The 54,671-nt window shown below is 60.5% G+C and carries 56 protein-coding genes and 4 tRNA genes (2 of these 60 cut by a window edge); 43 read left to right on the top strand and 17 right to left on the bottom strand.

Annotation, left to right across the window (positions count from 1 at the left end; translation table 11 throughout):
• From gatC to V7S54_RS19095, 3 genes are all read left to right on the top strand, one after another.
• Positions 1-170, top strand: partial view of an Asp-tRNA(Asn)/Glu-tRNA(Gln) amidotransferase subunit GatC gene (gatC, locus tag V7S54_RS19085; RefSeq protein WP_065374624.1) — the 3' portion only. Its footprint begins 118 nt before the window's first position; 170 of the gene's 288 nt are visible here — the last part of the coding sequence; its start codon lies off the left edge, out of view; the stop codon is at positions 168-170.
• A gap of 51 nt (positions 171-221) precedes the next feature.
• Positions 222-1,703, top strand: coding sequence for an Asp-tRNA(Asn)/Glu-tRNA(Gln) amidotransferase subunit GatA (gatA, locus tag V7S54_RS19090; RefSeq protein WP_065374625.1), 1,482 nt, complete (start codon positions 222-224; stop codon positions 1,701-1,703).
• An 82-nt stretch (positions 1,704-1,785) separates the two neighbouring features.
• Positions 1,786-2,271, top strand: a complete 486-nt coding sequence (locus V7S54_RS19095; RefSeq protein ID WP_065374626.1) for a GNAT family N-acetyltransferase — start codon at positions 1,786-1,788, stop codon at positions 2,269-2,271.
• Between the two features lie 156 nt (positions 2,272-2,427).
• Here the strand turns inward: V7S54_RS19095 and V7S54_RS19100 are convergent, their stop codons facing one another.
• Together V7S54_RS19100 and V7S54_RS19105 are read right to left on the bottom strand one after the other, a co-directional pair.
• Positions 2,428-2,682: a YjhX family toxin gene (locus V7S54_RS19100; RefSeq protein WP_065374627.1), complete on the bottom strand. Its 255-nt coding sequence runs from the start codon at positions 2,680-2,682 to the stop codon at positions 2,428-2,430.
• Positions 2,683-2,860: 178 nt separating this feature from the next.
• Positions 2,861-3,169: a DUF1294 domain-containing protein gene (locus V7S54_RS19105; protein WP_065374628.1), complete on the bottom strand. Its 309-nt coding sequence runs from the start codon at positions 3,167-3,169 to the stop codon at positions 2,861-2,863.
• A gap of 158 nt (positions 3,170-3,327) precedes the next feature.
• Here V7S54_RS19105 and gatB point away from each other — a divergent pair, with 158 nt between their 5' ends.
• The 5 genes from gatB to V7S54_RS19130 all read left to right on the top strand — a co-directional run bounded on the left by gatB (position 3,328) and on the right by V7S54_RS19130 (position 7,001).
• Entirely contained in the window at positions 3,328-4,830 is a 1,503-nt protein-coding gene (gene gatB, locus V7S54_RS19110) for an Asp-tRNA(Asn)/Glu-tRNA(Gln) amidotransferase subunit GatB (RefSeq protein WP_065374660.1), read from the top strand.
• Positions 4,831-4,833: 3 nt separating this feature from the next.
• Positions 4,834-5,334: a GNAT family N-acetyltransferase gene (locus V7S54_RS19115; protein ID WP_065374629.1), complete on the top strand. Its 501-nt coding sequence runs from the start codon at positions 4,834-4,836 to the stop codon at positions 5,332-5,334.
• A 114-nt stretch (positions 5,335-5,448) separates the two neighbouring features.
• Positions 5,449-5,919: a GNAT family N-acetyltransferase gene (locus V7S54_RS19120; protein WP_336408673.1), complete on the top strand. Its 471-nt coding sequence runs from the start codon at positions 5,449-5,451 to the stop codon at positions 5,917-5,919.
• A gap of 108 nt (positions 5,920-6,027) precedes the next feature.
• Complete coding sequence (locus tag V7S54_RS19125; RefSeq protein ID WP_065374631.1) at positions 6,028-6,423, top strand: NADH:ubiquinone oxidoreductase subunit NDUFA12; 396 nt, start codon at positions 6,028-6,030, stop codon at positions 6,421-6,423.
• Positions 6,424-6,548: 125 nt separating this feature from the next.
• Entirely contained in the window at positions 6,549-7,001 is a 453-nt protein-coding gene (locus tag V7S54_RS19130; RefSeq protein WP_065374632.1) for a DUF2155 domain-containing protein, read from the top strand.
• Between the two features lie 68 nt (positions 7,002-7,069).
• Here V7S54_RS19130 and V7S54_RS19135 read toward each other — a convergent pair whose 3' ends face one another.
• The 6 genes from V7S54_RS19135 to V7S54_RS19160 form a co-directional block, all read right to left on the bottom strand.
• Positions 7,070-7,999 (bottom strand): DUF2167 domain-containing protein, encoded by a 930-nt coding sequence (locus V7S54_RS19135; RefSeq protein ID WP_065374661.1) that lies wholly within the window; start codon positions 7,997-7,999, stop codon positions 7,070-7,072.
• 186 nt (positions 8,000-8,185) lie between these two features.
• Positions 8,186-8,800: a leucyl/phenylalanyl-tRNA--protein transferase gene (gene aat, locus V7S54_RS19140; protein WP_057252268.1), complete on the bottom strand. Its 615-nt coding sequence runs from the start codon at positions 8,798-8,800 to the stop codon at positions 8,186-8,188.
• Positions 8,801-8,810: 10 nt separating this feature from the next.
• Positions 8,811-10,154, bottom strand: a complete 1,344-nt coding sequence (accC, locus tag V7S54_RS19145; RefSeq protein WP_065374633.1) for an acetyl-CoA carboxylase biotin carboxylase subunit — start codon at positions 10,152-10,154, stop codon at positions 8,811-8,813.
• Between the two features lie 12 nt (positions 10,155-10,166).
• Positions 10,167-10,652 (bottom strand): acetyl-CoA carboxylase biotin carboxyl carrier protein, encoded by a 486-nt coding sequence (gene accB, locus V7S54_RS19150; protein WP_065374634.1) that lies wholly within the window; start codon positions 10,650-10,652, stop codon positions 10,167-10,169.
• 25 nt (positions 10,653-10,677) lie between these two features.
• Complete coding sequence (gene aroQ, locus V7S54_RS19155; protein ID WP_065374635.1) at positions 10,678-11,124, bottom strand: type II 3-dehydroquinate dehydratase; 447 nt, start codon at positions 11,122-11,124, stop codon at positions 10,678-10,680.
• Positions 11,125-11,230: 106 nt separating this feature from the next.
• On the bottom strand, positions 11,231-11,998 hold the full coding sequence (locus tag V7S54_RS19160) for a DsbA family protein (protein ID WP_065374636.1): 768 nt from the start codon (positions 11,996-11,998) through the stop codon (positions 11,231-11,233).
• 234 nt (positions 11,999-12,232) lie between these two features.
• Here V7S54_RS19160 and V7S54_RS19165 point away from each other — a divergent pair, with 234 nt between their 5' ends.
• The gene (locus V7S54_RS19165) at positions 12,233-13,390 is read left to right on the top strand and encodes a pyridoxal phosphate-dependent aminotransferase (protein WP_112995483.1); all 1,158 of its coding nucleotides are present in this window, start codon (positions 12,233-12,235) and stop codon (positions 13,388-13,390) included.
• 169 nt (positions 13,391-13,559) lie between these two features.
• Here the strand turns inward: V7S54_RS19165 and V7S54_RS19170 are convergent, their stop codons facing one another.
• Positions 13,560-16,364 (bottom strand): Rne/Rng family ribonuclease, encoded by a 2,805-nt coding sequence (locus V7S54_RS19170; protein WP_065374637.1) that lies wholly within the window; start codon positions 16,362-16,364, stop codon positions 13,560-13,562.
• A 779-nt stretch (positions 16,365-17,143) separates the two neighbouring features.
• Between V7S54_RS19170 and V7S54_RS19175 the strand changes: the two genes are divergently transcribed.
• From V7S54_RS19175 to prfB, 3 genes are all read left to right on the top strand, one after another.
• Positions 17,144-18,355: an N-acetylmuramoyl-L-alanine amidase gene (locus tag V7S54_RS19175; RefSeq protein ID WP_234793023.1), complete on the top strand. Its 1,212-nt coding sequence runs from the start codon at positions 17,144-17,146 to the stop codon at positions 18,353-18,355.
• A gap of 335 nt (positions 18,356-18,690) precedes the next feature.
• Positions 18,691-21,144 (top strand): penicillin-binding protein 1A, encoded by a 2,454-nt coding sequence (locus V7S54_RS19180; protein ID WP_336408674.1) that lies wholly within the window; start codon positions 18,691-18,693, stop codon positions 21,142-21,144.
• Between the two features lie 96 nt (positions 21,145-21,240).
• A protein-coding gene (gene prfB, locus V7S54_RS19185) for a peptide chain release factor 2 (RefSeq protein ID WP_141679406.1) occupies positions 21,241-22,372 on the top strand; the annotation gives its coding sequence in 2 pieces (ribosomal slippage) (positions 21,241-21,309 and positions 21,311-22,372; 1,131 coding nt in all).
• Between the two features lie 166 nt (positions 22,373-22,538).
• On the opposite strand, the gene V7S54_RS19190 is transcribed toward prfB, so the two are convergent.
• Positions 22,539-23,027 carry a hypothetical protein gene (locus V7S54_RS19190; RefSeq protein WP_065374640.1) on the bottom strand — a complete coding sequence of 163 codons (489 nt, stop codon included), beginning with the start codon at positions 23,025-23,027 and terminating at the stop codon, positions 22,539-22,541.
• 207 nt (positions 23,028-23,234) lie between these two features.
• Positions 23,235-24,008: an NAD kinase gene (locus V7S54_RS19195; RefSeq protein WP_065374641.1), complete on the bottom strand. Its 774-nt coding sequence runs from the start codon at positions 24,006-24,008 to the stop codon at positions 23,235-23,237.
• A gap of 157 nt (positions 24,009-24,165) precedes the next feature.
• On the opposite strand from V7S54_RS19195, the gene V7S54_RS19200 reads away from it, so the two are divergent.
• Positions 24,166-24,241, top strand: a tRNA-Thr gene (locus V7S54_RS19200).
• A 204-nt stretch (positions 24,242-24,445) separates the two neighbouring features.
• On the opposite strand, the gene V7S54_RS19205 is transcribed toward V7S54_RS19200, so the two are convergent.
• On the bottom strand, positions 24,446-25,387 hold the full coding sequence (locus V7S54_RS19205; RefSeq protein WP_058321462.1) for a LysR family transcriptional regulator: 942 nt from the start codon (positions 25,385-25,387) through the stop codon (positions 24,446-24,448).
• Between the two features lie 138 nt (positions 25,388-25,525).
• Between V7S54_RS19205 and V7S54_RS19210 the strand changes: the two genes are divergently transcribed.
• Together V7S54_RS19210 and V7S54_RS19215 are read left to right on the top strand one after the other, a co-directional pair.
• Complete coding sequence (locus V7S54_RS19210) at positions 25,526-26,146, top strand: FMN-dependent NADH-azoreductase (RefSeq protein ID WP_057252254.1); 621 nt, start codon at positions 25,526-25,528, stop codon at positions 26,144-26,146.
• A 160-nt stretch (positions 26,147-26,306) separates the two neighbouring features.
• Positions 26,307-26,558: a hypothetical protein gene (locus tag V7S54_RS19215; protein WP_176707566.1), complete on the top strand. Its 252-nt coding sequence runs from the start codon at positions 26,307-26,309 to the stop codon at positions 26,556-26,558.
• Here V7S54_RS19215 and V7S54_RS19220 read toward each other — a convergent pair.
• Positions 26,548-27,264, bottom strand: coding sequence for an AprI/Inh family metalloprotease inhibitor (locus V7S54_RS19220; RefSeq protein WP_234793025.1), 717 nt, complete (start codon positions 27,262-27,264; stop codon positions 26,548-26,550). The genes V7S54_RS19215 and V7S54_RS19220 overlap by 11 nt on opposite strands.
• 132 nt (positions 27,265-27,396) lie before the next feature.
• Positions 27,397-28,272 carry a TrmH family RNA methyltransferase gene (locus V7S54_RS19225; RefSeq protein WP_065374643.1) on the bottom strand — a complete coding sequence of 292 codons (876 nt, stop codon included), beginning with the start codon at positions 28,270-28,272 and terminating at the stop codon, positions 27,397-27,399.
• Positions 28,273-28,490: 218 nt separating this feature from the next.
• On the opposite strand from V7S54_RS19225, the gene V7S54_RS19230 reads away from it, so the two are divergent.
• From V7S54_RS19230 to tuf (V7S54_RS19240), 3 genes are all read left to right on the top strand, one after another.
• Positions 28,491-28,575: transfer RNA gene (locus tag V7S54_RS19230), tRNA-Tyr, on the top strand.
• A gap of 23 nt (positions 28,576-28,598) precedes the next feature.
• Positions 28,599-28,672: transfer RNA gene (locus tag V7S54_RS19235), tRNA-Gly, on the top strand.
• A 274-nt stretch (positions 28,673-28,946) separates the two neighbouring features.
• Positions 28,947-30,122, top strand: a complete 1,176-nt coding sequence (tuf, locus tag V7S54_RS19240; protein ID WP_065374644.1) for an elongation factor Tu — start codon at positions 28,947-28,949, stop codon at positions 30,120-30,122.
• Between the two features lie 15 nt (positions 30,123-30,137).
• On the opposite strand, the gene V7S54_RS19245 is transcribed toward tuf (V7S54_RS19240), so the two are convergent.
• Positions 30,138-30,314 (bottom strand): GrpB family protein, encoded by a 177-nt coding sequence (locus V7S54_RS19245; protein WP_327078094.1) that lies wholly within the window; start codon positions 30,312-30,314, stop codon positions 30,138-30,140.
• The gene (locus tag V7S54_RS19250; RefSeq protein WP_327078093.1) at positions 30,307-30,672 is read right to left on the bottom strand and encodes a GrpB family protein; all 366 of its coding nucleotides are present in this window, start codon (positions 30,670-30,672) and stop codon (positions 30,307-30,309) included. Before V7S54_RS19250 ends, V7S54_RS19245 begins: the two co-directional genes overlap by 8 nt.
• A gap of 253 nt (positions 30,673-30,925) precedes the next feature.
• On the opposite strand from V7S54_RS19250, the gene V7S54_RS19255 reads away from it, so the two are divergent.
• From V7S54_RS19255 to rpoC, 9 genes are all read left to right on the top strand, one after another.
• Positions 30,926-31,001 (top strand) — tRNA-Trp (locus V7S54_RS19255).
• A 197-nt stretch (positions 31,002-31,198) separates the two neighbouring features.
• A complete protein-coding gene (secE, locus tag V7S54_RS19260; RefSeq protein ID WP_034795473.1) occupies positions 31,199-31,399 on the top strand; it encodes a preprotein translocase subunit SecE in 201 nt (66 codons plus the stop codon).
• A 16-nt stretch (positions 31,400-31,415) separates the two neighbouring features.
• Positions 31,416-31,946 carry a transcription termination/antitermination protein NusG gene (gene nusG, locus V7S54_RS19265; RefSeq protein WP_034795476.1) on the top strand — a complete coding sequence of 177 codons (531 nt, stop codon included), beginning with the start codon at positions 31,416-31,418 and terminating at the stop codon, positions 31,944-31,946.
• A gap of 207 nt (positions 31,947-32,153) precedes the next feature.
• The gene (gene rplK, locus V7S54_RS19270; protein WP_043626293.1) at positions 32,154-32,585 is read left to right on the top strand and encodes a 50S ribosomal protein L11; all 432 of its coding nucleotides are present in this window, start codon (positions 32,154-32,156) and stop codon (positions 32,583-32,585) included.
• Positions 32,586-32,589: 4 nt separating this feature from the next.
• Positions 32,590-33,288, top strand: coding sequence for a 50S ribosomal protein L1 (rplA, locus tag V7S54_RS19275; protein WP_065376944.1), 699 nt, complete (start codon positions 32,590-32,592; stop codon positions 33,286-33,288).
• A gap of 331 nt (positions 33,289-33,619) precedes the next feature.
• Positions 33,620-34,138, top strand: coding sequence for a 50S ribosomal protein L10 (rplJ, locus tag V7S54_RS19280; RefSeq protein WP_057252170.1), 519 nt, complete (start codon positions 33,620-33,622; stop codon positions 34,136-34,138).
• Between the two features lie 58 nt (positions 34,139-34,196).
• A complete protein-coding gene (rplL, locus tag V7S54_RS19285; protein WP_057252171.1) occupies positions 34,197-34,580 on the top strand; it encodes a 50S ribosomal protein L7/L12 in 384 nt (127 codons plus the stop codon).
• Between the two features lie 267 nt (positions 34,581-34,847).
• Positions 34,848-38,987, top strand: a complete 4,140-nt coding sequence (gene rpoB, locus V7S54_RS19290) for a DNA-directed RNA polymerase subunit beta (protein ID WP_336408675.1) — start codon at positions 34,848-34,850, stop codon at positions 38,985-38,987.
• Positions 38,988-39,170: 183 nt separating this feature from the next.
• On the top strand, positions 39,171-43,376 hold the full coding sequence (gene rpoC / locus V7S54_RS19295; RefSeq protein WP_065376943.1) for a DNA-directed RNA polymerase subunit beta': 4,206 nt from the start codon (positions 39,171-39,173) through the stop codon (positions 43,374-43,376).
• Between the two features lie 131 nt (positions 43,377-43,507).
• On the opposite strand, the gene V7S54_RS19300 is transcribed toward rpoC, so the two are convergent.
• A complete protein-coding gene (locus tag V7S54_RS19300) occupies positions 43,508-43,804 on the bottom strand; it encodes a hypothetical protein (RefSeq protein ID WP_057252174.1) in 297 nt (98 codons plus the stop codon).
• Positions 43,805-44,368: 564 nt separating this feature from the next.
• Between V7S54_RS19300 and rpsL the strand changes: the two genes are divergently transcribed.
• The 16 genes from rpsL to rplN all read left to right on the top strand — a co-directional run.
• Complete coding sequence (gene rpsL, locus V7S54_RS19305) at positions 44,369-44,740, top strand: 30S ribosomal protein S12 (RefSeq protein ID WP_003507760.1); 372 nt, start codon at positions 44,369-44,371, stop codon at positions 44,738-44,740.
• A 78-nt stretch (positions 44,741-44,818) separates the two neighbouring features.
• Positions 44,819-45,289, top strand: a complete 471-nt coding sequence (gene rpsG / locus V7S54_RS19310; protein WP_057252175.1) for a 30S ribosomal protein S7 — start codon at positions 44,819-44,821, stop codon at positions 45,287-45,289.
• 33 nt (positions 45,290-45,322) lie between these two features.
• Positions 45,323-47,422, top strand: coding sequence for an elongation factor G (fusA, locus tag V7S54_RS19315; RefSeq protein ID WP_065376942.1), 2,100 nt, complete (start codon positions 45,323-45,325; stop codon positions 47,420-47,422).
• 71 nt (positions 47,423-47,493) lie between these two features.
• Positions 47,494-48,669 (top strand): elongation factor Tu, encoded by a 1,176-nt coding sequence (tuf, locus tag V7S54_RS19320; protein WP_065374644.1) that lies wholly within the window; start codon positions 47,494-47,496, stop codon positions 48,667-48,669.
• A 320-nt stretch (positions 48,670-48,989) separates the two neighbouring features.
• Complete coding sequence (gene rpsJ, locus V7S54_RS19325; protein ID WP_003507767.1) at positions 48,990-49,298, top strand: 30S ribosomal protein S10; 309 nt, start codon at positions 48,990-48,992, stop codon at positions 49,296-49,298.
• Positions 49,299-49,436: 138 nt separating this feature from the next.
• Positions 49,437-50,123 (top strand): 50S ribosomal protein L3, encoded by a 687-nt coding sequence (gene rplC, locus V7S54_RS19330; RefSeq protein WP_065377431.1) that lies wholly within the window; start codon positions 49,437-49,439, stop codon positions 50,121-50,123.
• Positions 50,124-50,135: 12 nt separating this feature from the next.
• Positions 50,136-50,756, top strand: coding sequence for a 50S ribosomal protein L4 (gene rplD / locus V7S54_RS19335; RefSeq protein WP_065377430.1), 621 nt, complete (start codon positions 50,136-50,138; stop codon positions 50,754-50,756).
• The gene (locus V7S54_RS19340) at positions 50,753-51,046 is read left to right on the top strand and encodes a 50S ribosomal protein L23 (RefSeq protein ID WP_057255571.1); all 294 of its coding nucleotides are present in this window, start codon (positions 50,753-50,755) and stop codon (positions 51,044-51,046) included. The genes rplD and V7S54_RS19340 overlap by 4 nt, the downstream gene beginning before the upstream one ends.
• 43 nt (positions 51,047-51,089) lie before the next feature.
• Positions 51,090-51,926: a 50S ribosomal protein L2 gene (gene rplB, locus V7S54_RS19345; protein WP_065377429.1), complete on the top strand. Its 837-nt coding sequence runs from the start codon at positions 51,090-51,092 to the stop codon at positions 51,924-51,926.
• Positions 51,927-51,941: 15 nt separating this feature from the next.
• Positions 51,942-52,220, top strand: a complete 279-nt coding sequence (gene rpsS, locus V7S54_RS19350; RefSeq protein WP_018239488.1) for a 30S ribosomal protein S19 — start codon at positions 51,942-51,944, stop codon at positions 52,218-52,220.
• A 2-nt stretch (positions 52,221-52,222) separates the two neighbouring features.
• Entirely contained in the window at positions 52,223-52,612 is a 390-nt protein-coding gene (gene rplV / locus V7S54_RS19355; RefSeq protein ID WP_057255573.1) for a 50S ribosomal protein L22, read from the top strand.
• Positions 52,612-53,346 carry a 30S ribosomal protein S3 gene (gene rpsC, locus V7S54_RS19360; protein WP_057255574.1) on the top strand — a complete coding sequence of 245 codons (735 nt, stop codon included), beginning with the start codon at positions 52,612-52,614 and terminating at the stop codon, positions 53,344-53,346. Before rplV ends, rpsC begins: the two co-directional genes overlap by 1 nt.
• 38 nt (positions 53,347-53,384) lie before the next feature.
• Positions 53,385-53,798, top strand: coding sequence for a 50S ribosomal protein L16 (rplP, locus tag V7S54_RS19365; RefSeq protein WP_011975175.1), 414 nt, complete (start codon positions 53,385-53,387; stop codon positions 53,796-53,798).
• Positions 53,799-53,809: 11 nt separating this feature from the next.
• Positions 53,810-54,010, top strand: a complete 201-nt coding sequence (gene rpmC, locus V7S54_RS19370) for a 50S ribosomal protein L29 (RefSeq protein ID WP_057255575.1) — start codon at positions 53,810-53,812, stop codon at positions 54,008-54,010.
• Positions 54,011-54,022: 12 nt separating this feature from the next.
• Positions 54,023-54,259, top strand: a complete 237-nt coding sequence (gene rpsQ / locus V7S54_RS19375; RefSeq protein WP_057255576.1) for a 30S ribosomal protein S17 — start codon at positions 54,023-54,025, stop codon at positions 54,257-54,259.
• A 178-nt stretch (positions 54,260-54,437) separates the two neighbouring features.
• A protein-coding gene (gene rplN / locus V7S54_RS19380) for a 50S ribosomal protein L14 (RefSeq protein WP_034795548.1) crosses the window boundary here: on the top strand, positions 54,438-54,671 show its 5' portion. Its footprint extends 135 nt past the window's final position; only the first 234 of its 369 coding nucleotides appear in the window; it begins with the start codon at positions 54,438-54,440; its stop codon lies off the right edge, out of view.

Genomic DNA, 54,671 nt, shown 5'->3' on the forward strand with positions numbered 1-54,671 from the left:
AGCTCTCCGAAGTTAATGTCGATGGCGTGGAGCCGATGACCTCGGTCACGCCGATGGAGATGAAGAAGCGGACCGACGCCGTGTCGGACGGCAACAAGGCAGACGATATCGTTGCCAATGCACCGAACTCCGATCGCAATTTCTTCCTCGTTCCCAAGGTGGTCGAATAGCCAGACCCCTTGCCGCCCCGACGTTCCCGATTGCGAAAGCCCGATTTCATCATGACCGACCTTATCAGCCTCACGATTGCCGAAGCCCGCGCGAAACTCGCCGCGAAGGAAATCACCGCCGTCGAACTGACAGATGCCTATATCGGCGCGATCGATGCCGCCAATGAGGCGATCAATGCCTACATCGCCGTAACGCCGGACAAGGCGCGCGAAATGGCCAAGGCCTCGGACGCGCGCATCGCCGCCGGCAAGGCCGGTGCGCTTGAAGGCATCCCGCTCGGCATCAAGGACCTCTTCGGCACCGAGGGCGTGCACACGCAGGCCTGCAGCCATATCCTCGACGGTTTCGCGCCGCGCTACGAATCGACCGTGACCCAGAACCTCTGGAACGACGGCGCCGTCATGCTCGGCAAGCTGAACATGGACGAGTTCGCCATGGGCTCGTCGAACGAGACATCCTACTACGGTGCCGTGAAGAACCCATGGCGCGCCAAAGGCTCCAACATGGATCTTGTTCCGGGCGGCTCCTCCGGTGGTTCGGCTGCAGCCGTCGCTGCGCATCTCTGCGCCGGCGCGACGGCGACCGACACCGGCGGCTCCATCCGTCAGCCGGCTGCTTTTACCGGCACCGTCGGCATCAAGCCGACCTATGGCCGCTGCTCGCGCTGGGGCGTCGTCGCCTTCGCCTCGTCGCTCGACCAGGCCGGCCCGATCGCCCGTGACGTGCGTGACGCTGCGATCCTGCTGAAGTCGATGGCAAGCGTCGACACCAAGGATACGACCTCGGTCGATCTGCCGGTGCCGGATTACGAAGCCTCGATCGGCAAGTCGGTCAAGGGCATGAAGATCGGCATTCCCCGGGAGTATCGTGTCGATGGCATGCCCGAGGAAATCGAGGCGCTCTGGCAGCAGGGCATCGCCTGGCTGAAGGACGCCGGCGCCGAGATCGTCGACATCACCCTGCCGCACACGAAGTATGCGCTGCCGGCCTATTACATCGTCGCTCCGGCCGAAGCTTCCTCGAACCTTGCCCGCTACGACGGCGTGCGCTACGGCCTGCGCGTTGACGGCAAGGATATCGTCGACATGTACGAAAAGACCCGTGCCGCCGGTTTCGGTCACGAGGTCAAGCGCCGCATCATGATCGGCACCTATGTGCTTTCCGCCGGCTACTACGACGCCTACTATCTGCAGGCGCAGAAGGTGCGCACGCTGATCAAGCGCGACTTCGAACTGGCGTTCCATGCCGGGGTCGACGCGATCCTGACGCCGGCAACGCCGTCCTCCGCCTTCGGCATCGCCGACGAGGATCTCGCGTCCGATCCGGTGAAGATGTACCTGAACGACATCTTCACGGTCACCGTGAACATGGCCGGTCTGCCGGGTATCGCCGTGCCGGGCGGTCTCGACCACAAGGGCCTGCCGCTTGGGCTGCAACTGATCGGCAAGCCGTTCGAGGAAGAGACGCTGTTCAAAACGGCGCATATCATCGAACAGGCCGCCGGTCGCTTCACGCCCACCAAGTGGTGGTAAGGCTTTGATGGCGGTGCCGGACCGGCGCCGCCACTGTTTCTGAAGGCGATCACTCACTCTTGTCGCGGAAGGAGCCCGCGTCATGCCCGCCATCCGTCATACCCGCGCCCGCGATGTCGACCGGCTGACGGCGATTGGTCTCGCCGCTTGGCAATCCGCGATTGCCGGTCTTGCCGATGGTGAGAGAATGCGGCGTGTGGCGGAAGCCTCGTTTTTCCGTTTTCTTTCCGATCACTGGTTTCACGTTTTGCTGATCGAAGCCGAAGGCGGCATTCGCGGTTGGGTGGCGCGAGAGGATTTCGACAACGCGATATCCGACCTGTGGATCGAGCCGGGGGTCCAGGGCAGGGGGCTCGGTGCTTTGCTGCTCGGCGAGATCGAGCGTCGCATCGTTGCGGACGGGTTCGATGTCGCCACCACCAAGACCCATGCGCGCAACGACCGAGCCGTAACCTTCTTCCGCAACCGCGGCTACGGCGTGAGTTGGCTTTCCACCGCCTACGCCCCGCAACTCGACAGTGATGTCGAGTTTATCGGTCTGAGCAAAGTCCTCACCGAGCAAGACTAGAACCACCGACCCTGCGCATATCCGTGCATGGCTGCCACCCGGAAATGCGCAGCTTCCGGTATTGACGCAAGGTGAGGCTCCTCGTCGCTTTACCTCGCGTGAAGTGCCAGCGATACCGGACATCATTCGATGCCCGGTATCGTCGGTTTCGGCAGGTCAGCGGTTGTTGAGTTCGGAGCGCACGAGCTGCAAACCGCGTTCCGTGATGCGATAGGGCTTTCCGCCGGAAGACGAGATTGCCTTCTTGCGCTTGAGCTTGCGGAAAAGTTCCAGGTCGAAGCCGGGATAGACCCAGCCGTCACGGGTGAAGCAGCGGATCTCGGTGATCGCCTTGCTTTCGCGGATGATTTCGATGCGACCGCCCTGGGCCAAATGATGAAGGATGCGCTGTTCTGCGCGCGAGATGTCCATTGTCTGAATGTTCCGGAATAGCGTTCGTATGAACGCAGGAAAACGTTCCGCAAATCACTGAAAATGCGGGGTGACGTTTCCGGCCCGTGCGCGCAATCAAAGGGGATTGCGGGGACGGGCCCTTACCGGGACTCAGGCGAAGAACGGAACATCAAGACTCCAATAGAACGGTCGCTTCCTAGAAGACTGCTGCAAGCGCGTCAAGGTGCCCCTGCAACGCCAGGGTGCCGATCGCCGCGGCCGCCACCTGAAGAACGATGATGAGCGCCAGCCGGGTTCGAAAGGGTTCCTTGCGCGTCTTGTGGCGAAATATGTGCCGGGCGGCCATCGCCCCCGGACTTCCCCCGAGAAAAGCAATCGTCAGCAGCGTCTGTTCGCTGATGCGCCAACGGCCCGCGCGCGCCGCCCGTTTGTCAAACCAGAACAGCCCGACGCTTAATGTGTTGATGAGGGCTGCGAACGATATGAGTGCGGTGGCGGTCGACATCGGCAAATCTTGGCGCAAGGGTGCTAAACGGTGGTTAAGCGGCGCGTCGCATTCGCGGTTGGTCGGAGATGGGGCCGCATGCTGCCGAACAACTTGCACCGGCGGACCAATTGTTCTACCGAGAAACCAAGAATTCAGGCTTCAAAGAAGAGCATGATATGAGCATTGTCGACGTCCGCACCCCCGATCCGAAACGCTTCATCCCCGGCGCCACCGGCGACTGGGAAGTCATCATCGGCATGGAAGTCCATGCCCAGGTGCTTTCCAATTCGAAGCTGTTCTCGGGTGCCTCGACGGAGTTCGGCAATGCGCCGAACGCCAACGTTTCGCTGGTCGACGCCGCCATGCCCGGCATGCTGCCCGTCATCAACGAGGAATGCGTCAAGCAGGCGGTGCGCACCGGTCTCGGCCTCAAGGCCGCGATCAATAAGCGCTCGATCTTCGACCGCAAGAACTATTTCTATCCGGACCTGCCGCAGGGCTATCAGATCTCCCAGTTCAAGGATCCGATCGTCGGCGAGGGCAAGATCATCATTTCCGTCGGCCCAGACCGCCAGGGTCAGTTCGAGGATGTGGAGATCGGCATTGAGCGGCTGCATCTCGAGCAGGATGCCGGCAAGTCGATGCACGACCAGCATCCGTCCATGTCCTATGTCGACCTCAACCGTTCGGGCGTGGCGCTGATGGAGATCGTCTCCAAGCCGGACATGCGTTCGTCGGATGAGGCAAAGGCCTATATGACGAAGCTGCGCTCGATCGTCCGCTACCTCGGCACCTGCGACGGCAACATGGACGAAGGCTCGATGCGTGCCGACGTCAACGTTTCCGTGCGCCGTCCGGGCGAAGGCTTCGGCACCCGCTGCGAGATCAAGAACGTCAACTCCATCCGCTTCATCGGCCAGGCGATCGAGTACGAGGCGCGCCGCCAGATCGGCATCCTCGAAGACGGCGGCTCCATCGATCAGGAAACCCGCCTGTTCGATCCGAACAAGGGCGAGACCCGCTCGATGCGCTCCAAGGAAGACGCGCACGACTACCGCTACTTCCCGGATCCGGACCTGCTGCCGCTGGAGTTCGACGACGCCTTCGTCGAGGCACTGAAGGCCGACCTGCCGGAACTGCCCGACGACAAGAAGGACCGATTCGTTCACGACCTCGGCCTTTCGGTCTACGATGCCTCGGTGCTCGTTTCCGAGAAGTCGATCGCCGACTATTTCGAGGCTGTAGCCGAAGGACGCGATGGCAAGATCGCCGCGAACTGGGTCATCAACGACCTGCTCGGCGCCTTGAACAAAGCCGGCAAAGCCATTGAAGAGACTCCGGTTTCGCCGGCTCAGCTCGGCGGCATCATCGATCTCATCAAGGCCGAGACCATCTCCGGCAAGATCGCCAAGGACCTCTTCGAGATTATCTGGAACGAGGGTGGCGACCCGGCCGAGATCGTCGAAAGCCGCGGCATGAAGCAGGTGACGGACACCGGCGCCATCGAAAAGGCAGTGGACGAGATCATCGCCGCCAACCCGGATCAGGTTGCCAAGGTCCAGGCCAAGCCCTCGCTTGCCGGCTGGTTCGTCGGTCAGGTGATGAAGGCGACGGGCGGCAAGGCCAACCCGCAGGCCGTGCAGGCGCTGGTGAAGGCCAAGCTCGGCATCGAGGAATAAGCGATGTTCTTCGTGCGGACGGCCAGCGAGCGTGATCTCGAAAAGGTTCGCGCCCTGCTGGTCGAGACTTGGCATGCGACCTACGACACCTTCTATGGCGTCGAGAAGGTCAACGAACTGACGGAGCGCTGGCATTCGCTGCCGGCGCTGAAAGCGCGGGTCGCGCGCAAGAACGCCGAGTTCCTGGTCGCAGATGACGGTCGCCAGATCGGCGGCATGGGTTTTGCGGCCATGTCCGATACTCAGCCCAAGACTGCCGTGCTGCATCAGCTCTATGTGCTGCCGAAGTTCCAGCGGCAGGGCATCGGCCGCGACATTTTCGCCGAGCTCGAGACCTGCTTCCCGGATGCCGAGCGCATGCGCGTCGAAGTGGAGCCGCAGAACCTGCACGCGCTTGCCTTCTATCGGACGCATGGCTTCGCCGAGGTCGGTGAGACGGCCAACCACGGCGACGAGCAATCCGGTCTGCCGGCGATCGTCCTGGAAAAGCGGCTTCTCGGCTAAGTGCCAGTTCTGGCAGCTCCCTGTGGATAACTTCATCGGGGACGGCTCTGTCATGAAACCTTTGCACTGCAGTGCTTGGTCCGCCGTCGATGAACGAAGCGAGCCGAGGGAACCATGGACGCGATAGCCGAACTCTTGATCCGCAAGGCCGAGCGCGAAGATCTGTCCGCCATCGTGGCACTCTTTGCCGATGATCAGCTCGGTGGTCATGGCGATACGACCGCTCCGGAAGCCTTCGGAGACTACGTCGCCGCCTTCGAACAAATCGAAGCCTCGTCGCTGCAGACAGTCTTTGTCGCGGTTCTTGCCCGGGAGATCGTCGGTACCTTTCAGACGGCGCTGCATACGTCGCTTTCCGGGCGCGGCAGCTCGAGCCTGATCGTCGAAGCGGTTCAGACGCGCGAGGATATGCGTGGCCGTGGGATCGGCGAACGCATGATGCGCCACGCGATCGCCGAGGCTCGCGACAGGGGAGCGAAGAAGGTCCGGCTGACGTCCAATGCGGTACGCAGCGACGCGCACCGTTTCTACGAGCGGCTCGGCTTCACGCGCAGTCACTTCGGCTTCCTCATGCCGTTGAAATGACGGCCTTTGCCTCGGAATCACTGGACAAGCCATGAGCGGCGGGGCATAAGCGGGAACATAGTTTTGGTATCTGGCCGCCTTCCCAACGGCCGGTCAAGGACGGCATCCATGAAGCTCCTGCTGCAGATTTTCACCTGGTGGAACGAACAGACGATCGGAACGCGTTTTCACACCTGGCGCCATGGTCAACGGGTCGGTCAAGACGAACTCGGCAATGTCTACTATCAGGGCGGCAAGGACTCAGAAGGGCGCACGCGCCGCTGGGTGATCTACAATGGCTATGCCGAAGCCTCCGCCATTCCGGCCGGCTGGCACGGTTGGATGCATCACCGGACCGACGTCTCGCCGGCCGATGAGAAATACACGCCGCGCGAATGGCAGAAGCCGCATCGCGCGAACCCGACCGGTACGGCCAGTGCCTACCGCCCTCAGGGCTCGATTGCTTCCACCGGCAAGCGTCCGCGCGTGACCGGCGACTACGACGCCTGGACGCCGGGCTCCTGAATAATCTGTTCTCAGAGACGACGACGGGCCGCGGAATAGGTTCCTCGATCACGGCGCGGCCACAATTGATGGTTAGCGCCTGAAATCCATCGACGATGAACAGGGCACGCGGGAGACAGGCGACAATGGCAGGTTCTGATCTGCGCAAAGCAATCGGCCAGGGAGCACGGCGGTTGGGCTTGTCCCTGCTTGCCAGTTTGCCGCTGATCGCCTCGGCGGGAGCCGTCGACGCGGCACGCCTCTCCAATGCCGTTGCTGTCTTCTCCGGCATCGACAAGATCACCGGCCGCATCACCACCTTCGACGTCTATATCGGCGAGACGGTCCAGTTCGGCGCCCTCCAGGTGACGCCGCGCGTCTGCTACAGCCGCGACGATACTGAAGCGCAAAAGATCACGACCTTCGTCGAGGTCGAGGAGATCACGCTCGACCGCAAGATCCGCCGCATCTTTACAGGCTGGATGTTTGCCGATAGCCCGGGCCTGAACGCCGTCGAGCACCCGGTCTATGACGTCTGGCTGCAGTCCTGCAAGGCGACGTCCGATCTCCCGCCGCCGGATACCGCGGCGAAGCAGTAAGTCGCTGAGGCTGCCGGACATAAAAGCGGCAGCCTACCCGTAATCCAGCTACCCTCATCACCTTGGCGCTATGCGCTCGGCGGTACCTTGCGGCCGAACAGACCCTTGAAGAAACGCATAGCCGCAGCGCCTGCAATCACGATCAGCACGCCGCCCTTTTTCAGGAAGGCCAGCGCAACGGCAAGCAAGCCGGCCTTGGCGGCGACCTTGGCGCCGGCGCCGGCGGCAATAAGGCCCGCCATGCCATAGGCCGCGACAGCATCGCCCTCCTTAAAATCCGCGTAAGCCTGCCCGGCATCGAACTGCACCATGCCGGTAACACCCGGCAGTCCGGATTTGATCTCGTCGAGCTGCTCCAGCCCCGAAACGAAGTTCATCTGCAGCACGCCTTCTCTGCTGAGGATGCGGACAGAGTAGTTCAGGGTGTGGGGCGCGTTCGGATCCTTGCCGAAGATCAGGTCGCGTGCCCAGTGCATCGTATGCGTAGCCAGATCGTAATGAGGAGGGGAGGCCCAGCCGACCAGCGTGATTGGATCGTAGCCCTGCTTCTCGCGCTCGATGTTGTTTTCGGCGGACGCTTCCTTCAGCTGTGCCAGCAGTTCGGTAAAATCGGTGGTCAGCGCATCCGCATCCGAGACGTAACCGTCCTTCAGGTAATCGATGACCGATCCCCAGGCTTTGTCGGCGTCAGGCGCATACTTGGCGGGAAACACCATGCCGAGATGACCCTCGGCAGAGCCCGGAGGATTGCCCCACAGGTCGACAAGGACCTTCTTCGTGTCGGCAGGATCCAGGAAATAGAACTCCACTGGAATATCGAGCTGTGCCTGGGCGGCGGGCAGTGAGACCTTGCCCTGCTTGAAATCAAGCGATCCGACGATGGCCGAGTATTCAGGCGACAGGTTCGGTTCGCTGCCGAACATCTCGCGATATGACTTTGCTTCCGCAATGGCGCTGGAAGCCATGAAAACCGACAATGCCAATATAAACTTGTTCATCCATGTGCCCTCGAAAACGGTCGAAGTGTGGATGAACATATGAACGAAGTACATCTCCAGGTGGAGATATCCAACGAAGAGTATGTAGAGCATCCCGCTCTCAGGTGGAATTATTGGAAGCGGAAGGATGCTCCAGATTCAAAATTCTAGAGCGTCCTTTGTGCGTTCACTTGAACGCACGGCGCTCTAGAAGGAAAGGTCTGGCGAGTTCATCGCGTTGCCAAGCATGATCTCGTACTCGGCTTTCGGCACGTCGACCGCACCGAAGGATTTCAGATGCTCGGTCGTGAACTGGGTGTCCAGCAGCTCGAAGCCTCGGGCACGCAGGCGCTGCACCAGATGCACAAGGCAGATCTTTGAGGCATCGGTGCGCCTTGAAAACATGCTTTCGCCGAAAAATGCCGAGCCGAGCGAGACACCGTAGAGGCCGCCGACCAACAGGTCGTCTTCCCAGGCCTCGACGCTGTGGGCGTAACCCATCGTGTGCAGCGTTGCGTAGAGGGTGCGGATCTTGTTGTTGATCCAGGTCGTCGGGCGGTCAGGGGCCGGGGCGGCGCAGCCTTCCATCACTGCTTCGAAGGCGGTGTTGAAGCGGATGTCGAAGGGTTTTCGGCGGATCGTCTTGGCGAGGCTGCGGGAGACGTGAAAGTCCGTGAGCGGGATAACGCCGCGAATTTCGGGCTCGACCCAGAAAAGCTCGGGGTCATCGGCCGAATCGGCCATCGGGAACAGGCCGATCGAATAGGCGCGCAGCAGCATGTCCGGTGTAATGTCGGGCTGCTTGCTGCGCGTCCCTTTCAATGTACGGTCCTTACTCGGACGTGGCGGCCAGATGCTTTTCCAGCCAATGGATATCGTAGTCGCCGTTGGCAATATCCTGATTATTGATCAGGTCCTGGAACAACGGAAGCGTGGTCTTGATGCCATCGATGACAAATTCATCAAGCACACGGCGCAGACGCATCATGCATTCGACGCGGGTACGCCCGTGCACGATCAGCTTGCCGATCAGGCTGTCGTAGTAGGGCGGGATGCGGTAGCCCTGATAGGCGCCCGAATCGACACGTACGCCAAGACCGCCCGGAGCATGGAAATGCGTGATCGTGCCCGGGGAGGGGACGAAGGTGCGCGGATCCTCGGCGTTGATGCGGCACTCGATGGCGTGTCCGGAGAACACGATGTCTTCCTGCTTGACCGAGAGGCCACCGCCGGAAGCGACGCGGATCTGCTCATGCACGAGGTCGATGCCGGTGATCGCTTCGGTGATCGGATGCTCGACCTGCAGACGGGTGTTCATTTCGATGAAATAGAACTCGCCGTTTTCGTAGAGGAACTCGATCGTGCCGGCGCCGCGGTACTTCAGCTTCTTCATCGCGTCGGCGCAGATCTGGCCGATCTTCATGCGCTGATCGACATTGAGGGCTGGGGAGTTGGCTTCTTCCCAAACCTTCTGGTGACGACGCTGCAGCGAGCAATCGCGTTCGCCGAGGTGCACCGCGTTGCCGGCACCATCGCCAACGATCTGGATCTCGATGTGGCGCGGCTTGCCGAGGTACTTTTCCATATAGACGGCGTCGTTGCCGAAGGCAGCAAGCGCTTCGGCACGGGCAGTCGAGACGGCTTCTTCGAGGTCAGCCTCGGAGCGAGCGACCTTCATGCCACGGCCACCGCCGCCTGCGGTTGCCTTGATCAGCACCGGGAAGCCGATCTTGCGGGCGACTTCGAGCGCGTTTTCCGGCTTTACTTCGCCATCGGAACCCGGAACGACCGGGATGCCAAGCTCCTGCGCCGTCTTCTTGGCGGTGATCTTGTCACCCATGATGCGGATGTGCTCCGCCGTCGGGCCGATGAATGTGATGTCGTGCGCTTCCAGGATTTCGGCGAACTTGGCGTTTTCCGACAGGAAGCCGTAGCCCGGGTGCACGGCATCGGCGCCGGTGATTTCGCAGGCAGCGACGATCTGGTGAATGTTCAGATAGCTATCGCGCGAAGGCGGCGGGCCGATGCAGACGCTCTCGTCGGCGAGGCGCACATGCATGGCGTCAGCGTCGGCCGTGGAATGAACGGCAACCGTAGCAATGCCGAGCTCCTTGCAGGCTCTGAGCACGCGAAGGGCGATTTCGCCGCGATTGGCAATTAGAATTTTCGAGATCATCGCCGCGCCGCCTTATTCGATTACGATCAGCGGTTCGCCATATTCGACGGGGGCTGCGTCCTGGACGAAGATCTCGGTGACCTTGCCCGAGCGCGGAGCCGGGATCTGGTTCATCGTCTTCATGGCTTCGATGATCAGGATCGTCTGGCCTTCCTTGACGGTGGCGCCGACTTCAACGAAGGGGCGGGCGCCCGGTGCCGGAGAAAGATAGGCGGTGCCGACCATCGGTGCGGTCACGGCGTTCTTCGATGCGCGGGCGCTCTCGGCGGCGGGAGCGGCGACGGCATTCGCCGGGGCAACCGCTGCGGCTGCAGCAGGGAACTGGTAGCCAGCCATTTGCGGCATTGCCATCGGCATTGCAACCGGCGTGCCGTTGCGCGAGACGCGAATGCGCAAGTCGTCCTGCTCGACTTCGATCTCGGTCAGATCGGTGTCCTTGAGAATGTTGGCGAGATCGCGGATCAGCGCCTGGTCGATACCTGGTTTCTTGTCAGCCATGGAATATGAGCCTCTTGTGTTCTTTTTATTTCGACGGATGTGTCAGGTTCTTTAGCGCATGCAGCGCAAGAATGTAACTCTGGGCACCGAAGCCGCAGATGACGCCTTTGACAGCCGGCGCGATCATCGACTTGTGACGGAATTCCTCGCGCGCATGGATGTTCGAGAGGTGGAGTTCGACGACTGGAATGCCGATGGCGCGGATGGCGTCGTGAAGCGCGATCGACGTATGGCCGTATGCCGCCGGATTGATCGCCACGCCGGCGGCGACGCTGCCGGCTTCATGCAGCCAGTCGACCAGCGTACCCTCGTGGTTCGATTGGCGGAAATCGATCTCGAAGCCGAGCGTCTTGCCCTCCGCCTTGCACATGGCCTCGATATCGGCGAGCGTCTGGCCGCCATAAATACCCGGTTCGCGCTTGCCCAGCGCATTCAGGTTGGGGCCGTTCAGCACGAAAATGGTCGATGGCATAAGGGATTCCGGTCCGGTGATGGAGGGTTACCTATAGACTGATGGTCCCGCGAGGAAAAGCCCTTTGGGCCCCCGCGGGATTTGTCCACAGTCATGGGAAGGTTTGTCAGCAGGCCGTCTTGCCGCATTCGCGCATATTGGAGACCTTGCCCTCAATCTCTTCGGCGCCGACGGCCCCAAAGACCGCTTCGTTGCCGATGACGTAGGAGGGCGTGCCGGTGATGCCGAGGTCGTTGGCAAGCCCATAGGCCTCGCGCACGGCCGCATCATGCGGCTCCTTTTCCATCTTGGCGCGCAGGTCCTTCTCGGAGACGCCAAGCTTTGCGGCAACCGCAATTGCGGTCTCTTCCGTGGCGCGATCTTCGCCGCCGAGCAGGGCGCGGTGGAAGTCGCCGTACTTTTCCGGAGCGACCAGGCGGAACGCGGCGCTCACCTTATGGGCGGCAAGCGAATCCGGACCGAGGATCGGGAGTTCCTTCAGCACGAAACGGACGTTCTTGTCCTTGGCAAGGATGTCATCCATGTCGGAGAGGGCGCGTTTGCAATAGCCGCAATTGTAGTCATAGAACTCGACGATGGTGACGTCGCCCTTGGGATTGCCAAGGACCATGTCATGGTCGGAGTTGAAGATCGCCTTCTTGTTCTCGGTGATCGCGCTCTCAGCCGCTTCCTGCTGTTTGGCGCGCTGCTTCGTCGTCAGCGCCTCCTGGACTTCAAGCATGATCTCCGGATTGGCGATCAGGTACTCCTTGATGAAGGCGCCGATCTCTTCCTTCTGCTTCGCATCGAGCGCAAACGCGCTTTGCGGCAGGCTGACCCCGGCCACGAGCGCTGCGAGCGTCCCGGCGGCAATCATCTTGGTGCTGAAATTCATTTCTACCTCGTTGTCCTTGCGTGTCCTGTGTGTCGTTCATCCCCCGTCGTCACGTCAACCGGCAGTTCTGAAAGACAACAGGAATCCTCGTATCCGCAATATGCTGGCAGCATAGGGTGGGTGCCGCGGAAACGAAACGGCAAAATCGGCGGAAATACGGCACTCGCGGACTTGTGAAGGTCAATTTCATCGGGCAAAGGGGCTGGAGAACAGCCGCTTATCGAGGATTTTCCGTTGGTAGACTTGTCAAAACGCAGCGCCGTCGAACCTTTTCACGCGATGGATGTGCTGGCGGAGGCGACCCGCCGCCGTGATGCCGGCCACCCGGTGATCTCGATGGCCGTCGGGCAGCCTGCCCACCCGGCGCCGCAGGCGGCTCTCGAAGCTGCGCGCAACGCACTCCAACATGGGCGCCTTGGCTATACCGACGCACTCGGCACTCTGTCGCTGCGAACCGCGATCGCCCGCCACTACGAGAAGCGCCACGGTATCGCGCTCGATCCGCAGCGGGTGGCAGTCACCACGGGATCGTCCGCCGGCTTCAATCTCGCCTTCCTTGCGCTCTTTGATCCTGGCGATTGCGTCGCCATCGCGAGGCCCGGCTATCCGGCCTACCGCAACATCCTCGCCGCTCTCGGCCTGACGGTGGTCGAGGTCGAGGCGAATGCCGAGACCGGCTTCACACTGACGCCGGAGAGCCTGAAGCGGGCCGCTGCAAAGGTCGGTCGGCCGCTGAAGGGCGTGTTGCTGGCAAGCCCGGCGAACCCGACCGGCACCGTGACGGGGAGGGCCGGCCTCAAAGCGCTGGCCGACTATTGCCGTGCGGAAAAGATCGCCTTCATTTCGGACGAGATCTATCACGGGCTGACCTTTGCCGGCGAAGAGGCGAGCGCGCTGGAGGTTACCGACGAAGTGATCGTCATCAACTCCTTCTCGAAATATTACTGCATGACCGGCTGGCGCATCGGTTGGATGGTGTTGCCCGCCGACAAGGTGCGGGGCTTCGAGCGCATCGCCCAGAGCCTTTATATTTCGCCGCCGGAACTGTCGCAGATCGCCGCTGAAGCGGCGCTCGACGCGCACGAGGAACTCGACCGCTACAAGGCCGCCTATGCGGTCAATCGGGACATGTTGCTGAAGCGCCTGCCGGAGATCGGCTTCTCGATCGCCTCGCCGATGGACGGTGCCTTCTATGCCTATGCGGATGTCAGCCGCTTTACCAATGACAGCATGGCCTTTGCCCGGCGGATGCTCGCCGAGATCAATGTCGCGGCAACACCGGGATTCGATTTCGATCCCTTGGAAGGGCATCGCACCATGCGCTTTTCCTATGCCGGCGCAGAGGCTGACATGGTCGAGGCAATGGACCGGATCGCGCGCTGGCTTGCCTGATTGCCCGACTGGACGGGCAGGGGAGCGAAGACGCCTCGTCTGCTGTGACCATCATTTGTAAAAGAAAAGGCCCGGAGCGATCCGGGCCTTTCTATTTATGATCTTTCGCGTCCAACGCTTCAGCGTCAGGATCCCGGTTCGGCTTCGAGCCGGGACCAGAAGCGACTTCTTAGAAGAAGCCGCGGCGCTGCCACCAGCCGCCCTTCTTGGGCTTGGTCGGGTCTTCTTCTTCGCCTTCGGCCTTCGGAGAGCTCGAGGTCACGACAGGCTCCGAGGCGATCTTCGAAAGGTCGCGGTTCGCGCGCGCCGGCTTGGTTTCCGCGAGGTCGGCCGCAGCTTCTTCCACCGCCTCGGCGGCGACGTCGACGCCTGCCGGCTGGTCTTCGATAACCGCCTGGGCGACTTCATCGACGGTCGCGACCGGTTCTTCGACCTTTACGGCCTTCTTGCGGGTCCGCTTCGGCTTGGCCGGCTTGGCCTCGACGGCCTCGGCTTCCGCGACGACTGCCGCGGTTTCCTCGACGGCGACGGCCACTTCGATCTCTGCGGCGACGGCCGGCGCGTTTACGGCTTCGGGCTCGTCGGAGTCATCACCTTCGGCAGCGGCCTCAATCTGGCCCTCGCCTTCACCTTCGCCCTCCGGACGGTTGCGGCGGCCACCGCGCTTGCCGCGGCGGCGGCGCTTGCGCTTCTGGTCTCCGTCAGCGGTTGTGGCCTCGGCATCGACGCCCTCGTCGTCCGCATCCCCTTCGTCGGCGTCGTCATCGACATCGCCTGCCGCTTCGGACGCTTGATTGACGGCACCTTCGGCCGGCTGGCCACCCTTGCCGCGACGGCGGCGACGGCGCTTGCGCTTGCGTCCACCCTGGTCATCGGAGGACTGGGCAGCCTTCGGCTGCTCCTGGCGCGGCTCGCTGACGACTTCTCCGGCTTCTTCTTCGTCGAGATCCTCTTCGATCACGACGTCTTCTTCTTCTTCCGGCTCTGGCTGGAAGTGCAGGAGCTGCTCGATCTTGACCGGGTTTTCGACCGGTTCGCCGCGATCGATCGCGAAGTGCTGTGCGCCGACATGAGCGTCCGCCTCGATGATGATCGAGACGCCGAAGCGGGCTTCGTAATCCATGATCGTGCCGCGCTTCTGGTTAAGCAGATAGAGCGCGATATCGGGGATCGTGCGCACGGTGATGTCGTGCGTAGTGTTCTTGAGCAGATGTTCTTCGATGCCGCGCAGCACGTGCAGGGCGACGGAGGACTGCGAGCGAACATGACCCGTGCCGTTGCAGTGCGGGCAGGTCTGCATCGTCGATTCGAGCACCGAGGCGCGAATGCGCTGGCGCGACATTTCGAGCAGGCCGAAATGCGAGATGCGTCCGACTTGGATGCGGGCGCGATCGTTCTTCAGGCAGTCCTTCAGCTTCTTCTCGACGGCGCGGTTGTTGCGCTTTTCCTCCATGTCGATGAAGTCGATGACGACGAGGCCGGCAAGGTCGCGCAGGCGCAGCTGGCGCGCCACTTCTTCGGCAGCCTCCAGGTTCGTCTGCAGCGCCGTGTCTTCGATCGAGTGCTCGCGCGTCGAACGACCGGAGTTGACGTCAATCGAAACCAGCGCTTCGGTCTGATTGATAATGATGTAGCCACCGGACTTCAACGTCACCTGCGGCTGCAGCATGCGGTCGAGCTGCGCTTCGATACCGGAGCGCGAGAAGATCGGATGCACGTCGCGATAGGGCTGAACCACTTTAGCGTGGCTCGGCATCAGCATCTTCATGAAGCCCTTGGCTTCCTTGTAACCTTCCTCGCCGGAAACGATGATCTCGCCGATATCCTTGTTATAGAGATCGCGGATCGAGCGCTTGATCAGGCTGCCTTCCTCATAGACGAGGCAGGGGGCCGTGGAGTTCAGCGTCAGCGTGCGGACGTTTTCCCACAGGCGCATCAGGTATTCGAAGTCGCGCTTGATCTCGACCTTGGTGCGGTTCGCACCGGCGGTGCGCAGGATGACGCCCATGCCCTGCGGCACTTCGAGGCCGCGCGCGATTTCCTTCAGGCGCTTGCGGTCCTGCAGGTTGGTGATCTTGCGGGAGATGCCGCCGCCGCGTGCCGTGTTCGGCATCAGGACAGAGTAGCGGCCGGCCAGCGACAGGTAGGTCGTCAGCGCCGCGCCCTTATTGCCGCGCTCTTCCTTGGCAACCTGGACGAGCAGGATCTGGCGACGCTTGATGACTTCCTGGATACGGTACTGCTTGCGCGGCTTGCGGATCTGGCGATCCGGAACCTCTTCCATGGCGTCTTCGGCGCCGACGGATTCGATGATTTCCTTTTCGCCATCGTGGCTGTCGTCATCATCATCGTCGTCGTCATGGCGACGGCGGCTGTCGACGTCTTCGGAGATCGCGTCGGTATCGACCATCGCGGCCATTTCGCCGCCGTTGCTTTCGTCACCATCGACGGAAGCGGCAGCTGCTTCTTCTGCAGCCTTGGCCTTGGTCTTGCGGGTGCGCTTCGGCTTTGCCTTGGGCTTTTCGGCCGGCACTTCCTCTTCGACCACCGGTTCGGCGGCGACGGCTTCTGCCGGCTGCGCCTCGACTTCGGTCTCCGCTACGACCTCGAGGTCGACGGGAACGGAAAGTTCGCTTGCTGGCGCCGGTGCGGTTTCGACATGTTCAATGTCGTCGTCGCGTCGCGCTTCTTCGGCTTCGGCCTTCAGCAGTGCCTGACGGTCGGCAAGTGGGATCTGGTAGTAGTCGGGGTGAATTTCGGCAAAGGCCAGAAATCCGTGGCGGTTACCGCCGTAGTCGACGAAGGCGGCCTGCAGCGAAGGCTCCACTCTGGTGACCTTCGCCAGATAGATATTGCCGCGGATTTGCTTCTTATGTTCCGACTCGAAGTCGAACTCTTCTATGCGGTTTCCGCGTACGACAACGACGCGCGTCTCCTCGGAGTGAGACGCATCGATAAGCATTTTCTCTGCCATCTAAGCTGTGCTCCTCGGCGCACCAGCGGAACGGGAGACAGACCTGCTTCCTTGGGAAGACTGCCAAACACGTCGGAAGGTGCGCCGGATATGAAAGTTCCTGTTTGGTGCAGGCGATGGTGCAGCAGCCAGACGACAGCCGGAACACCTGTGTCCCGGGGCCGCTCTACTTCTGACCGATACTGCTGAGTCAACATCAATGACCAAACAAGAATGCCAATGTCCAAGGTCTCATGAAGACCCAATGAATTCGCCCGCTTGCGGGCGTTGGTGAAAAATCACCATCAAGAACTCCGGCCACCGCCGGAAATTTGCGATCCAGTGTACGAGGAGGAAATGCAGCGACGGCGGATGAACACCTTGCGACCGCGGAAGTGCGATGCGTTTAACCGGTTGATCCGGTTCGACCACTCCCTGGCGCCAAGCTTTGGAGAAGCTCCGGCTGCCCGGTCGACTGTTCTATCCCGTCAACACTTTCTCCTTGTGACGCTTTTATGTTTTCTATGTCACATTGGCAAGGGAAAAGCCCGTGCCGCCACAATAATGATCGATTCGCTTGTCCACGTGGAGTAGGCCGGCAAATGATGAATCGATGGCGCCGGTGCGAGGCGGAAGATGACCTTTGTCAAGCTTTGGTTAACCATAAGGGTTCATTGATCAAGGTATGCGTTTGGTGGCCGCATCGGCCGCCGTCTGGTTTCTGAGAACGTGGTGGGGAGCCCAAGGTGAAGCCTTTGGCGGTTTGTATGGGCGGTTCGCTGTTGTCGTTGATGTCGCGGATGGGTTGGCGTTTGCTCGGTGCTTCGGTGCTCGTCGGCGGTCTCCTCTTGAGCGTGCCGGCTGCCCATGCTGCCGAGCCGGGCCCCTTGCTCGCCTTTGGCGCGCGGATCGCCGGCGACGACGCGCGCACCCGTGTCGTCGTCGAGTTCGACCGCAAGCCGGACTTTTCCGTTCATTACGTGGCCGATCCCGTGCGCGTTGTCGTCGACTTGCCGGAAACTGCCTTCGGCCTGAAGGCAGAGAGCCTCGAACCGCGCGGCCTGTTCGACGCGATCCGCTACGGCGGCATGGGCGCGGGCAATTCCCGTATCGTTCTTTCCGCGAAAGGACCTGTTGCGGTAACCCATGCGGAGGTGATCGCGGAGGAGGGGGGCAAGGGCTACCGCCTGGTCCTCGACGCCGAACGGGTCGACCAGACGCGCTTCGATGCGCTTCTCGGCGAACAGCAATGGACCGGTTCCGTCGCCGCGACGAAAACCGACAGACCTGTGGCCGTTGCGCCCACCAAGGACGGCGGCCCCTTCATCATCGCGATCGATGCCGGCCACGGCGGCATCGACACCGGTGCGCTTGCCTCCGAGACGAAGACGGAAGAGAAACACGTCACGCTGGCCTTTGCCATGGATCTCGTCGAGGCCCTGAACAAGGGTGCCGGGATTGAGGCTTTTCTCACCCGCGACAAGGATGTTTTTCTCTCGCTGCCGCAGCGTGTGCAGATTGCCCGGAACAAGGGCGCCAATCTTTTCATCTCGCTCCATGCCGATGCGCTCCGCCAGAAGGACATCCGCGGCGCTACTGTCTATACGATCTCCGACAAGGCATCGGACCATCTGGCCGCAAGCCTTGCCGCGCGCGAAAACCTTTCGGACGAAATCGCCGGCGTACCGCTTCAGAGCGAGCCGGCGGAGGTCGCCGATATCCTGATCGATTTGACCCGCCGCGAGACGCAGGCCTTTTCCGTCAACATGGCGCGTGCAGTGGTTTCCTCCTTCGAGGGCCAGATCAATCTCATCAACAACCCGCACCGCTTCGCCGGGTTCCGCGTGTTGCAGGCACCCGACGTGCCGTCGATCCTGCTGGAACTGGGCTTCCTGTCGAACAAGGAGGATGAGAAGTTGCTGCTGGATCCGGAATGGCGCAAGAAGGTTTCGGAGCGTCTTGCCGTCGCGGTTCAGCGTTATCGCGAGCAGGCGGTTGCCAGCGGCGGCTGACGTTTGAAGGCATGCCGGGGAACGAAGTGATTTGTGTCGCCTTGGTAACAGCGTTATGCTTTTCAATTGGATGCGCACGCGATAATCGGAAACAGCCCTATTTTACGCACATTCCGGGACCTAACCGGAATTGCGCCCGGATTTGTTGAGAAACGAGTTGAAGCCCGGGGTTCCTCGCCATATGAGGAGCCGGACTAGCGGGTGGCTGCGATGCCAGACGATTTCTGACGGAAGAGTTTGGTCGGACCGACGCAATTAAGCCGGCGGGACAGAGCATGGACTGTCGCTCGGCGGTCCGGCAATTGAACGATAATTAAGGTACCGGTATCTGACTGATGATCAGGCTGATTGGATATTTCTTCGGGATTGGTGCGTTTCTGCTGCTTGGCGTGGCTGGAGCTGCGGCGCTTTATCTGGGCGTCGTCACCAAGGATCTACCTGACTACGAGGTGCTGGCGAAATATTCGCCGCCTGTAACGACTCGCTTTCATGCCGGCAACGGCGCCCTGATGGCGGAATACGCCCGCGAGCGGCGTCTCTATCTGCCGATCCAGGCGATTCCTGATCGCGTCAAGGCAGCCTTCATCTCGGCCGAAGACAAGAATTTCTATCAGCATCCGGGTGTCGATATCACCGGTCTCGCCCGCGCTATCGCGGTGAACCTGCAGAACTTCGGCTCCGGCCGTCGCCCGGTTGGCGCGTCGACGATCACGCAGCAGGTGGCAAAGAACTTCCTGCTGAGCTCGGACCAGACGATCGACCGCAAGGTCAAGGAAGCAATCCTTTCGTTCCGCATCGAGCAGGCCTACAGCAAGGACCGGATTCTCGAGCTCTATCTCAACGAGATCTTCTTCGGCCTGAATTCTTACGGTATTGCCGGTGCGGCGCTGACCTATTTCGACAAGTCGGTGACCGAACTTACCATTGCCGAGACCGCCTATCTCGCAGCGCTCCCGAAGGGACCGGCCAACTATCATCCGTACCGCAAGACCGAAGCCGCCATCGAACGCCGCAACTGGGTGATCGACCGCATGGTCGAGAACGGCTACGTGACCAAGGCCGACGGCGAAGAAGCCAAGAAGCAGCCGCTCGGGGTCAACCCGCGCCGCGGCGGCGCGCATCTCTTCGCGTCCGATTTCTTCGCCGAGGAAGTCCGCCGGCAGATCATTCAGAAATACGGCGACAACGCGCTCTATGAGGGTGGCCTGTCGGTTCGTACCTCGCTCGATCCGCGTCTGCAGATCGCGGCGCGCAAGGCGCTGCAGGCGGGGCTGCTGACCTACGACGAGCGCCGCGGCTTCCATGGTCCGGTGAAGTCGATCGAGATCGGTGGCGACTGGGGCGAGCCGCTTGGTGCCGTCGTTGCCTTCAGCGATGTGCCGGAGTGGAAGCTCGCCGTCGTTCTCTCCGTCGATGCGCAGGGCGCCGAGATCGGCATCCAGCCGGAGAAGGAAGCCTCAGGCAGGATCGTGGCCGAGCGCGTCACCGGACACATCTCCGCGAAGAACATGCAGTGGGCCTACCGTTCCGCGACTGGCGACCGCAAGTCGGCGAAGTCACCCGAAGGCGTCTTCGGTGCGGGCGATGTCGTCTACGTCGAGCCGCTCGCCGAAAAGGGCGAATATCGCCTGCGTCAGCCGCCGAAGGTGCAGGGCGGCCTGGTCGCCATGGACCCAAAGACCGGCCGTGTTCTGGCGATGGTCGGCGGCTTCTCCTATGGCCAGTCGGAATTCAACCGCGCGACGCAGGCGATGCGCCAGCCGGGTTCGTCCTTCAAGCCCTTCGTATACGCCGCAGCACTCGACAACGGCTACACGCCGGCATCGGTCATTCTCGACGCCCCGATCGAAATCGTTGCGGGCGGTCAGGTCTGGCGTCCTGAAAACTATGGCGGCGGCTCGGCCGGTCCGTCGACGCTGCGCCTCGGCATCGAGAAGTCGCGCAACCTGATGACGGTTCGCCTTGCCAACGACATGGGCATGAACCTGGTCGCCGAATATGCCGAACGCTTCGGCATCTACGACAAGATGCCGCCGCTGCTCGCGATGTCGCTGGGCTCCGGCGAAACGACGGTTCTGCGCATGGTCTCGGCCTATTCGGTGCTCGCCAACGGCGGCAAGCAGATCAAGCCGTCGCTGATCGACCGTATTCAGGACCGCTACGGCAAGACGATCTTCCGGCATGAGGATCGCACCTGCGACAACTGCAATGCGGGCGATTGGCAGAGCCAGGAAGAACCTGTCCTGACCGACAATCGCGAGCAGGTGCTCGACCCCATGACCTCCTATCAGATCACGTCGATGATGGAGGGCGTGGTGCTGCGCGGCACGGCCGCCGGCAAGATCCAGCTCGATCGTCCCGTTGCCGGCAAGACCGGCACGACCAATGACGAAAAGGACGCCTGGTTCGTCGGCTATACGCCCGACATGGTTGCCGGCCTCTACCTCGGCTTCGACAATCCGGCCCCGCTCGGCCGCGGTGCCACCGGCGGCAGCCTCGCAGTGCCGATCTTCAACGACTTCATGCAGGAAGCCGTCAAGGACACCCGCCCGAGCAAGTTCGTTGTGCCCGAGGGCATGAACATGGTCGCCGTCAACCGCAAGACCGGCATGGCCGCCCAAGAGGGTGAGCCGGACACGATCATCGAGGCCTTCAAGCCCGGCACCGGCCCGGCCGACACCTTCTCGGTCATCGGCGGGCTCGATCAATACGTGCCGCCGGAAGAGATCCTGAAGAATTCGCCGCAGGCGAACCAGGCGGTGACCTCGGGCTCCAACGGTCTGTTCTGAGCCTTTCCCCTCTCGCGATGCCCGCCGCCTTTACATCAGCGGCGGGCATCGCTATTTGACGCTCACCTTCATATCGGGTTCACAAGAAGCAGGATCATGCGCAGCGAAATCGAGAACATTGTCGACGAAATCAAGCAGGCCATAAGCCTGCTGAGGAGGCATCTTTGACTGGGATCAGGCGGTAAGACGACTGGACTGGTTGAACAACAAGGCGGAAGATCCGACCTTGTGGAACGATGCTTCGGAAGCACAGAAGCTGATGCGCGAGCGCCAGCAGCTCGACGACGGCATCAATGGCTTGCGCCGCTTCGAGCAGCAGCTCAACGACAACATCGAACTCATCGAGCTCGGTGAGGAAGAGGGCGACGCGGCGATCATCGCGGATGCCGAACAGGCGCTGCGTGAACTGCGCAACGAAGCCGCCAAGAAGCAGGTCGAGGCTATGCTTTCTGGCGAGGCCGATCAGAACGACACCTATCTCGAAGTGCATTCCGGCGCCGGCGGCACCGAGAGCCAGGACTGGGCCAACATGCTGTTGCGCATGTACACCCGCTGGTCCGAGCGCCAGGGATACAAGGTCGAACTGATGGAAATTCAGGACGGCGAAGAGGCTGGCATCAAATCCGCCACTTTGCTCGTCAAGGGCCACAACGCCTATGGCTGGCTGAAGACCGAATCGGGCGTGCACCGCCTGGTGCGCATCTCCCCCTATGACAGCAACGCGCGCCGCCACACGTCGTTCTCGTCCATCTGGGTCTACCCCGTTGTCGATGACTCGATCCAGATCGACATCAACGAGAGCGACTGCCGCATCGACACCTATCGCTCGTCGGGCGCCGGCGGCCAGCACGTCAACACCACCGATTCGGCTGTCCGCATCACGCACATGCCGTCGGGCATTGTCGTGCAGTGCCAGCAGGAACGTTCGCAGCACAAGAACCGGGCCAAGGCCTGGGACATGCTGCGCGCCCGTCTCTACGAGTCCGAGCTGAAGAAGCGCGAAGAGGCGGCCAATGCCGAAGCGGCTTCGAAGACCGATATCGGCTGGGGCCACCAGATCCGCTCCTACGTGCTGCAGCCCTACCAGCTGGTCAAGGATCTGCGCACCGGCGTCGAAAGCACCGCACCGGGCGACGTTCTCGACGGCGAGCTCAACGAGTTCATGGAGGCGGCACTTGCTCACCGTGTCAGCGGTGGCGCGGATGCAGCCGTCGACGATTTGAACTAGAGCAATTCCAGGAAAAGTGCGAAACGGTTTTCCGTCCGGAATTGCGTATTTTCAAAGACTTAGATCACTTCAGTGTTTCGATGAAACAATGAAGTGATCTAAGCATCGCTGCGAGAGTTCTTGAATTGAAGAAGGCTGGGTGTTCGCATCCGGCCTTTTCTTTTGCTCAGTTCGAGGCGCGCTCGACCTTGATGTCGCCGAGATCATCGATGAGCACGGTCCAGGTCTCCGGTTCGCGGGCGGTCGGATCTGTCTTCAGATAGACGGTCGCGAACATGCCCGGCTGCGCGGTGACGCCGGTTGAGGTCTCCGGGCGAATGTCGGTGACATAGGCCTTGAGCGCCGAGAACTCTTCGAGCTCCGCCGAGGAAACCACCACCGGTCCGGCTGGCGTCGCTTCGATCTGCTGCAGATGGACCTGTGCGGTGCCATCCGTCTGGCGAAGCGCGATCAACTTGTAGTAACCGCGGCGGGCGTCGCTTTGCTTCTCGGCGGCCGCATTGGGGTCGAGTGATGAAAGCGGCGCTCCGCTTTCCTCCCAGTAGCCGGTGCTCGTGACAAACGTAGCCTGCGGCGGCACGACGTTGGCGTCCTCGGCCCTGGCGCCGGCGGTGCTCACGAACAGGAGGAGCGCGAGGAGGGCGGATCTTCGCATTGGGGATTGTCGTCCTTTCAAACCGCAGCTCCGCTGCTGCTTCGCTCCTACAGCGCCGCGCGTCTTATCAGACGCGCAAAGGTCGCTGTAGCACTTTGAATTGCTGCATGTTTTTTCCTTTAATCGGGTACGATTAAAGGAAACATGCAGTAGCCGTCGGAAAACGAGCCATGGAGGATCATAACATATCGCGCGGAGAACGTGCGTTCAGTTCGAAAATTGCTCGGCTAGGATGCGGTCCGACCAGGAATGATCGGGATCCGAGAGGATGCGCGCCGTCATGTTCTCCGATTCGGCGATCCGCACCTTGACCACCGACTTTACTTCCTGATGGTCCGCCACGGCGTTCACCGGCCGCTTGTCGGCTTCCAGGATCTCAATCTCGACCGTGACATGGTTCGGCAAGAGCGCGCCGCGCCAGCGGCGTGGACGGAAGGCACTGACCGGCGTCATGGCCAGAAGCGGTGCTTCGAGCGGCAGGATCGGGCCGTGAGCGGAGAGATTGTAGGCGGTGGAACCGGCTGGTGTCGCCACCAGCAGGCCGTCGCAGGTCAGCTCCTCGAGCCTTGTCTTCCCATCGATGAGGACGCGAAGCTTTGCAGCCTGATAGGACTGCCGGAAGAGGTAGACTTCGTTGATCGCAAGCGCCGTGAAGCTCTCGCCGTAGACGTCGGTCGTCTGCATCTCCAGCGGATGGAACGCGTTTTCGACTGCCTGGCAGATGCGGTCCGTCAGGTTCTCGGTGCTGTAGCGGTTCATCAGAAAGCCGACGGAGCCGCGGTTCATGCCGTAGACCAGCTTGCCGCTGTTCATGGTCTGGTGCAGCGTCTGCAGCATGAAGCCATCGCCGCCGAGCGCCACGATCACATCGGCCTTCGCCGGGTCGTTGTCACCATAGATCGCCTTGAGATCAGCCGCAGCCTTCTGTGCCTCCTCCGCGGGCGAGGCGAGAAAGGCGAAGGAATTGAACGTTCGGGCCATGAAATTCTAGTCCGCTCGATATGTTGCGCGCCGCTTGCGGCGATCTCTGTCCATCGTTTCTGGCATGGCCAGAAGCCGAACGCATCTGAAAAATTGGGAGAATTCGCAATTTTGCTTTACACCGGATGATATTATGGTAACTCCCACCAAAGTAAGTGCCCTTATAGCTCAGTTGGTAGAGCGGCTGATTTGTAATCAGTAGGTCGGGAGTTCGAGTCTCTCTGGGGGCACCACATCTGCCTTTCTCTGCTGAAATCGCCCATTTTTTGAAGCTTTAACCGCATTCGCATTTGATGTGGCTGCAGCACATCGTCACGCGGTCGCCCTCGGTGTCGAGATCGTCACGCCAGTGCAATTCGAGCAATGGTTCAAGATCCGCGACCCCGACGGCAATGTCTTGATGATTTGCCGGTGCTGAGCGGGACTGCCTCGCGATGTCAGATATCGAATGAGGGGGCCATGCGCATCGGAACCTCCCGGCATTTCTGCAGGGCGTTGAGAAGGTTTTCGGCGAGATAGTCGATCAGCGCCCGGGTTGCCGGCAGCATGCCCTGGCGAGACGGGAAGACGAGGTGGACGACGACGTCGTTCGAGGTCCATTCCGGCAGCACCGGCACGAGTACGCCAGCGCGGAAGGCGCGTTCGCAGATATGGTCCGGCAACAGTGCCACGCCCATGCCTTCGATTGCGGCGCGTTCGAGGATCAGGAAGTCGCTGCAGCCGATGATCGGACGATGGGAGATCTCCGTCGTGTTTCCGTCGGCTGAGACGAGCCGCCAGACGTCGGTCGGGTGTTGTTCGTTCATCGACAGCGTCGCCTGCTGGCTGAGGTTGTCGATGGTGATGTCGCCCGAGCGGGCAAGGAATGTCGGGCTGGCGGCGAGCCGCTCACGAACCTCGCCGAACTTGCGGATGATCAACTGATTGTCGGTATCGAGCTGGCCGCGGGCGCGAAGCGCCACATCAATCCGTTCCTCGATCAGATCGATGCGCCGGTTGGTGGCGGTGATCAGGAGCCGCACGCCGGGATAACGCCGGTGAAACGCCGGCAGGATATCCGCGAGCATCGGGGTGAAGCCGAGCGGGCAGGCGAGCCTGACTGTGCCCGAAGGTTCAGCCCGCACCGCCGCGATTTCGGCTTCGGCGGCCGCGACGCCGTCGAGCAGCCCCTGGCAATGTTCATAGAAAACCCGGCCGATATCGGTGACACGCAGCTTGCGGGTCGAGCGCTCCAGAAGGCGCACGCCGAGCTGCTCCTCGAGACGGGCCACATGTTTGCTGAGCTTGGATTTGGGTATATTGAGATCGCGTGCGGCGGCGCTGAAGCCATTGTTGCGCACGACGGCGGCAAAAAGCCCGAGATCGTTCAGATCCTGCATTTGTTCTGTCTCCGAGGTCCGGATGATTTGCCCGATTGTTTCCGTCTGGAAACAGTATGTCAAATATCCGCTGGCTTATCGGTCGATTGTTTTCCCCTCATATGTGGATCACCGCAACGCAAACACAAAGGTGTTCCCATGAACGTTCTTCATATCGACTCTGGTATCCTCGGTGATCACTCGGTTTCCCGTCGTCTGACGGCGGCACTCGCCGCTCAGATCAAGGCTGACCGCCCGGATGCCACCGTGACCTATCGCGACCTCGCTGCCAGCTCGCTCCCGCACCTGACCGGCGCCCAGATCATGGCCCCCGCCGATCTCGCAGGCGTGGATGCCGACCTCGCCGCCGACGTCAAGCTTGGCCGCGACATGCTCGAAGAATTCCTGGCGGCCGACACGGTCGTCATCGGTGCCCCGATGTACAACTTCGGCATCCCGAGCCAGCTGAAGGCCTGGATCGACCGCATCGCCGTCTCCGGCAAGACTTTCCGCTACACCGAAAATGGTCCGGAAGGCCTCGCCAAGGGCAAGAAGATCATCGTCGCCTCGACCCGTGGCGGTCACTACTCCGCCGGTCCGGCCGCCGTCATGGACCACCAGGAATCCTACCTGAAGACGGTCTTCGGCTTCCTGGGCGTCACAGATGTGGAATTTGTCCGTGCCGAAGGCCTCAACCTCAGCGCCGACTCCAAGCAGTTTGCGATTGCTGAGGCTGAAAAGACCATCGCGGAAGGCAACGTCCTTCGCCTGGCGAGCTAACATATAGGTTCAGCGGGTCACTGACGTGATCCGGTGGAGGGGCCCAGGCCCTGCGTGCGGACGGTGCCGGTTGCAAACGCAGCCGGCATTGTCCGTTTTGGGATTTCACAATCTGCTTTATAATGCATCGATGGTGGACCGGCGGACAATTCTGTTGGGCATGACCGCTGCGGTGGCTGCACTGCTCACCGCCGACGCGGCGCGCGCACACAATTGCACGTGCCGCAACCGCGACGGTTCGAAATATGAGCTCGGACAGATCGCCTGCCTAAGGGTCGACGGCAACGTCTATATGGCGCGCTGCGAAATGAACCTCAACGTCTCCACCTGGAAGAAGTTGCGCGACGGCTGCCCGACGGCGGCCGGCATGAGCACGCCGCTGAGTCCTACGGGGCAATTGGTCAGTTTCTGACGAGGAGCAGCGGCTTGCCGCCCTCATTGCGGTCTTTCTCGAAGCCGGAAGGTGTGGCGGTGAAGGCGAGCGAGCTGCCGTCTTCGCCGAGCAGGGTTATGCCAAGGCCGTTCGCCGTCCAGCTCTTCAGTTTCAATTTTCTGACGGCGCCATCGCATGGCTCTTCGACGGACAGTGCGAGACTGCCGTCACTGTCGGCAGTCTCCGCAAAGCGCACATGGCAGATGGCGGTTCCGTCGGGTCGTTTCATCTGCCACGCGCCTTTCATATTTGCCGACGCCGGCAGATGCGAGATGCCGTCCACCGCGGGTACGAGCGCCAGTCGAGGCCCGTCCTCGCCCTTCGTCAGGAGCGGGGATCCCTCGCTCTCTTCAAAGCGGGCGCGGACTTTTCGCAGGACGTCGATCAGCAACAGGCCGCCGCTCCCGTCGAAATTCCAGGCGGCGACGTCGGCAAGGGTTGGCAGGCTCTTGGCGCAACCCTCGGCTCCGGTAACCGCGTAGCCGCCGATCGCCTCATCGGCGGTGAGGGTGAGCTTGCATCCATCGGCACCATCGAGCGGCGCGACCAGATAGTCGCCCGTCTGCGCCGCGATGATCCCGGGATCGATGTCGCCCGCGGCGAAGGCGGTGAGTGGACCGAGGCAGGCTGCACTCAAGACCAGCAGCCGAAACATAGGAACGCGTGACGCAACAGCGACGACCATGGAGCTCTCCGATCCCAACGACGCGGAGATTTCCACAGGCACATTTTCGCGTCAATGCGCCGGCTCTTGCAGCAGTGTGGGGTGACGCCGCCGTCCGCTTGATCGCCACGGGCGGCCGGCTGTGCGTGGATGTCAGCGGTTCAGGAACTGACGCGCTGCGTACATGGCGATTGCTGCCGCATTCGATACGTTCAGCGACTTGATTGCACCCGGCATGTCGAGGCGAGCGAGGTCCGTCACGATCGAACGGGTCTTCTGCCGCAGTCCCTTGCCCTCGGAGCCGAGAACGAGCGCAATCTTCTCACCGCTGAATGTTCCTTCAAGCGGCTGCGGTCCTTCCGAATCGAGGCCGATCGTCTGGAAGCCCAGCCGGTGGAGTTCTTCGATGGCATCCGCAAGATTGGTGATCTGGATATAGGGAATCATTTCCAGCGCGCCCGAGGCGGATTTGGCGAGAACGCCCGATTCGGTCGGGCTGTGGCGCATGGTGGTGATCAGCGCACCGGCGTCGAAGGCGACGGCGGAACGCATGATGGCGCCGACATTGTGCGGATCGGTCACTTGGTCGAGCACCAGAATCAGCGGGCAGTCGCGAAGCGCTTCGAGCCTGCGATGCGGCAAGGGGCGCGTCTCGAGCATCACGCCTTGGTGGATCGCATCGGGGCCGAGGATCTTGTCCAGATCCTGTGGCGTTACCGTTTCGACCGGGAAGGGTAGGGCCGAAAGCTCGTCGAGCTCCAATCTTGCAGCGGCGTTCGCCGTCACGCTGAGGCGAACGACCTGGCGCGCCGGATTGTCGAGGGCGGCGCGAACCGTATGCAGGCCGTAGAGCAGAACCTGCTCGGGCGCGAGCTGCGGCGGCTTCCAGTCGGCCGGCGCCTTGCGGCGCTTCTCCTGTTTTGGCGTGGGGATTTCGCCACGTTCCCGCTTGGCGTCGCGGTGGGCGCGCCTGAGGTTGGCGTAATGGGTGTCCTTGGCGCTCTTGTCGCCGGTGCGATCTTTGCTCATGGGCGTCTTATAGAGGGGTTGCAGGCGTGGCGAAATGGTTTTCGATGCGTGGTCCGGAATTGTCGCTGTGGAGAAATTCGGAAATTTTCCACTGACCCGTGTTGACAGGAGGAAAGAGGGCGGTCATATACCCGGCCACAGATCGAGAGGCGGCAACGACGCGTCGCTGGTTGTCTCACGATCTCAATTGCTTGGTCGAAAGATCCCGACAGAATAATGGAGGGATGCCCGAGTGGTTAAAGGGGACGGACTGTAAATCCGTTGGCTCAGCCTACGTTGGTTCAAATCCAACTCCCTCCACCATTCTGCTTCTGGATCGAAGGCCCGCGGGTATAGCTCAATGGTAGAGCAGCAGCCTTCCAAGCTGAATACGCGGGTTCGATTCCCGCTACCCGCTCCAGCAGCGAACACTCTCCTTATTTGAAATTAATCCGACGGTTCAACGATTCGCAGTAAGCCATTGTTAGTCTTGCTTGCCTGGCGATCTGTGATTCGCGGATGCCTGCTCTTGTGCCGGCGTTTCACCGTTCTTACATATCGGCAGGAAAAGGCCGTCGGCGACCGGTCCGGGCGTACGCAATTAAGTCTTGCGCAAATCCCCTGAAACCCTTAAACGGCTCCACAAACCGGCCCTGCCGGCTGATCATTCATACTTGACCACAGGAAACGTACCCATGGCAAAGAGCAAATTTGAGCGCAACAAGCCGCACGTTAACATTGGCACGATTGGCCACGTTGACCATGGCAAGACGTCGCTGACCGCAGCGATCACGAAGTACTTCGGCGAGTTCAAGGCGTATGACCAGATCGACGCTGCGCCGGAAGAAAAGGCCCGTGGTATCACCATTTCGACGGCCCACGTTGAGTATGAGACGGCGAACCGTCACTACGCTCACGTTGATTGCCCCGGCCACGCCGACTACGTCAAGAACATGATCACCGGTGCTGCGCAGATGGACGGCGCGATCCTGGTTTGCTCGGCCGCTGACGGCCCGATGCCGCAGACCCGCGAGCACATCCTGCTCGCTCGCCAGGTTGGCGTTCCGGCAATCGTCGTGTTCCTCAACAAGGTCGACCAGGTTGACGACGCCGAGCTTCTCGAGCTCGTCGAGCTTGAAGTTCGCGAACTGCTGTCGTCCTACGAATTCCCGGGCGACGACATTCCGATCATCAAGGGCTCGGCGCTTGCTGCACTCGAAGATTCGGACAAGAAGATCGGCGAAGACGCGATCCGCGAGCTGATGGCTGCTGTTGACGCCTACATCCCGACGCCGGAGCGTCCGATCGACCAGCCGTTCCTGATGCCGATCGAAGACGTGTTCTCGATCTCGGGCCGTGGTACGGTTGTGACCGGTCGCGTTGAGCGCGGCATCGTCAAGGTCGGCGAAGAAGTTGAAATCGTCGGCATCCGCGACACGTCGAAGACGACGGTTACGGGCGTTGAAATGTTCCGCAAGCTGCTCGACCAGGGCCAGGCCGGCGACAACATCGGCGCGCTGATCCGTGGTGTTAACCGTGACGGCGTCGAGCGTGGCCAGATCCTGTGCAAGCCGGGTTCGGTCAAGCCGCACAAGAAGTTCATGGCTGAAGCCTACATCCTGACGAAGGAAGAAGGCGGCCGTCATACGCCGTTCTTCACGAACTACCGTCCGCAGTTCTACTTCCGCACGACGGACGTGACGGGCATCGTGACGCTGCCGGAAGGCACGGAAATGGTTATGCCGGGCGACAACGTCACCGTTGCCGTTGAGCTGATCGTTCCGATCGCGATGGAAGAAAAGCTGCGCTTCGCGATCCGCGAAGGCGGCCGTACCGTCGGCGCAGGCATCGTTGCCTCGATCGTCGAGTAATCTGCTGATTTCAGATCAGTAGAGAGGCCCCGCTGGCAACGGCGGGGCCTTTTTCGTTGCAGGAGCTGCCAGGACTTCGTCGATAAAGTCGCGCTTGCCGTGGGTGTAGATATCCCAATCGCCATTGGCGTCTGCGGCAAGCCGCTTTTTCAGCGTCTCGTATCGCTCGGCATAGTCTGGCCGTTCACGCAACTGGTCGCGGAAGAGGAGGCGCGCCGCATGGGCGGGGTTGCCGCTCCCTTACAGATAGAGGCGCGTGCCGTAAGGGCGCGCATCGGCGGAACGTCCAGAGATCGCCTGCGTGCGGATCGCCGTGAAAGGTGTAGCCGGTGCTGCGAAGGCGCGCGGTCAGTTCCGGCAATATCCTTAGATCCGAGACGACCACGTCAATGTCGATTTTCGGTTTCGCCGCCAATCCGGGCACCGCGGTGCTGCCGATGTGATGGATTTCGCGGGTGAAAGGTGAAAGCAGCATCGCGATTGCTGAGGCCCGTTCCTTAAAGAGCGACGGCCAGCAGGGATCATATTCGACCAGCACGATGCGCGACATATGATTCGGGTTCCGGGCAATTGCCGGCAGGATAGCGGATCCCTGGCCTCGGACGCTGTGGAAAATTACGGCAGGCTCCACAATGACTTGCGCCCATTCGTGACGCCGGAGACGGCAGGGCAGGGGGTTGTCGCATTTCGATGAGGATTTTTTCGCTTCTTCGGTGAAAGGTGCTTGTCATCCTCCGGCAAACTGAATATTAAGCCGCTGACTTGAGGCGGCGACACGTTGTTAGACGAAGGCGCAGCTGAATAGGGGTATAGCTCAGTTGGTAGAGCGGCGGTCTCCAAAACCGCAGGTCGGGGGTTCGAGCCCCTCTGCCCCTGCCATTTCTCTAGCGCTTGCATAAAGGCTGAGAGGTCGGCAGACTAGGTTTAAGGACCGGTTACCCGGTCGACGAAATTCACAAAAAAGACTGATTGGCTCTTGTGGTTTTTAGAATCGGTCTTTATGTAGGGTCCAAACAGACACGCGGTGCGTGGGGCTGAATCATCGGCTTTACGCGCCGTAATGGCGTGAGCATTACATGGCATCCAAAACGAATCCGGTAACGTTTCTGCAGCAGGTTCGCTCTGAGACGTCGAAAGTGACTTGGCCTTCTCGGCGCGAGACGATGATCTCGACGCTGATGGTTTTCGTCATGGTCTTTTTTGCCGCTGCCTTCTTCTTTGCTGCGGACCAGTTGATGGGTTGGGCGATCGGCCTCATCCTCAACGTTGGCGCTTGATTGGGTGGAGGGTAGTATGGCTGCGCGTTGGTATATTGTTCACGCCTATTCGAACTTCGAAAAGAAGGTCGCTGAATCGATCGAGGAAAAGGCCAAGCAGAAGGGTCTCGAGCATTTGTTCGAGAAGATTCTCGTGCCGACCGAGAAAGTCGTCGAAGTGCGTCGTGGCCGCAAGGTCGACGCCGAGCGCAAGTTCTTCCCGGGCTACGTTCTGGTTCGCGCCAATCTGACGGATGAGGCTTTCCATCTCATCAAGAATACGCCGAAGGTAACGGGTTTCCTCGGTACCGACAGCAAGCCGGTTCCGATTCCGGACCATGAGGCTGAGCGCATCCTTGGTCAGGTCCAGGATGGCGTCGAGCGTCCGAAGCCGTCGGTCTCGTTTGAGATCGGCGAGCAGGTCCGCGTTTCGGATGGTCCGTTCGCCTCGTTCAACGGCGTCGTTCAGGATGTCGACGAAGAGCGTTCGCGCCTCAAGGTCGAGGTTTCGATCTTCGGTCGCGCGACGCCGGTCGAGCTGGAATACGGTCAGGTCGAGAAGGTCTGAGAAGATCTCAAGAGATAGGGCGGGTTACGACCCGTTCTGGCGGAGAAATCCGCATGCGCGTGGAAGGGGAGCGACCTTAGCCGGGTCGGATCGTCCGTACCACGCAACCGCAGCCGCTGATCCCCGTGATCGGCAACAAGCCGGGCAACCGGCGTAACAGATCCCGGTGCGATCCGTCGCAAGGGGATTTCAGAAAGGCAGAGAGAAATGGCTAAGAAAGTTGCAGGCCAGCTCAAGCTGCAGGTGAAGGCTGGGTCGGCCAATCCGTCCCCGCCGATCGGTCCTGCGCTCGGTCAGCGTGGCATTAACATCATGGAATTCTGCAAGGCGTTCAATGCCGCTACGCAGGAAATGGAAAAGGGTATGCCGATCCCGGTCGTCATCACCTATTACCAGGACAAGTCCTTCACTTTCGTCATGAAGCAGCCGCCGGTCAGCTACTTCCTGAAGAAGGAAGCGAAGATCCAGTCCGGTTCGAAGACCCCCGGCAAGGGCGGTTCGGCCGGCAAGCTCACCAAGGCTCAGATCAAGTCGATCGCCGAAGCCAAGATGAAGGATCTCAATGCTGCCGATATCGAAGGCGCAATGGCCATGATCGAGGGCTCTGCCCGCGCTATGGGCCTGGAAGTGGTAGGCTAAGACCATGGCGAAGATTGCAAAGCGTGTACAGAAGTCCCGCGAGGGCGTCGATCCGACGAAGGTCTACGGCCTCACCGAGGCCGTCTCGATGGTCAAGGAACGTGCAACTGCCAAGTTCGACGAGACCATCGAAGTTGCGATGAACCTCGGCGTTGACCCGCGCCACGCCGACCAGATGGTTCGCGGCGTCGTCAACCTGCCGAACGGCACCGGCCGCTCGGTTCGCGTCGCCGTTTTTGCACGTGGCGCCAAGGCTGACGAAGCCAAGGCCGCCGGTGCTGACGTCGTTGGCGCGGAAGAGCTCGTCGAAATCGTTCAGGGCGGCAAGATCGATTTCGATCGCTGCATCGCCACCCCGGACATGATGCCGCTCGTCGGTCGCCTCGGTAAGGTTCTCGGCCCGCGTGGCATGATGCCGAACCCGAAGGTCGGCACGGTCACGATGGACGTCGCTGGTGCCGTCAAGGCATCCAAGGGCGGCGCCGTCGAGTTCCGCGTCGAAAAGGCCGGTATCGTTCACGCCGGCATCGGCAAGGCATCCTTCGATGCCAAGGCACTGGAAGAAAACATCCGTGCCTTCGCTGACGCAGTGATCAAGGCAAAGCCGACCGGCGCCAAGGGCAACTACGTCAAGCGCGTCGCTATTTCGTCGACCATGGGCCCAGGCCTCAAGATCGACCCGGCCACGCTCAGCGTCGCTTAATCGTTTTCGGGCTTCGGCCCGGTACCAAATTCCCGGCCTTTCGAGGCCGGGAATTCCGGACGTCAAGTCCGGAACTCCTGTCCGAGATTGCGGGTGGTTTTACCTTAATCACTTCGGCCTGCATGAGACGGGTAAGATCTGAATTTCACAATGGCGCCGGAGGCGTCGAAATTCGGTTCGAACCTCGCTTGCCTTGTGTCAGACCCGGCTCTTCCGGGAACGCCAAGGGACAGGATCCTTAAGCGTTACGTGGGATCGAGCTCGATCTCGGGTGACAAAGGCAAACCCGGCGGGGCTGCAGTATTGCAACCCTGCCTACTGGAGACAGACAGTGGAAAGAGCGGAAAAACGCGAATTCGTCACGGAGCTGAACGAAGTCTTCAAGGCTTCCGGTTCGGTTGTCGTGGCCCACTATGCTGGTGTCACAGTTGCGCAGATGAACGACTTCCGTTCGAAGATGCGCGCTGCTGGCGGCACCGTCAAAGTCGCGAAAAACCGCCTGGCCAAGATCGCTCTTCAGGGCACCGAGTCGGAAGGGATGAGCAATCTCTTCAAGGGTCAGACGCTGATCGCATACAGCGAAGACCCGATCACGGCTCCTAAGGTCGTCATGGATTTCGCCAAGACCAACGACAAGCTCGTTGTTCTCGGTGGCGCCATGGGCACAACCACGCTCAACGCCGAAGCAGTCAAGTCGCTCGCGACCCTGCCTTCGCTGGACGAGCTGCGCGCAAAGCTGCTGGGCCTTCTCAATGCCCCGGCAACCCGCGTCGCAACGGTTGTTGCAGCACCGGCAAGCCAGCTTGCTCGCGTGTTCTCGGCCTATGCCAAGAAGGACGAAGCCGCCTAAGGCGGATTTTCGCTGTTGTATTTAAAACCAGTTCGAACCGAACAAAAGGAAAAGTAAAATGGCTGATCTCGCAAAGATCGTTGAAGACCTCTCCTCGCTGACCGTTCTGGAAGCTGCTGAGCTTTCCAAGCTGCTCGAAGAGAAGTGGGGCGTTTCGGCTGCTGCTCCGGTAGCTGTTGCTGTTGCTGGCGGCGCTGCCGGCGGTGCTGCTGCTGCTGCTGAAGAAGAAAAGACCGAATTTGACGTTATCCTCGTTGACGCTGGCGCCAACAAGATCAACGTCATCAAGGAAGTCCGCGCCATCACCGGTCTCGGCCTCAAGGAAGCCAAGGACCTGGTCGAAGGCGCTCCGAAGCCGGTCAAGGAAGCAGTTTCCAAGGCTGAAGCTGCTGACCTCAAGAAGAAGCTCGAAGACGCTGGCGCCAAGGTTGACGTCAAGTAATTCGGCTACATGCAAGGGGAGGTGGCCTTTTCAGGCCGCCTCTCTTTGACCGTTTTTAGAACATATTACCCAAAAGCCTGTCGAAAAACGGCTTTTGGGTAATGGGTTCTTCAAGAGGATGGTCTCGAACGGAAGGCAGCACAGCAATCCGCGCTGAGCGTTTTCCATTCGCTGGACGAGATTGAACTACTCATTGATTGATGGGGTCGACTGGCCATCGGTTCCCGTCCGTTGCAGGCCCGGATGCAAGATTGACAAGGAGCGACGATGGCTCAGACCCTTTCGTTTAACGGTCGCAGGCGCGTACGCAAGTTTTTTGGTAAAATTCCAGAAGTCGCAGAAATGCCGAACCTCATCGAGGTTCAGAAGGCATCCTACGACCAGTTTTTGATGGTTGAAGAGCCCAAGGGCGGTCGCCCTGACGAGGGGCTCCAAGCTGTTTTCAAGTCCGTTTTCCCGATCAAGGATTTCTCGGGCGCATCGATGCTGGAGTTCGTTTCCTACGAATTCGAGCCGCCGAAGTTCGACGTCGAGGAATGCCGTCAGCGCGATCTGACCTACGCAGCGCCGCTTAAGGTGACGCTGCGCCTCATCGTATTCGATATCGACGAGGATACCGGCGCGAAGTCGATCAAGGACATCAAGGAACAGAACGTCTACATGGGCGACATGCCGCTCATGACCGACAACGGTACCTTCATCGTCAATGGTACCGAGCGCGTTATCGTTTCGCAGATGCACCGGTCGCCGGGCGTGTTCTTTGACCACGACAAGGGCAAGAGCCATTCGTCGGGCAAGCTGCTCTTCGCAGCACGCGTCATTCCTTACCGCGGTTCCTGGCTCGACATCGAGTTCGACGCCAAGGACATCGTGCATGCCCGTATCGACCGCCGCCGCAAGATTCCGGTGTCGTCGCTGCTGATGGCGCTCGGCATGGACGGCGAGGAAATCCTCGACACCTTCTACACGAAGTCGCTTTACCAGCGCGACGGCGAAGGCTGGCGCGTGCCGTTCCAGCCGGATGCCCTGAAGGGTCAGAAGGCCATCACCGAGATGGTCGACGCCGACACCGGTGAAGTGGTCGTTGAAGCTGGCAAGAAGCTGACCCCGCGTCTGCTTCGTCAGTTGCAGGACAAGGGTCTGAAGGCGCTCAAGGCGACCAATGATGACCTCTACGGCAACTATCTTGCCGAAGACGTCGTCAACTTCGCAACCGGTGAAATCTACCTCGAAGCAGGCGACGAGATCGACGAGAAGACGCTTCCCGTCATTCTGTCGGCCGGCTTCGACGAAATCCCGGTTCTCGACATCGACCATATCAATGTCGGCGCGTACATCCGCAACACGCTGACCGTAGACAAGAACGAGAACCGTCAGGACGCTCTGTTCGATATCTACCGCGTGATGCGTCCGGGCGAGCCGCCGACCATGGATTCCGCGGAAGCCATGTTCAACACGCTGTTCTTCGACGCCGAGCGCTACGACCTCTCGGCCGTCGGCCGCGTCAAGATGAACATGCGCCTCGACCTTGAAGTTGCGGATACCGTCCGTATCCTGCGCAAGGAAGACATCCTGGCTGTCGTCAAGATGCTCGTCGAACTGCGCGACGGTAAGGGCGAAATCGACGACATCGACAACCTCGGCAACCGCCGTGTTCGTTCGGTCGGCGAGTTGATGGAAAACCAGTACCGCCTTGGTCTGCTCCGCATGGAGCGCGCGATCAAGGAACGTATGTCGTCGATTGAAATCGACACCGTCATGCCGCAGGATCTGATCAACGCCAAGCCGGCTGCCGCAGCCGTCCGCGAATTCTTCGGCTCCTCGCAGCTGTCGCAGTTCATGGACCAGGTGAACCCGCTTTCGGAAATCACCCACAAGCGCCGTCTTTCGGCACTTGGCCCGGGTGGTCTGACCCGCGAGCGCGCCGGCTTCGAAGTCCGCGACGTTCACCCGACGCACTACGGCCGTATTTGCCCGATCGAAACGCCGGAAGGCCCGAACATCGGTCTGATCAACTCGCTTGCGACCTTTGCTCGCGTCAACAAGTACGGCTTCATCGAAAGCCCGTACCGCAAGATCGTTGACGGCAAGGTGACGAACAACGTCGTCTATCTCTCGGCGATGGAAGAAGCGAAGTATCACGTCGCCCAGGCAAACTCGGTTCTTGAGAGCGACGGTTCGTTCTCGGAAGAATTCGTCGTTTGCCGTCACGCCGGCGAAGTTATGCTGGCTCCGCGCGACAACATCAACCTGATGGACGTTTCGCCGAAGCAGCTCGTTTCGGTCGCCGCGGCGCTCATCCCGTTCCTTGAGAACGACGACGCCAACCGCGCACTGATGGGCTCGAACATGCAGCGTCAGGCCGTGCCTCTGCTGCGCGCCGAAGCGCCGTTTGTTGGTACCGGCATGGAGCCGGTCGTTGCCCGTGACTCCGGCGCAGCAATCGCGGCCCGTCGTGGCGGCGTCGTCGACCAGGTTGACGCGACCCGTATCGTTATCCGCGCCACCGAAGACCTCGATCCGTCGAAGTCGGGCGTCGATATCTATCGTCTGCAGAAGTTCCAGCGTTCGAACCAGAACACCTGCGTCAACCAGCGCCCGCTGGTTACCGTCGGTGACGTTCTGAACAAGGGCGACATCATCGCCGACGGTCCGTCGACCGACCTCGGTGACCTGGCGCTCGGCCGCAACGCGCTCGTCGCGTTCATGCCGTGGAACGGCTACAACTACGAAGACTCGATCCTGCTCTCCGAGCGGATCGTGCGCGACGACGTGTTCACCTCCATCCACATCGAAGAATTCGAAGTGATGGCGCGTGACACGAAGCTGGGTCCGGAAGAAATCACCCGCGACATTCCGAACGTTTCGGAAGAAGCGCTGCGCAATCTCGACGAAGCCGGTATTGTTTATATCGGTGCAGAGGTTCAGCCGGGTGACATCCTCGTCGGCAAGATCACGCCGAAGGGCGAAAGCCCGATGACGCCGGAAGAAAAGCTTCTGCGCGCCATCTTCGGTGAAAAGGCCTCCGACGTTCGCGACACCTCGATGCGCATGCCCCCGGGCACCTTCGGTACCGTCGTCGAAGTTCGCGTCTTCAACCGCCACGGCGTTGAGAAGGACGAGCGCGCGATGGCGATCGAGCGCGAGGAAATCGAACGCCTCGCCAAGGACCGCGACGACGAACAGGCGATCCTCGATCGTAACGTCTACGCACGTCTCGTCGACATGCTGCGTGGCCACACGGCCGTTGCCGGCCCGAAGGGCTTCAAGAAGGGCACCGAGCTTTCGAACCTCGTCGTCAGCGAATACCCCCGCTCGCAGTGGTGGATGTTCGCCGTCGAGGATGAAAAGGCTCAGGGCGAAATTGAAGCTCTGCGTGCCCAGTACGACGAATCCAAGTCGCGCCTTGAACAGCGCTTCATGGACAAGGTCGAGAAGGTCCAGCGCGGCGACGAAATGCCTCCGGGCGTCATGAAGATGGTCAAGGTCTTCGTCGCTGTGAAGCGCAAGATCCAGCCGGGCGACAAGATGGCCGGCCGTCACGGCAACAAGGGTGTCGTGTCGCGTATCGTGCCGATCGAAGACATGCCGTTCCTGGAAGACGGCACGCATGTCGACGTCGTTCTGAACCCGCTCGGCGTGCCTTCGCGCATGAACGTCGGCCAGATCCTCGAAACCCATCTTGGCTGGGCTTGCGCCGGCATGGGCAAGAAGATCGGCGCGATGCTTGATGCCTATAAGGCAGGCGCCGACATCCAGCCGCTGCGCGACACCATCGACAGCGTCATCGGGTCGGGCCCGAAGGGCGAGCCGATCAAGCAGTACGACGACGAGTCGATCGTGCGCCTGGCCGAGCAGACCCGTCGCGGCGTTTCGATCGCAACGCCGGTCTTCGACGGTGCTGTCGAAGCCGACGTCAACGAGATGCTGGAGCAGGCGGGCCTGAAGGTAACCGGCCAGTCGACGCTTTACGACGGCCGTACCGGCGATCAGTTCGACCGTCAGGTGACCGTGGGCTACATCTATATGTTGAAGCTCAACCACCTGGTCGACGACAAGATCCACGCCCGTTCGATCGGTCCATACTCGCTCGTCACCCAGCAGCCGCTGGGCGGTAAGGCGCAGTTCGGCGGTCAGCGCTTCGGGGAAATGGAGGTCTGGGCGCTGGAAGCTTACGGCGCAGCCTACACCCTGCAGGAAATGTTGACGGTGAAGTCGGACGACGTTGCCGGTCGTACCAAGGTCTACGAAGCGATCGTCCGTGGCGACGATACTTTCGAAGCGGGCATTCCGGAGAGCTTCAACGTTCTCGTCAAGGAAATGCGCTCGCTGGGCCTTTCGGTCGAGCTCGAAAACTCGAAGGTCGACGAGGCTGGCGCGGCACAGTTGCCGGACGCAGCCGAGTAAAGAGACCCAAGGTGCGTGCCGCGATGCGGCGCGCACCGTTTCCGCCTGAAGACGCTGACGTCTTCGGCAGGAACAGAGCCGCAGCCAATGCGGTTTTAGCTGTTTAAGGGGCAGGGGCCGGCGCCCGGGATTTGTCGGCACCCTCGCCAAGCTCAGGGCGTAAAGCCCGTAAAGGAGACAGGCATGAACCAAGAGGTCATGAATCTTTTCAATCCGCAGGTGCCTGCACAGACCTTCGATTCCATCCGGATTTCGATCGCCTCGCCGGAGAAGATTCTTTCCTGGTCTTACGGTGAGATCAAGAAGCCGGAGACGATCAACTACCGCACGTTCAAGCCGGAACGCGATGGTCTTTTCTGCGCGCGCATCTTTGGCCCGATCAAGGACTACGAGTGCCTGTGCGGCAAGTACAAGCGCATGAAGTACAAGGGCATCATCTGCGAAAAGTGCGGCGTCGAAGTTACGCTGTCGCGCGTTCGCCGTGAGCGCATGGGCCATATCGAGCTCGCCGCTCCGGTTGCTCATATCTGGTTCCTGAAGTCGCTGCCGAGCCGTATTTCCACGCTGCTCGACATGACGCTGAAGGATGTCGAGCGCGTTCTTTACTTCGAAAACTACATCGTCACCGAGCCGGGTCTGACGTCGCTGAAGGAAAACCAGCTCCTCAGCGAAGAAGACTACATGCTCGCCGTCGATGAGTTCGGCGAAGATCAGTTCACCGCCATGATCGGCGCTGAAGCGATCTACGAAATGCTCGCTTCGATGAATCTGGAGAAGATCGCTGGCGATCTGCGCGCTGAGCTCGCGGAGACGACCTCGGATCTGAAGCAGAAGAAGCTGATGAAGCGCCTGAAGATCGTCGAGAACTTCATGGATTCCGGCAACCGTCCGGAATGGATGATCATGAAGGTCGTCCCCGTGATCCCGCCGGACCTGCGCCCGCTCGTACCGCTCGATGGCGGTCGTTTCGCGACGTCGGATCTGAACGATCTCTATCGCCGCGTCATCAACCGTAACAACCGTCTGAAGCGCCTGATCGAACTGCGTGCTCCGGGCATCATCATCCGCAACGAAAAGCGCATGCTGCAGGAATCTGTCGATGCGCTGTTCGACAACGGCCGTCGTGGCCGCGTCATCACCGGTGCCAACAAGCGTCCGCTGAAGTCGTTGTCCGACATGCTGAAGGGCAAGCAGGGCCGCTTCCGTCAGAACCTGCTCGGCAAGCGCGTCGACTATTCCGGCCGCTCGGTTATCGTGACCGGTCCGGAACTGAAGCTGCACCAGTGCGGTCTTCCGAAGAAGATGGCGCTCGAGTTGTTCAAGCCGTTCATCTACGCCCGCCTCGACGCCAAGGGTTACTCCTCGACCGTCAAGCAGGCCAAGAAGCTCGTTGAAAAGGAAAAGCCGGAAGTCTGGGATATCCTCGACGAGGTCATCCGCGAGCATCCGGTTCTGCTGAACCGCGCGCCGACGCTGCACCGCCTGGGCATCCAGGCCTTCGAACCGACCCTGGTCGAAGGCAAGGCGATCCAGCTGCATCCGCTCGTCTGCACGGCCTTCAATGCCGACTTCGACGGTGACCAGATGGCCGTTCACGTGCCGCTGTCGCTCGAAGCCCAGCTCGAAGCACGCGTGCTGATGATGTCGACGAACAACATTCTGCACCCGGCAAACGGCGCGCCGATCATCGTTCCGTCGCAGGACATGGTTCTCGGTCTCTACTACTTGTCGATCCTGAACCAGAACGAGCCGGGCGAAGGCATGGCGTTCTCGGACATGGGCGAGTTGCACCACGCGCTCGAAACCAAGGCCGTGACCCTGCATGCCAAGATCCGTGGTCGCTTCAAGACCGTCGATGCCGAGGGCAACCCGGTTTCGAAGATCTATGAAACCACGCCTGGCCGCATGATCATCGGCGAGCTGCTGCCGCGCAACGTCAACGTGCCGTTCGACATCTGCAACCAGGAAATGACCAAGAAGAACATCTCCAAGATGATCGACGCGGTCTACCGTCACTGCGGCCAGAAGGACACGGTTATCTTCTGCGACCGCATCATGCAGCTCGGCTTTGCCCATGCCTGCCGCGCCGGCATTTCCTTCGGCAAGGACGACATGGTCATCCCGGACACCAAGGTGAAGATCGTCGGCGACACTGAAGCGCTCGTGAAGGAATACGAGCAGCAGTACAACGACGGCCTCATCACCCAGGGCGAAAAGTACAACAAGGTTGTCGACGCCTGGGGCAAGGCGACCGAAAAGGTCGCCGACGAAATGATGGCCCGCATTAAGGCGGTGGAGTTCGACGAAAACGGTCGTCAGAAGCCGATGAACTCGATCTACATGATGTCGCATTCGGGCGCCCGTGGTTCTCCGAACCAGATGCGTCAGCTGGGCGGCATGCGCGGCCTGATGGCCAAGCCGTCGGGTGAAATCATCGAGACGCCGATCATCTCGAACTTCAAGGAAGGCCTCACCGTTAACGAGTACTTCAACTCGACCCACGGTGCCCGTAAGGGTCTGGCCGATACCGCCTTGAAGACCGCGAACTCCGGTTACCTGACCCGCCGTCTCGTCGACGTCGCGCAAGATTGCATCGTCAACTCCGTCGATTGCGGCACCGAAAACGGTCTCACGATGACGGCGATCGTCGACGCCGGTCAGGTTGTGGCCTCGCTTGGCGCTCGTATTCTTGGCCGTACGGCTCTGGACGACATCGATCACCCGGTCACGGGCGCTCGCATCGTCGATGCCGGCCGGATGATCCTGGAACCCGACGTCATCGAGATCGAGAAGGCTGGTATCCAGTCGATCCGCATCCGTTCGGCGCTGACCTGCGAAATCCAGACGGGCGTTTGCGGCGTCTGCTACGGCCGCGACCTGGCTCGTGGTACGCCGGTCAACATGGGCGAAGCGGTTGGCGTTATCGCTGCACAGTCGATCGGTGAACCGGGCACCCAGCTCACCATGCGTACCTTCCACCTTGGTGGTACGGCGACCGTGGTCGACCAGTCGTTCCTGGAAGCGTCCTACGAAGGTACGGTCCAGATCAAGAACCGCAACATGCTGCGCAACTCGGACGGCGTTCTCGTCGCGATGGGCCGTAACATGGCGGTCCAGATCCTGGACGAGCGTGGCGTCGAGCGTTCGTCGCAGCGTGTTGCCTATGGTTCGAAGATCCTCGTCGACGATGGCGACAAGGTGAAGCGCGGCCAGCGTCTCGCCGAGTGGGACCCCTACACCCGTCCGATGATGACGGAAGTAGAAGGTACCGTTCACTTCGAAGACGTCGTCGACGGCATCTCGGTGCTCGAAGCGACCGACGAGTCGACCGGTATCACCAAGCGCCAGGTTATCGACTGGCGTTCGACCCCGCGTGGTACGGACCTCAAGCCGGCGATCGTCATCAAGGACAAGAACGGCGCAGTTGCCAAGCTGTCGCGCGGCGGCGAAGCCCGCTTCTTGCTCTCGGTCGACGCGATCCTCTCGGTCGAACCCGGCCAAAAGGTCAGCCAGGGTGACGTTCTCGCCCGTTCGCCGCTCGAAAGCGCCAAGACCAAGGACATCACCGGTGGTCTGCCGCGTGTTGCCGAACTGTTCGAAGCCCGTCGTCCGAAGGATCACGCCATCATCGCTGAGATCGATGGCACCGTTCGCTTCGGCCGCGACTACAAGAACAAGCGTCGCGTTCTGATCGAGCCGGCGGAAGACGGTGTCGAGCCGGTCGAGTACCTGATCCCGAAGGGCAAGCCCTTCCATCTTCAGGATGGCGACTACATCGAAAAGGGCGACTACATCCTCGACGGCAACCCGGCGCCGCACGACATCTTGGCGATCAAGGGCGTGGAAGCACTTGCTTCCTACCTGGTCAACGAAATCCAGGAAGTCTACCGACTGCAGGGCGTTGTCATCAACGACAAGCACATCGAAGTCATCGTTCGCCAGATGCTGCAGAAGGTGGAAATCACCGATGCAGGCGACTCGACCTACATCGTCGGTGACAATGTCGACCGGATCGAGCTTGAAGACGTCAACGACGGCCTGATCGAACAGGGCAAGAAGCCGGCATACGGCGATCCGGTCCTGCTCGGCATCACCAAGGCGTCGCTGCAGACCCCGTCCTTCATCTCGGCGGCTTCGTTCCAGGAAACCACCAAGGTCCTGACCGAAGCGGCGATCGCTGGTAAGACGGACGGCCTGCAGGGCCTGAAGGAAAACGTCATTGTCGGACGTCTGATCCCGGCCGGTACCGGTGGCACGATGACCCAGATCCGCCGCATCGCAACTGCGCGCGACGAGATGATCCTGGAAGAACGTCGTCGTGGCACGGGTGCCGAGGCAGCAACGCCAATGCTTGCCGATCTCGCCAACGAGAACGCTGCAGCCGAATAAGCGGGGCGGGCGGGTTCCGCCCTCTGACCCAAACAAAGAAGAAGCCGCCGAGAGCGATCTCGGCGGCTTCTTCTTTTGGGCGGTCGCCCCGCGCGGCAACGGCGAGGGCGAAGGTCGCTTGACTGCAAAGATTAGCTAAAGCGGATGATCGCCACTTCGCCTTCGAGTGCGCCCTGGTAGGCGGAGGCGTGGGGTTCGTCGCTCGGGATCTCGGTCAGTGTGCCGATCTGGTCCAGGTCAGCCTCGAGAAAACCCTCTTCGGCAAGGGCGTTCAGTGCTTCGCGAACAGCGGTGTCGTCGTCGGGCGCCTTGAGCATCACGTGAATGTCCACGCCGTCTTCGTCGCCGTCGGTCTCATAGGCCTTGCCGATGATGATGAACACCATCGGTTCGTCCGGGGCATTGTCGTTGTCTGGGGTGACGGCCATTTTGTTTCCTTTCGATTGGCTGGCGCGACCTTAGCGCCCTTTTTTGTCCGGCGCGATGGAAATGCATCGCGCCTCGAATGCTTCTGCAGCGACCGACTCGAAGATCGTGGAAAGCCCCCACAAAGTGGTTGCCGATTCCTTAACCCTATCCGACACTCCGCCTGTCGAAGGGCCAAAGAGGCGGGCACCAGGTTCGAAACCATGTGCAAAAGCCTTGTTTTGCAGGCATGTCAGGCCTGCGCGCGATAGAATATTTCTTAATTGCCCTTGACTGTTGGCCTTGAAATCAGTACACCCCGCCGCATCGGAGCCCATGTGAGGCTGGCTGGTTCGGAACGTCGCGTTCTGGAGTTCGCCTCAAACAAGGTTCGAAACGCACGCCGACGACTACAATGCTGCACGCAAGACGCGCACGATAGTGCGTCCTCTGCTTTATTTGGGGCCATCTGCGGAAAGGCGGATCGGCCCCTGTTTTGCGCATTTCATGAGGCGTTCGAAACTGCCGGCGACGGCAACGATCCGCCCGCAAGGGTAACGTGATAAGATTTTGCAAGGGATGGGTATATGCCTACCGTAAATCAGCTGATCCGCAAGCCTCGTCAGGCACAGGTAAAGCGCAATAAGGTTCCTGCTCTGCAGGAAAACCCGCAGAAGCGTGGCGTTTGCACCCGCGTTTACACGACGACCCCGAAGAAGCCGAACTCGGCTCTCCGTAAGGTTGCCAAGATTCGTCTGACGAACGGCTTCGAAGTCATCGGCTACATTCCGGGTGAAGGCCACAACCTTCAGGAACACTCGGTTGTTATGATCCGCGGCGGCCGCGTTAAGGACCTTCCGGGCGTTCGTTACCACATCATCCGTGGTGTTCTCGATACGCAGGGCGTCAAGAACCGCAAGCAGCGCCGTTCGAAGTACGGTGCAAAGCGTCCGAAGTAATTCGGTTTTTAAAATCCCGGCGCTGCGCGAGGTCCTCCGCGTGATAAAGCGCTGAAACAGTTCGAAGAGACGAGAAGTATGTCCAGACGTCATAAAGCAGAAAAGCGCGAGATCAATCCGGATCCGAAGTTCGGTGATCTGGTTGTCACGAAGTTCATGAACGCAATCATGCTGCACGGCAAGAAGTCCGTAGCGGAAAGCATTGTTTACGGCGCGTTCGATGCGGTCCAGGTCAAGCTGAAGCAGGAGCCGATCACCGTATTCCATTCCGCGCTCGACAACATTGCGCCGCACGTTGAAGTGCGTTCGCGCCGCGTCGGTGGTGCAACTTACCAGGTTCCGGTCGATGTTCGTCCGGAGCGTCGCCAGGCCCTCGCCATCCGTTGGCTGATTGCGGCCGCACGCAAGCGTAACGAAACGACCATGGTTGATCGCCTCTGCGGCGAACTCATGGACGCAGCGAACAACCGTGGTAGCGCCGTGAAGAAGCGCGAAGACACGCACAAGATGGCTGATGCCAACCGTGCGTTCTCGCATTATCGCTGGTAATTCTGGCGCGAACGTCTCAAGAGGCAGTCCACTATGGCACGCGAATATAAAATCGAAGACTACCGTAACTTCGGTATCATGGCGCACATCGACGCTGGCAAGACCACGACGACCGAGCGCATTCTCTACTACACCGGCAAGTCCCACAAGATCGGCGAAGTCCACGACGGCGCCGCTACCATGGACTGGATGGAGCAGGAGCAGGAACGCGGCATCACCATCACGTCCGCTGCTACCACGACCTTCTGGAAGGGTCGCGACGGCAAGGCCCGCCGCTTCAACATCATCGACACCCCCGGCCACGTCGACTTCACCATCGAAGTCGAGCGTTCGCTGCGCGTTCTCGACGGCGCCATCGCGCTGCTCGACGCCAACGCCGGTGTCGAGCCTCAGACGGAAACCGTCTGGCGTCAGGCTGAGAAGTACAACGTTCCGCGCATGATCTTCTGCAACAAGATGGACAAGACCGGCGCGGACTTCTACCGCTCGGTCGAGATGATCAAGACCCGTCTGGGTGCGACCGCTGTCGTCATGCAGCTGCCGATCGGCGCTGAAACCGAATTCAAGGGCGTTGTCGACCTGATCGAGATGAACGCTCTCGTCTGGCGCGACGAGTCCCTCGGCGCGCAGTGGGATGTCGTCGAGATCCCGGACGACATGAAGGACAAGGCTGAAGAGTATCGCGAAAAGCTGATCGAGACCGTTGTCGAGATCGACGAAGCCGCGATGGAAGCCTACCTCGAAGGCAACATGCCCTCGAACGACAAGATCCGCGAACTCGTTCGCCGCGGCACCATCGACGTGAAGTTCCACCCGATGTTCTGCGGTACCGCGTTCAAGAACAAGGGCGTTCAGCCGCTTCTCGACGCCGTTGTTGACTACCTGCCGTCGCCGCTCGACATTCCGGCGATCAAGGGTATCGACGCCAAGACCGAAGCAGAGATCGAGCGTCACGCTGATGATTCCGAGCCGCTCTCGATGCTCGCGTTCAAGATCATGAACGACCCCTTCGTCGGTTCGCTGACCTTTGCGCGCATCTACTCGGGCAAGCTCGAAAAGGGCTCGTCGGTCATGAACACGGTCAAGGACAAGCGCGAGCGCGTCGGCCGCATGCTGCAGATGCACTCGAACAGCCGTGAAGACATCGAAGAAGCCTTTGCCGGCGACATCGTTGCTCTGGCTGGTCTCAAGGAAACCACGACGGGTGATACGCTCTGCGACCCGCTGAAGCCGGTTATCCTCGAGCGCATGGAGTTCCCCGAGCCGGTCATCCAGATCGCGATCGAGCCGAAGTCCAAGGGCGACCAGGAAAAGATGGGCCTCGCGCTCAACCGTCTGGCTGCCGAAGACCCGTCCTTCCGCGTCAAGACTGACCAGGAATCCGGTCAGACGATCATCGCCGGCATGGGCGAACTTCACCTCGACATCATCGTCGACCGCATGCGTCGCGAGTTCAAGGTTGAAGCAAACGTCGGCGCGCCGCAGGTTGCTTACCGCGAAACTATCACGCGCCAGCACGAAGAAGACTACACGCACAAGAAGCAGTCCGGTGGTACCGGTCAGTTCGCGCGCGTCAAGATCGTCTTCGAACCGAACCCGGAAGGCGAAGACTTCAAGTTCGAATCCAAGATCGTCGGCGGTGCTGTTCCGAAGGAATACATCCCGGGCGTTCAGAAGGGTATCGAAAGCGTTCTGTCTTCGGGTCCGCTCGCTGGCTTCCCGATGCTGGGCGTCAAGGCGACGCTCATCGACGGTGCATTCCACGACGTCGACTCGTCGGTTCTGGCCTTCGAAATCGCTTCGCGTGCTTGCTTCCGTGAAGCAGCCAAGAAGGCTGGTGCACAGCTGCTCGAGCCGATGATGAAGGTTGAAGTCGTAACGCCGGAAGACTACGTCGGCGACGTTATCGGCGACCTGAACTCCCGCCGTGGTCAGATCCAGGGCCAGGAATCGCGTGGCGTTGCCGTTGTGATCAACGCAAACGTTCCGCTCGCGAACATGTTCAAGTACGTCGACAACCTGCGCTCCATGTCGCAGGGTCGTGCACAGTACACGATGACCTTCGATCACTACGCGCCGGTCCCGTCGAACGTCGCACAGGAAATCCAGGCAAAGTATTCCGGTCAGAAGTGACCGGAATACCGACCGCCGAAAGCAGATAAGAAAGTTTTCCCCGCGAGGGGATAGAAAACGGAGAGCCGGAAATGGCAAAGAGCAAATTTGAGCGCAACAAGCCGCACGTTAACATTGGCACGATTGGCCACGTTGACCATGGCAAGACGTCGCTGACCGCAGCGATCACGAAGTACTTCGGCGAGTTCAAGGCGTATGACCAGATCGACGCTGCGCCGGAAGAAAAGGCCCGTGGTATCACCATTTCGACGGCCCACGTTGAGTATGAGACGGCGAACCGTCACTACGCTCACGTTGATTGCCCCGGCCACGCCGACTACGTCAAGAACATGATCACCGGTGCTGCGCAGATGGACGGCGCGATCCTGGTTTGCTCGGCCGCTGACGGCCCGATGCCGCAGACCCGCGAGCACATCCTGCTCGCTCGCCAGGTTGGCGTTCCGGCAATCGTCGTGTTCCTCAACAAGGTCGACCAGGTTGACGACGCCGAGCTTCTCGAGCTCGTCGAGCTTGAAGTTCGCGAACTGCTGTCGTCCTACGAATTCCCGGGCGACGACATTCCGATCATCAAGGGCTCGGCGCTTGCTGCACTCGAAGATTCGGACAAGAAGATCGGCGAAGACGCGATCCGCGAGCTGATGGCTGCTGTTGACGCCTACATCCCGACGCCGGAGCGTCCGATCGACCAGCCGTTCCTGATGCCGATCGAAGACGTGTTCTCGATCTCGGGCCGTGGTACGGTTGTGACCGGTCGCGTTGAGCGCGGCATCGTCAAGGTCGGCGAAGAAGTTGAAATCGTCGGCATCCGCGACACGTCGAAGACGACGGTTACGGGCGTTGAAATGTTCCGCAAGCTGCTCGACCAGGGCCAGGCCGGCGACAACATCGGCGCGCTGATCCGTGGTGTTAACCGTGACGGCGTTGAGCGTGGCCAGATCCTGTGCAAGCCGGGTTCGGTCAAGCCGCACAAGAAGTTCATGGCTGAAGCCTACATCCTGACGAAGGAAGAAGGCGGCCGTCATACGCCGTTCTTCACGAACTACCGTCCGCAGTTCTACTTCCGCACGACGGACGTGACGGGCATCGTGACGCTGCCGGAAGGCACGGAAATGGTCATGCCGGGCGACAACGTCACCGTTGCCGTTGAGCTGATCGTTCCGATCGCGATGGAAGAAAAGCTGCGCTTCGCGATCCGCGAAGGCGGCCGTACCGTCGGCGCAGGCATCGTTGCCTCGATCGTCGAGTAATCGACGAGACTGAGGGCGGAGAAATGCGAGGCGCGTGTGCTATGCGCCTCGAACATACCCGCCCCTAAAGATTTAGTTGGTCGCACGGCTTGCCGAAGACGACGAAATAGTGCAAATGGCGCCCACGCGTGATTTGCACGGTGCTTCGACGTTGTGCGCTCACAAAAAGACAGGCCGGCCACGGCCGCTCAAATAGGAAGGGGCAGGGGAAACCCTGTCCCTCCGATCTTTGAAAATTAGCGGACTGGCCGAACATTAAACGAAGTTCAATGCGTGTTTTTCCACGGAAACCGCAGACAACATGAACAAGGATAAGTCGTATGAACGGCCAGAACATCCGCATCCGCCTCAAGGCGTTTGATCACCGGATCCTCGACGCCTCGACGCGCGAAATCGTGTCGACGGCAAAGCGTACCGGTGCAAGCGTGCGCGGTCCCGTACCGCTGCCGACGCGCATTGAAAAGTTTACGGTCAACCGCTCGCCGCACGTCGACAAGAAGAGCCGTGAACAGTTCGAAATGCGCACCCACAAGCGCCTTCTCGATATCGTAGATCCGACCCCGCAGACCGTTGACGCGCTGATGAAGCTCGACCTGGCTGCCGGCGTCGACGTGGAAATCAAGCTTTAATAACAAGGAAGGTACGTGGACCCCGGTCCAACGGCTTCCGAAAACGGGCGACCTCAAGATCGGATGATCTCAAGGAAACCTTAAACCAGAGATGTGAGGGGGCCCGCCTCATCACTAACTCTCAAGAGGAATGAACCGATGCGTTCAGGTGTGATTGCACAGAAAGTGGGAATGACCCGCGTCTATAACGACGCCGGTGAGCATATCCCGGTTACAGTATTGAAGCTGGAGAACTGCCAGGTGGTAGCCCAGCGTACGGAAGAGAAGAACGGCTACGTCGCTGTCCAGCTGGGCGCCGGCACTGCCAAGGTCAAGAACACGCCGAAGGCGATGCGCGGCCATTTTGCTGCTGCCAACGTCGAGCCGAAGGCGAAGCTCGTCGAGTTCCGCGTTTCCGCGGACAACCTGATCGACATCGGTTCCGAACTGACGGCCAACCATTTCGTTGCCGGCCAGCTCGTTGACGTCACCGGTACCACGATCGGTAAGGGCTTTGCTGGTGCGATCAAGCGCCACAACTTCGGTGGTCTGCGTGCAACGCACGGCGTTTCCGTATCGCACCGTTCGCATGGTTCGACCGGTTCCAACCAGGATCCGGGCCGCGTTTGGAAGGGCAAGCGCATGGCTGGTCACATGGGTCAGACCCGCGTCACCACCCAGAACCTCGAAGTCGTATCGACCGATGAAGACCGCGGTCTGATCCTGGTCAAGGGCGCAGTCCCCGGCTCCAAGGGTGCCTGGATCGTCGTTCGTGACGCCATCAAGTCGGGCACCCCGGAAGGCGCTCCGCGCCCGGCCGCTGTGCGCGCCGAAGCATCGAAGTAAGGGAGCCGAGTAATGGATCTCAACGTCAAAACCCTCGAGGGCAAGGACGCGGGAAAGGTTTCCCTTTCTGACGCCATTTTCGGCCTCGAACCCCGTGAAGACATCATTGCCCGCGTCGTTCGCTGGCAGCTCGCCAAGAAGCAGCAGGGCACGCACAAGGCCAAGGGCCGCGCGGAAGTTTCGCGCACCGGCGCCAAGATGTACAAGCAGAAGGGTACGGGCCGCGCCCGCCACCACTCCGCTCGTGCTCCGCAGTTCCGTGGCGGTGGTAAGGCTCACGGCCCGGTTGTTCGCAGCCACGCTCATGACCTGCCGAAGAAGGTTCGCGCCCTCGGTCTGCGCCATGCACTGTCGGCCAAGCTGAAGGCTGAAGAGATCATCGTCATCGACGATCTCGTTGCCAAGGAAGCCAAGACCAAGGCTCTCGCCGGCGTGTTCGCCTCGCTCGGCCTCACCAACGCTCTCTTCATCGGCGGCGCCGAGATCGAGAACAACTTCAAGCTCGCAGCCCAGAACATCCCGAACGTGGACGTTCTGCCGGTTCAGGGCATCAACGTTTACGACATTCTGCGCCGTGGCAAGCTCGTGCTTTCCAAGGCTGCCGTGGAAGCTCTGGAGGAGCGGTTCAAATGACGGATCTTCGCCACTACGACGTGATCGTGTCTCCCTCGATCACTGAAAAGTCGACGCTGGTTTCCGAACAGAACCAGGTCGTCTTCAACGTCGCCAAGGACGCTTCGAAGCCTGAAATCAAGGCTGCTGTCGAAGCTCTGTTCGGCGTCAAGGTTACGGCCGTGAACACGCTGGTCCGCAAGGGCAAGACGAAGCGTTTCCGCGGCTTTGCCGGAAAGCAGAAGGACGTGAAGAAGGCGATCATTACGCTCGCCGACGGTCAGTCCATCGACGTCTCCACCGGTCTCTAACGGATAGGCCCATTAGGGTAAAAACCCAAAAGGGAACAAGAAAATGGCATTGAAAAGTTTCAATCCGACGACCCCGAGCCAGCGCCAGCTGGTCATCGTTGACCGGGCTGGCCTCTACAAGGGCAAGCCGGTCAAGGCGCTGACCGAGGGCCTGTCCTCCAAGGGCGGTCGCAACAACCTCGGTCGCATCACCGTTCGCTTCCAGGGCGGCGGTCACAAGCGTACCTACCGCCTGGTCGACTTCAAGCGTCGCAAGTTCGACGTTGAGGGCACGGTCGAGCGTCTGGAATACGACCCGAACCGCACCGCATTCATCGCGCTCGTCAACTACGCCGACGGCGAAAAGGCCTACATCCTCGCTCCGCAGCGCCTCGCTGCCGGCGACAAGGTCATCGCTTCGGAGAAGGCCGTTGACGTCAAGCCCGGCAACACGATGCCGCTGCAGTACATCCCGGTCGGCTCCATCATCCACAACGTGGAAATGAAGCCGGGCAAGGGCGGCCAGATGGCCCGCTCCGCCGGTACCTACGCGCAGCTCGTCGGTCGCGACCAGGGCATGGCAATCCTTCGCCTAAACTCGGGCGAACAGCGCCTGGTGCATGGTTCCTGCCTTGCTTCGATTGGCGCCGTGTCGAACCCCGACCACGGCAACATCAATGACGGTAAGGCTGGTCGTTCGCGTTGGCGCGGCAAGAAGCCGCACGTTCGCGGTGTCGTCATGAACCCGGTTGACCATCCGCACGGCGGTGGTGAAGGCCGTACCTCGGGTGGTCGTCACCCGGTTACCCCGTGGGGTAAGCCCACGAAGGGTAAGCGTACGCGCTCGAACAAGTCGACCGACAAGTTCATCATGCGCTCGCGCCACCAGAAGAAGAAGTAAGAGAGGAAGTCTCGAATGACTCGTTCAGTATGGAAAGGTCCGTTCGTTGACGGTTATCTTCTCAAGAAGGCTGAGAAGGTCCGCGAAGGCGGTCGTAACGAAGTGATCAAGATTTGGAGCCGCCGCTCCACGATCCTTCCGCAGTTTGTCGGCCTCACCTTCGGCGTCTACAACGGCAGCAAGCACGTTCCGGTCAGCGTCAATGAAGACATGGTCGGTCACAAGTTTGGCGAATTCTCTCCGACCCGGACCTACTACGGTCATGGCGCGGACAAGAAGGCAAAGAGGAAGTAACAATGGGCAAGGCAAAAGCCGAACGCCGGCTGAAGGATAATGAGGCGCAGGCAATTGCGCGCACGATCCGCGTCAGCCCCCAGAAGCTCAACCTGGTTGCCGCGATGATCCGCGGCAAGAAGGTCGACCGCGCTCTGGCCGAACTGGAATTCTCCCGCAAGCGCATTGCAGAAACGGTCAAGAAGACCCTTGAATCTGCCATCGCAAACGCAGAGAACAACCACGATCTCGACGTCGATTCGCTCGTCGTTGCAGAAGCTTACGTTGGCAAGTCGATCGTCATGAAGCGCTTCCACGCCCGTGGTCGCGGCCGTGCATCGCGCGTCGAAAAGCCGTTCTCGCACTTGACGATCGTCGTTCGTGAAGTGGAAGCCAAAGGGGAGGCCGCATAATGGGTCAGAAGATTAATCCGATCGGTTTCCGTCTCGGTATCAACCGGACCTGGGATAGCCGTTGGTTTGCAGACAACGCCGAATACGGCCAGCTGCTGCATGAAGACCTGAAGATCCGCGCTTACCTGATGGAAGAGCTGAAGGCTGCCGGCATCGCCAAGGTGGTCATCGAGCGTCCGCACAAGAAGTGCCGCGTCACGATCCACTCGGCTCGCCCGGGTCTCATCATCGGCAAGAAGGGCGCCGACATCGAAAAGCTCCGCAAGAAGCTTTCCGAGATGACCAACTCCGAAACGCACCTCAACATCGTTGAAGTACGCAAGCCGGAAGTTGATGCAACGCTCGTTGCCCAGTCGATCGCCCAGCAGCTCGAGCGCCGCGTGGCTTTCCGCCGTGCGATGAAGCGCGCTGTTCAGTCGGCCATGCGTCTTGGCGCCGAAGGCATCAAGATCACCTGCGCCGGTCGTCTCGGTGGCGCCGAAATCGCTCGTACCGAATGGTACCGCGAAGGTCGCGTTCCGCTGCACACGCTGCGTGCGGACATCGACTACGGCACGGCCGAAGCGGAAACCGCTTTCGGTATCTGCGGCATCAAGGTCTGGATCTTCAAGGGCGAAATCCTTGAGCACGATCCGATGGCTTCCGAGCGCCGTGCGATCGAAAGTGACAACCAGGGCCCAGGCAGCCGTGATCGCGACCGTGGCGATCGTGACCGCCGTCGTGAAAACGCGTAACATTCGCGTTTGGCAGCCAATATCGGAGAAGTAAAAAAATGTTGCAGCCAAAGCGTACGAAGTATCGCAAGCAGTTCAAGGGCCGCATCAAGGGCGTAGCCAAGGGCGGTTCTGATCTTGCCTTCGGCGAATTCGGCCTGAAGGCTCAAGAGCCGAACCGCGTCAATGCGCGCGAGATCGAAGCGGCCCGCCGCGCGATCACGCGTCACATGAAGCGCGCCGGCCGCGTGTGGATCCGTGTGTTCCCCGACGTTCCCGTAACCGCCAAGCCGACGGAAGTCCGCATGGGTAAGGGTAAGGGTTCGGTCGAATACTGGGCATGCAAGGTCAAGCCCGGCCGTATGATGTTTGAGATCGATGGTGTCAGCGAAGAACTTGCCCGTGAGGCACTTCGTCTTGGCGCTGCCAAGCTCTCTGTCAAGACGCGCTTCGTGCAGCGTATCGCAGAGTAAGGAGTGAACTCATGAAAGCCGTAGAAGTTCGCGCTCTGAGCGCCGATCAACTCAACGAAGAGCTTGCCAAGCTGAAGAAGGAGCAGTTCAACCTGCGCTTCCAGAAGGCAACCGGCCAGCTCGAGAAGTCTTCGCGTATCAACGAAGTCCGCAAGGACATCGCACGCGTCAAAACCATTGCCCGCCAGAAGGCGGCAGAAGCCAAGGCCTAAGGACCAGAAAATATGCCGAAACGCATTCTGCAGGGCACTGTTGTCAGCGACAAGAACGACAAGACCGTCGTCGTCCGGGTCGAGCGCCGTTTTGCGCACCCGATCCTCCAGAAGACTGTCCGTCGCTCGAAGAAGTACAAGGCGCACGACGAAAACAACCAGTTCAAGGTTGGTGACGTCGTTTCCATTGAGGAATGCGCGCCGATCTCGAAGGATAAGCGCTGGACGGTCGTAGCCGTCCACGCCTGATTTCTGCAGGTTTTGACCCGAAGACCCTTGCGTCTTGGGCAAATACCTGTATGAAGCACGCAATTGAAGCAGGGGAACGCTCGAGTCCGGGCGTTCTTTTGCTTTGAGATGAGCACTATAAGCCAGGCGAGGGGGTTTCGACCCAACCGGCCGGGTAACAACAAGAAGGCGACCTGACATGATTCAGATGCAAACAAACCTCGACGTGGCGGATAATTCCGGCGCACGTCGTGTCATGTGCATCAAGGTGCTGGGCGGCTCCAAGCGCAAGTATGCGTCGGTCGGCGACATCATTGTCGTTTCGATCAAGGAAGCCATTCCGCGCGGCCGCGTAAAGAAGGGTGATGTCATGAAGGCTGTTGTCGTTCGCACTGCGAAGGACATCCGCCGTCCGGATGGTTCTGTCATCCGC

This window comes from Ensifer sp. CCNWLY38 (assembly GCF_037120565.1).
GTDB classification, from domain to species: Bacteria; Pseudomonadota; Alphaproteobacteria; order Rhizobiales; family Rhizobiaceae; genus Ensifer; species Ensifer adhaerens_H.

What these genes read in the sequence shown, in the direction of transcription:
- gatA (WP_065374625.1), top strand. Translation starts at nt 222, where the DNA reads ATGACCGACCTTATCAGCCTCACGATTGCCGAAGCCCGCGCGAAACTC.
- V7S54_RS19095 (WP_065374626.1), top strand. Translation starts at nt 1,786, where the DNA reads ATGCCCGCCATCCGTCATACCCGCGCCCGCGATGTCGACCGGCTGACG.
- V7S54_RS19100 (WP_065374627.1), bottom strand. Translation starts at nt 2,682, where the DNA reads ATGGACATCTCGCGCGCAGAACAGCGCATCCTTCATCATTTGGCCCAG.
- V7S54_RS19105 (WP_065374628.1), bottom strand. Translation starts at nt 3,169, where the DNA reads ATGTCGACCGCCACCGCACTCATATCGTTCGCAGCCCTCATCAACACA.
- gatB (WP_065374660.1), top strand. Translation starts at nt 3,328, where the DNA reads ATGAGCATTGTCGACGTCCGCACCCCCGATCCGAAACGCTTCATCCCC.
- V7S54_RS19115 (WP_065374629.1), top strand. Translation starts at nt 4,834, where the DNA reads ATGTTCTTCGTGCGGACGGCCAGCGAGCGTGATCTCGAAAAGGTTCGC.
- V7S54_RS19120 (WP_336408673.1), top strand. Translation starts at nt 5,449, where the DNA reads ATGGACGCGATAGCCGAACTCTTGATCCGCAAGGCCGAGCGCGAAGAT.
- V7S54_RS19125 (WP_065374631.1), top strand. Translation starts at nt 6,028, where the DNA reads ATGAAGCTCCTGCTGCAGATTTTCACCTGGTGGAACGAACAGACGATC.
- V7S54_RS19130 (WP_065374632.1), top strand. Translation starts at nt 6,549, where the DNA reads ATGGCAGGTTCTGATCTGCGCAAAGCAATCGGCCAGGGAGCACGGCGG.
- V7S54_RS19135 (WP_065374661.1), bottom strand. Translation starts at nt 7,999, where the DNA reads ATGAACAAGTTTATATTGGCATTGTCGGTTTTCATGGCTTCCAGCGCC.
- accC (WP_065374633.1), bottom strand. Translation starts at nt 10,154, where the DNA reads ATGATCTCGAAAATTCTAATTGCCAATCGCGGCGAAATCGCCCTTCGC.
- accB (WP_065374634.1), bottom strand. Translation starts at nt 10,652, where the DNA reads ATGGCTGACAAGAAACCAGGTATCGACCAGGCGCTGATCCGCGATCTC.
- aroQ (WP_065374635.1), bottom strand. Translation starts at nt 11,124, where the DNA reads ATGCCATCGACCATTTTCGTGCTGAACGGCCCCAACCTGAATGCGCTG.
- V7S54_RS19160 (WP_065374636.1), bottom strand. Translation starts at nt 11,998, where the DNA reads ATGAATTTCAGCACCAAGATGATTGCCGCCGGGACGCTCGCAGCGCTC.
- V7S54_RS19170 (WP_065374637.1), bottom strand. Translation starts at nt 16,364, where the DNA reads ATGGCAGAGAAAATGCTTATCGATGCGTCTCACTCCGAGGAGACGCGC.
- V7S54_RS19175 (WP_234793023.1), top strand. Translation starts at nt 17,144, where the DNA reads ATGGGTTGGCGTTTGCTCGGTGCTTCGGTGCTCGTCGGCGGTCTCCTC.
- V7S54_RS19180 (WP_336408674.1), top strand. Translation starts at nt 18,691, where the DNA reads ATGATCAGGCTGATTGGATATTTCTTCGGGATTGGTGCGTTTCTGCTG.
- V7S54_RS19190 (WP_065374640.1), bottom strand. Translation starts at nt 23,027, where the DNA reads ATGCGAAGATCCGCCCTCCTCGCGCTCCTCCTGTTCGTGAGCACCGCC.
- V7S54_RS19195 (WP_065374641.1), bottom strand. Translation starts at nt 24,008, where the DNA reads ATGGCCCGAACGTTCAATTCCTTCGCCTTTCTCGCCTCGCCCGCGGAG.
- V7S54_RS19205 (WP_058321462.1), bottom strand. Translation starts at nt 25,387, where the DNA reads ATGCAGGATCTGAACGATCTCGGGCTTTTTGCCGCCGTCGTGCGCAAC.
- V7S54_RS19210 (WP_057252254.1), top strand. Translation starts at nt 25,526, where the DNA reads ATGAACGTTCTTCATATCGACTCTGGTATCCTCGGTGATCACTCGGTT.
- V7S54_RS19215 (WP_176707566.1), top strand. Translation starts at nt 26,307, where the DNA reads ATGACCGCTGCGGTGGCTGCACTGCTCACCGCCGACGCGGCGCGCGCA.
- V7S54_RS19220 (WP_234793025.1), bottom strand. Translation starts at nt 27,264, where the DNA reads ATGGTCGTCGCTGTTGCGTCACGCGTTCCTATGTTTCGGCTGCTGGTC.
- V7S54_RS19225 (WP_065374643.1), bottom strand. Translation starts at nt 28,272, where the DNA reads ATGAGCAAAGATCGCACCGGCGACAAGAGCGCCAAGGACACCCATTAC.
- tuf (WP_065374644.1), top strand. Translation starts at nt 28,947, where the DNA reads ATGGCAAAGAGCAAATTTGAGCGCAACAAGCCGCACGTTAACATTGGC.
- V7S54_RS19250 (WP_327078093.1), bottom strand. Translation starts at nt 30,672, where the DNA reads ATGTCGCGCATCGTGCTGGTCGAATATGATCCCTGCTGGCCGTCGCTC.
- secE (WP_034795473.1), top strand. Translation starts at nt 31,199, where the DNA reads ATGGCATCCAAAACGAATCCGGTAACGTTTCTGCAGCAGGTTCGCTCT.
- nusG (WP_034795476.1), top strand. Translation starts at nt 31,416, where the DNA reads ATGGCTGCGCGTTGGTATATTGTTCACGCCTATTCGAACTTCGAAAAG.
- rplK (WP_043626293.1), top strand. Translation starts at nt 32,154, where the DNA reads ATGGCTAAGAAAGTTGCAGGCCAGCTCAAGCTGCAGGTGAAGGCTGGG.
- rplA (WP_065376944.1), top strand. Translation starts at nt 32,590, where the DNA reads ATGGCGAAGATTGCAAAGCGTGTACAGAAGTCCCGCGAGGGCGTCGAT.
- rplL (WP_057252171.1), top strand. Translation starts at nt 34,197, where the DNA reads ATGGCTGATCTCGCAAAGATCGTTGAAGACCTCTCCTCGCTGACCGTT.
- rpoB (WP_336408675.1), top strand. Translation starts at nt 34,848, where the DNA reads ATGGCTCAGACCCTTTCGTTTAACGGTCGCAGGCGCGTACGCAAGTTT.
- rpoC (WP_065376943.1), top strand. Translation starts at nt 39,171, where the DNA reads ATGAACCAAGAGGTCATGAATCTTTTCAATCCGCAGGTGCCTGCACAG.
- V7S54_RS19300 (WP_057252174.1), bottom strand. Translation starts at nt 43,804, where the DNA reads ATGGCCGTCACCCCAGACAACGACAATGCCCCGGACGAACCGATGGTG.
- rpsL (WP_003507760.1), top strand. Translation starts at nt 44,369, where the DNA reads ATGCCTACCGTAAATCAGCTGATCCGCAAGCCTCGTCAGGCACAGGTA.
- rpsG (WP_057252175.1), top strand. Translation starts at nt 44,819, where the DNA reads ATGTCCAGACGTCATAAAGCAGAAAAGCGCGAGATCAATCCGGATCCG.
- fusA (WP_065376942.1), top strand. Translation starts at nt 45,323, where the DNA reads ATGGCACGCGAATATAAAATCGAAGACTACCGTAACTTCGGTATCATG.
- tuf (WP_065374644.1), top strand. Translation starts at nt 47,494, where the DNA reads ATGGCAAAGAGCAAATTTGAGCGCAACAAGCCGCACGTTAACATTGGC.
- rpsJ (WP_003507767.1), top strand. Translation starts at nt 48,990, where the DNA reads ATGAACGGCCAGAACATCCGCATCCGCCTCAAGGCGTTTGATCACCGG.
- rplC (WP_065377431.1), top strand. Translation starts at nt 49,437, where the DNA reads ATGCGTTCAGGTGTGATTGCACAGAAAGTGGGAATGACCCGCGTCTAT.
- rplD (WP_065377430.1), top strand. Translation starts at nt 50,136, where the DNA reads ATGGATCTCAACGTCAAAACCCTCGAGGGCAAGGACGCGGGAAAGGTT.
- V7S54_RS19340 (WP_057255571.1), top strand. Translation starts at nt 50,753, where the DNA reads ATGACGGATCTTCGCCACTACGACGTGATCGTGTCTCCCTCGATCACT.
- rplB (WP_065377429.1), top strand. Translation starts at nt 51,090, where the DNA reads ATGGCATTGAAAAGTTTCAATCCGACGACCCCGAGCCAGCGCCAGCTG.
- rpsS (WP_018239488.1), top strand. Translation starts at nt 51,942, where the DNA reads ATGACTCGTTCAGTATGGAAAGGTCCGTTCGTTGACGGTTATCTTCTC.
- rplV (WP_057255573.1), top strand. Translation starts at nt 52,223, where the DNA reads ATGGGCAAGGCAAAAGCCGAACGCCGGCTGAAGGATAATGAGGCGCAG.
- rpsC (WP_057255574.1), top strand. Translation starts at nt 52,612, where the DNA reads ATGGGTCAGAAGATTAATCCGATCGGTTTCCGTCTCGGTATCAACCGG.
- rplP (WP_011975175.1), top strand. Translation starts at nt 53,385, where the DNA reads ATGTTGCAGCCAAAGCGTACGAAGTATCGCAAGCAGTTCAAGGGCCGC.
- rpmC (WP_057255575.1), top strand. Translation starts at nt 53,810, where the DNA reads ATGAAAGCCGTAGAAGTTCGCGCTCTGAGCGCCGATCAACTCAACGAA.
- rpsQ (WP_057255576.1), top strand. Translation starts at nt 54,023, where the DNA reads ATGCCGAAACGCATTCTGCAGGGCACTGTTGTCAGCGACAAGAACGAC.